General features: G+C 68.3%; 33 protein-coding genes and 4 tRNA genes (2 of these 37 only partly in view). 13 read left to right on the top strand and 24 right to left on the bottom strand.

The genetic code is table 11. From position 1 onward, the window contains the following. The 10 genes from ABZV58_RS09350 to ABZV58_RS09305 all read right to left on the bottom strand — a co-directional run. A protein-coding gene (locus ABZV58_RS09350; RefSeq protein ID WP_354999641.1) for a glycosyltransferase family 4 protein crosses the window boundary here: on the bottom strand, positions 1-150 show its 5' portion. The gene continues 975 nt to the left of window position 1, outside the view; 150 of the gene's 1,125 nt are visible here — the first part of the coding sequence; it begins with the start codon at positions 148-150; its stop codon lies beyond the left edge, outside the window. Further along, positions 147-1,121 carry a phosphatidylinositol mannoside acyltransferase gene (locus ABZV58_RS09345; RefSeq protein ID WP_354999640.1) on the bottom strand — a complete coding sequence of 325 codons (975 nt, stop codon included), beginning with the start codon at positions 1,119-1,121 and terminating at the stop codon, positions 147-149. The genes ABZV58_RS09350 and ABZV58_RS09345 overlap by 4 nt, the downstream gene beginning before the upstream one ends. 70 nt (positions 1,122-1,191) lie before the next feature. Further along, positions 1,192-1,854, bottom strand: a complete 663-nt coding sequence (gene pgsA, locus ABZV58_RS09340; RefSeq protein WP_141809774.1) for a phosphatidylinositol phosphate synthase — start codon at positions 1,852-1,854, stop codon at positions 1,192-1,194. A gap of 53 nt (positions 1,855-1,907) precedes the next feature. After that, positions 1,908-2,489, bottom strand: a complete 582-nt coding sequence (locus ABZV58_RS09335; RefSeq protein WP_354999639.1) for an HIT domain-containing protein — start codon at positions 2,487-2,489, stop codon at positions 1,908-1,910. Next, positions 2,486-4,546, bottom strand: a complete 2,061-nt coding sequence (thrS, locus tag ABZV58_RS09330; protein ID WP_354999638.1) for a threonine--tRNA ligase — start codon at positions 4,544-4,546, stop codon at positions 2,486-2,488. Before thrS ends, ABZV58_RS09335 begins: the two co-directional genes overlap by 4 nt. Before the next feature lie 313 nt (positions 4,547-4,859). Continuing rightward, positions 4,860-5,477, bottom strand: coding sequence for a (2Fe-2S)-binding protein (locus tag ABZV58_RS09325; protein WP_354999637.1), 618 nt, complete (start codon positions 5,475-5,477; stop codon positions 4,860-4,862). Next, positions 5,474-5,905, bottom strand: coding sequence for a TIGR02611 family protein (locus ABZV58_RS09320; RefSeq protein WP_354999636.1), 432 nt, complete (start codon positions 5,903-5,905; stop codon positions 5,474-5,476). The genes ABZV58_RS09325 and ABZV58_RS09320 overlap by 4 nt, the downstream gene beginning before the upstream one ends. A gap of 112 nt (positions 5,906-6,017) precedes the next feature. Beyond that, complete coding sequence (locus ABZV58_RS09315; protein WP_354999635.1) at positions 6,018-8,261, bottom strand: bifunctional SulP family inorganic anion transporter/carbonic anhydrase; 2,244 nt, start codon at positions 8,259-8,261, stop codon at positions 6,018-6,020. 225 nt (positions 8,262-8,486) lie between these two features. Then, positions 8,487-10,763, bottom strand: coding sequence for a bifunctional SulP family inorganic anion transporter/carbonic anhydrase (locus tag ABZV58_RS09310; RefSeq protein ID WP_354999634.1), 2,277 nt, complete (start codon positions 10,761-10,763; stop codon positions 8,487-8,489). A gap of 301 nt (positions 10,764-11,064) precedes the next feature. Beyond that, a complete protein-coding gene (locus ABZV58_RS09305; protein WP_354999633.1) occupies positions 11,065-12,309 on the bottom strand; it encodes a cytochrome P450 in 1,245 nt (414 codons plus the stop codon). A 182-nt stretch (positions 12,310-12,491) separates the two neighbouring features. Between ABZV58_RS09305 and ABZV58_RS09300 the strand changes: the two genes are divergently transcribed. Both ABZV58_RS09300 and ABZV58_RS09295 read left to right on the top strand, forming a co-directional pair. Then, positions 12,492-14,168 carry a GMC oxidoreductase gene (locus ABZV58_RS09300; RefSeq protein WP_354999632.1) on the top strand — a complete coding sequence of 559 codons (1,677 nt, stop codon included), beginning with the start codon at positions 12,492-12,494 and terminating at the stop codon, positions 14,166-14,168. A 345-nt stretch (positions 14,169-14,513) separates the two neighbouring features. After that, entirely contained in the window at positions 14,514-31,658 is a 17,145-nt protein-coding gene (locus ABZV58_RS09295; RefSeq protein WP_354999631.1) for an amino acid adenylation domain-containing protein, read from the top strand. Between the two features lie 212 nt (positions 31,659-31,870). On the opposite strand, the gene ABZV58_RS09290 is transcribed toward ABZV58_RS09295, so the two are convergent. Beyond that, positions 31,871-31,942: transfer RNA gene (locus ABZV58_RS09290), tRNA-Val, on the bottom strand. A gap of 399 nt (positions 31,943-32,341) precedes the next feature. Here ABZV58_RS09290 and ABZV58_RS09285 point away from each other — a divergent pair. The 4 genes from ABZV58_RS09285 (at position 32,342) to ABZV58_RS09270 (ending at position 34,473) form a co-directional block, all read left to right on the top strand. Then, a tRNA-Gly gene (locus ABZV58_RS09285) sits at positions 32,342-32,414 on the top strand. A gap of 45 nt (positions 32,415-32,459) precedes the next feature. Then, a tRNA-Cys gene (locus tag ABZV58_RS09280) sits at positions 32,460-32,530 on the top strand. 1 nt (position 32,531) lies between these two features. Continuing rightward, positions 32,532-32,606: transfer RNA gene (locus ABZV58_RS09275), tRNA-Val, on the top strand. A gap of 721 nt (positions 32,607-33,327) precedes the next feature. Then, positions 33,328-34,473: a sigma factor-like helix-turn-helix DNA-binding protein gene (locus ABZV58_RS09270; protein WP_354999630.1), complete on the top strand. Its 1,146-nt coding sequence runs from the start codon at positions 33,328-33,330 to the stop codon at positions 34,471-34,473. Between the two features lie 34 nt (positions 34,474-34,507). Here ABZV58_RS09270 and ABZV58_RS09265 read toward each other — a convergent pair whose 3' ends face one another. The 6 genes from ABZV58_RS09265 to ABZV58_RS09240 all read right to left on the bottom strand — a co-directional run bounded on the left by ABZV58_RS09265 (position 34,508) and on the right by ABZV58_RS09240 (position 41,260). After that, positions 34,508-35,464, bottom strand: a complete 957-nt coding sequence (locus ABZV58_RS09265) for a hypothetical protein (protein WP_354999629.1) — start codon at positions 35,462-35,464, stop codon at positions 34,508-34,510. A 131-nt stretch (positions 35,465-35,595) separates the two neighbouring features. After that, positions 35,596-36,291 carry a hypothetical protein gene (locus ABZV58_RS09260; RefSeq protein WP_354999870.1) on the bottom strand — a complete coding sequence of 232 codons (696 nt, stop codon included), beginning with the start codon at positions 36,289-36,291 and terminating at the stop codon, positions 35,596-35,598. 752 nt (positions 36,292-37,043) lie between these two features. Then, a complete protein-coding gene (locus ABZV58_RS09255) occupies positions 37,044-37,949 on the bottom strand; it encodes a LysR family transcriptional regulator (protein ID WP_354999628.1) in 906 nt (301 codons plus the stop codon). Positions 37,950-38,019: 70 nt separating this feature from the next. Next, positions 38,020-39,594, bottom strand: coding sequence for an NAD(P)/FAD-dependent oxidoreductase (locus tag ABZV58_RS09250; RefSeq protein ID WP_354999627.1), 1,575 nt, complete (start codon positions 39,592-39,594; stop codon positions 38,020-38,022). Between the two features lie 129 nt (positions 39,595-39,723). Next, positions 39,724-39,864, bottom strand: coding sequence for a hypothetical protein (locus tag ABZV58_RS09245; RefSeq protein ID WP_354999626.1), 141 nt, complete (start codon positions 39,862-39,864; stop codon positions 39,724-39,726). Positions 39,865-40,033: 169 nt separating this feature from the next. Next, entirely contained in the window at positions 40,034-41,260 is a 1,227-nt protein-coding gene (locus ABZV58_RS09240; RefSeq protein WP_354999625.1) for a cytochrome P450, read from the bottom strand. A gap of 362 nt (positions 41,261-41,622) precedes the next feature. On the opposite strand from ABZV58_RS09240, the gene ABZV58_RS09235 reads away from it, so the two are divergent. Next, positions 41,623-43,095: a dynamin family protein gene (locus ABZV58_RS09235; RefSeq protein ID WP_354999624.1), complete on the top strand. Its 1,473-nt coding sequence runs from the start codon at positions 41,623-41,625 to the stop codon at positions 43,093-43,095. Positions 43,096-43,153: 58 nt separating this feature from the next. On the opposite strand, the gene ABZV58_RS09230 is transcribed toward ABZV58_RS09235, so the two are convergent. The 4 genes from ABZV58_RS09230 to ABZV58_RS09215 form a co-directional block, all read right to left on the bottom strand. After that, entirely contained in the window at positions 43,154-44,866 is a 1,713-nt protein-coding gene (locus tag ABZV58_RS09230; protein WP_354999869.1) for an Hsp70 family protein, read from the bottom strand. Between the two features lie 541 nt (positions 44,867-45,407). After that, positions 45,408-47,282: a dynamin family protein gene (locus tag ABZV58_RS09225; protein WP_354999623.1), complete on the bottom strand. Its 1,875-nt coding sequence runs from the start codon at positions 47,280-47,282 to the stop codon at positions 45,408-45,410. Positions 47,283-47,341: 59 nt separating this feature from the next. Further along, positions 47,342-49,336 (bottom strand): hypothetical protein, encoded by a 1,995-nt coding sequence (locus ABZV58_RS09220; protein ID WP_354999622.1) that lies wholly within the window; start codon positions 49,334-49,336, stop codon positions 47,342-47,344. 182 nt (positions 49,337-49,518) lie between these two features. Beyond that, positions 49,519-50,988 carry an NAD(P)/FAD-dependent oxidoreductase gene (locus ABZV58_RS09215; protein ID WP_354999868.1) on the bottom strand — a complete coding sequence of 490 codons (1,470 nt, stop codon included), beginning with the start codon at positions 50,986-50,988 and terminating at the stop codon, positions 49,519-49,521. A gap of 271 nt (positions 50,989-51,259) precedes the next feature. On the opposite strand from ABZV58_RS09215, the gene ABZV58_RS09210 reads away from it, so the two are divergent. Then, positions 51,260-51,790, top strand: coding sequence for a GNAT family N-acetyltransferase (locus ABZV58_RS09210; RefSeq protein ID WP_354999867.1), 531 nt, complete (start codon positions 51,260-51,262; stop codon positions 51,788-51,790). Between the two features lie 12 nt (positions 51,791-51,802). On the opposite strand, the gene ABZV58_RS09205 is transcribed toward ABZV58_RS09210, so the two are convergent. After that, the gene (locus ABZV58_RS09205; RefSeq protein WP_354999621.1) at positions 51,803-52,555 is read right to left on the bottom strand and encodes an alpha/beta hydrolase; all 753 of its coding nucleotides are present in this window, start codon (positions 52,553-52,555) and stop codon (positions 51,803-51,805) included. Between the two features lie 101 nt (positions 52,556-52,656). On the opposite strand from ABZV58_RS09205, the gene ABZV58_RS09200 reads away from it, so the two are divergent. The 3 genes from ABZV58_RS09200 (at position 52,657) to ABZV58_RS09190 (ending at position 54,925) form a co-directional block, all read left to right on the top strand. Further along, complete coding sequence (locus tag ABZV58_RS09200) at positions 52,657-53,541, top strand: ABC transporter ATP-binding protein (RefSeq protein ID WP_354999620.1); 885 nt, start codon at positions 52,657-52,659, stop codon at positions 53,539-53,541. Positions 53,542-53,581: 40 nt separating this feature from the next. Continuing rightward, positions 53,582-54,361: an ABC transporter permease subunit gene (locus ABZV58_RS09195; protein WP_354999619.1), complete on the top strand. Its 780-nt coding sequence runs from the start codon at positions 53,582-53,584 to the stop codon at positions 54,359-54,361. 75 nt (positions 54,362-54,436) lie between these two features. Further along, positions 54,437-54,925, top strand: a complete 489-nt coding sequence (locus tag ABZV58_RS09190) for a winged helix DNA-binding protein (RefSeq protein ID WP_354999618.1) — start codon at positions 54,437-54,439, stop codon at positions 54,923-54,925. Positions 54,926-54,934: 9 nt separating this feature from the next. Here ABZV58_RS09190 and ABZV58_RS09185 read toward each other — a convergent pair whose 3' ends face one another. Beyond that, positions 54,935-55,732, bottom strand: a complete 798-nt coding sequence (locus tag ABZV58_RS09185; RefSeq protein ID WP_354999617.1) for a tyrosine-protein phosphatase — start codon at positions 55,730-55,732, stop codon at positions 54,935-54,937. Positions 55,733-55,789: 57 nt separating this feature from the next. Then, positions 55,790-56,809 (bottom strand): cell division protein ZapE, encoded by a 1,020-nt coding sequence (zapE, locus tag ABZV58_RS09180; protein WP_354999616.1) that lies wholly within the window; start codon positions 56,807-56,809, stop codon positions 55,790-55,792. Between the two features lie 35 nt (positions 56,810-56,844). On the opposite strand from zapE, the gene ABZV58_RS09175 reads away from it, so the two are divergent. Both ABZV58_RS09175 and ABZV58_RS09170 read left to right on the top strand, forming a co-directional pair. Beyond that, positions 56,845-57,606, top strand: coding sequence for a pyrimidine reductase family protein (locus ABZV58_RS09175; protein WP_354999615.1), 762 nt, complete (start codon positions 56,845-56,847; stop codon positions 57,604-57,606). A 32-nt stretch (positions 57,607-57,638) separates the two neighbouring features. After that, positions 57,639-57,671, top strand: partial view of an alpha/beta hydrolase gene (locus ABZV58_RS09170; RefSeq protein ID WP_354999614.1) — the start only. Its footprint extends 1,524 nt past the window's final position; only the first 33 of its 1,557 coding nucleotides appear in the window; its start codon is at positions 57,639-57,641; the stop codon falls past the right edge of the window.

The following is a 57,671-nucleotide window of genomic DNA, read 5'->3' as shown; positions in this document are numbered from 1 at the left end:
GAACTCCGGCAGCGGGGTGCTCTCCGAGGCGGGCGCGAGCACGCTCACCCGGTGCCCGCGTTCGATGAGCACCCGCGCGAGTTCCACCACGTGCGCCTGCACACCGCCGGGGACGTCGAACGAATAGGGGCACACCATGCCGATCTTCACGGCGCCTCGTCTCCTCCACCCTGCGCTTTTCCACCCTGCGCGGCGAGTCCGCCCTGCGCGGCGGCGATCCTGGCCCGGCGTTCCTCGGACAGGTCGCTCTCCCACAGCGGTTGCAGCATGTGCCAGTCGGCGGGGTGCTCGGCGATATTGGCGGCGAAACGGTCGGCCAGCAGCTGCGTCGCCGCCTGGACGCCACCCGAGACATCCAGCCGCTCTTCGCATTTCAGGCCCCAGGCCTCCTCGCCGTCGGCATCGACGGTGAACCAGGCGTGCACCGGTATGAGCGCGGCGCCGGTCTCGATGGCCAGCTTGGCCGCGCCCGCGGGCATCCAGGTGCGCTCACCGAAGAAGGTGACCGGCACCCCGCGGCCGGTGAGATCGCGCTCACCCATCAGGCAGACGATCTTGTTCTCCCGCAGGCGCTCGGCCAGCACGGCGAACGGCGGCTGCTCGCCCCCCGTCAGCGGGAACACCTCGAAACCGAGGCTCACCCGGTAGGCGACGAAGCGCTCGAACAGCGACTCCGGCTTCAGGCGCTCGGCGATCGTGGTGAGACCGCCGTAGTTCTGGACGCACCACACTCCGGCCATGTCCCAGTTCCCCGAGTGCGGCAACACCAAGAGCGCGCCGCGCCCCTCGGCCAGCGCCGCGTCCAGGTGCTGCAGTCCGCCCACGGGCAGCCGCGACGACTTGCCCAGGGCCGCGTGGTCCATCGTCGGCAGCCGGAACGCCTCGCGCCAGTACCGCGCGTAGGAGCGCATGCTCGCGCGGATCAGATCGTCGGGCACCTGCTCGGGCGGCACCCCGAGCACGCGGGCGAGATTGCGCCGCAATTGGATCGGCCCACCGTTGCGCGCCGCCCGCTCCCCGCCCCAGTCGAACACCCGCCGGGCCGCGCCTTCCGGAAGCGCCCGGACCAATCGCCAACCCGCCGCGTAACCGACGTCGCTCAATCGTTCCCCGATACTCACCGTTCCCCCGATTCCACAGCACCGACGCTACGACCGAAAACCCGGACCGGTGCGCGGAGTCTCGGTGCGCTCACCGCGCCTCCTGCGGCGCGGCGGGCGGGATGACCTCGCGCGCCCCGGGCGAATTGCGCACCGCGAGCACGCGCTGGAACACCGTCACGATGCTGAGCACCGCGAGGATCCACATGGCCACGTGCACCGCCCAGGTCAGCCACTCGATGCCCCAGTGGCCGCCGAGACCGGTGAATCCGGCGCCGACGAGCACGATGATCAGCCGGTCCGGGCGCTCGATGATGCCGCCGTCGGCGGACAGGCCGCTCGCCTCGGCGCGCGCCTTGGCGTAGGAGATCACCTGCGAGGTCACCAGCACCACCAGCGTGGCGAAGAACAGCCACTTGTTGTGCTCGTGGTACACCGCCCACCAGGCCAGACCGCCGAAGATCGCGCCGTCGGCGACCCGGTCGCAGGTGGCGTCCAGCACCGCACCGTATTTCGTGCCGCCACCGCGCGCCCGCGCCATGGCGCCGTCGAGCATGTCGAACATGACGAACAACCAGATCACCATGGTGCCCCAGAACAGGTGACCGGTCGGGAAGAGCGTGACCGCGGCCGCGATCGAGGCCGTGGTGCCGATCAGGGTGACGGCATCCGGGGTCAGGCCGGTGCGCACCAGCGCCTTGCCCAGCGGAGCGGTGGCCTTGGCGAACGTCTCGCGGCCGAAGAAACTCAGCACCGGCTACACCCGCGCCCGGTCGATTCGGACGGACGACGCACAGCGGCGGTTGCTCACTCCGTTTCCTTCCACGCGGCGGCGAGCAGGGCTCTGGTCTCGCGCAGCAATTGCGGCATCACCTTGACGCCGCCGACCACGGTGATGAAGTTGGCGTCGCCGCCCCAGCGCGGCACGATGTGCTGGTGCAGGTGGTCGGCCAGCGAGCCGCCCGCGACCCCGCCGAGATTGAGCCCGACGTTGAAGCCGTGCGGGCGCGAGACGCTCTTCATCACCCGGATGGCCCGCTGCGTGAACGCCATCAGCTCGGCGCTCTCCGCGTCGGTGAGGTCCTCCAGGTTGGCCACCCTGCGGTAGGGCACCACCATCATGTGCCCGGGGTTGTACGGGTACAGGTTGAGCACCGCGTACACCAGCTCACCGCGGGCGATGATCAGGCCGTCCTCGTCGGACATCTTGGGGATGTCGGTGAACGGGTGCCCGGTGGCGTCCTTCGGGCGGGATCCCGCGGCCTCGGTGATGTAGGACATCCGGTACGGCGTCCAGATGCGTTGCAGCCGATCGGGATCGCCGGCGCCGATGTCCACGATGTTCCCCTGCTCCGTGTCGTCCAGGTCGGCGAGCCCGTCCGCGGTCATGCCCCACCCGCCGCGACGATCTCGAACCCCTCGGCGGTCGGCGAGGCGTTCTCGCGCCGCGTGATCCACGCGACGATGGTGGCCACCGCGTCGGCGACCGGCACCCCGTTGACCTGGGTGCCGTCCCGGAAGCGGAAGCTCACCGCGCCGGCGTTCACGTCGCGCTCACCGGCGAGCAGCATGAACGGCACCTTCTGCGCGGTGTTGTTGAAGATCTTCTTCTGCATCCGGTCGTCGCTGCGGTCCACCTGGGCGCGAACGCCCTCGTCGTGCAGCAGCTCGATCACCCGATCCAGGTGCGGCGCAAAGGCTTCCGCGACCGGGATGCCGACCACCTGCACCGGCGAGAGCCAGGCGGGGAAGGCGCCCGCGTAGTGCTCGGTGAGCACGCCGAAGAAGCGCTCGATGGAGCCGAACAGCGCGCGGTGGATCATCACCGGCCGCTGCTTGGTGCCGTCGGAGGCGGTGTATTCCAGGTCGAAGCGCTCGGGCAGGTTGAAGTCGAGCTGAATGGTCGACATCTGCCAGGTGCGGCCCAGCGCGTCCTTGGCCTGCACCGAGATCTTCGGACCGTAGAACGCGGCCCCGCCCGGATCGGGCACCAGCTCCAGGCCGGAGGCCGAGGCGACCTTGGACAGGGTCTCGGTGGCCTCCTCCCAGATTTCGTCGGAGCCGACGAACTTCTCCGGGTCCTTGGTGGACAGCTCCAGGTAGAAGTCGTCCAGGCCGTAGTCCTTCAGCAGATCCAGCACGAAGCGCAGCGTGTCGGTCAGCTCCCCGTGCATCTGCTCTTTGGTGCAGTAGATGTGCGCGTCGTCCTGGGTCATGCCGCGCACCCGGGTCAGGCCGTGCACCACGCCGGACTTCTCGTAGCGGTAGACCGAGCCGAACTCGAACAGCCGCAGCGGCAGTTCCCGATACGACCGGCCGCGGGCGCGGAAGATCAGGTTGTGCATCGGGCAGTTCATCGGCTTGACGAAGTAGTCCTGGCCCGGCTTGCGAACGGTGCCGTCCTCGTTGAGCTCCGCGTCCAGATGCATGGCCGGGAACATGCCTTCCCGGTACCAGTCCAGGTGGCCGGAGACCTCGAACAGGTGCCCCTTGGTGATGTGCGGGGTGTTCACGAACTCGTAGCCCGCGGCGACGTGGCGGCGGCGCGAGTACTCCTCGAGCTCCTTGCGGATGATGCCGCCCTTGGGGTGGAACACCGGAAGACCGGAGCCGAGCTCGTCGGGGAAGCTGAACAGGTCCAGTTCCAGGCCGAGCTTGCGGTGGTCGCGGCGCTCGGCCTCGGCGAGCAGGTGCAGGTGCTCGTCCATGGCCTCCTGGGATTCCCAGGCGGTGCCGTAGATGCGCTGCAGGTCCTCGCGGTTCTGATCGCCGCGCCAGTAGGCGGCCGAGCTGCGGGTCAGCTTGAAGGCCGGGATGAACTTGGTGGTCGGGATGTGCGGGCCGCGGCACAGGTCGCCCCAGACCTTCTCGCCGGTGCGCGGGTCCAGGTTGTCGTAGATGGTCAGCTCTTTGCCGCCGACCTCCATGACCTCCGGGTCGTCGATGCCGGACTTGTCGCTGATCAGCTCGAGCTTGAACGGCTCCTCGGCGAGCTCGACGCGGGCCTCGTCGATCTCCACGACGCGACGCGAGAAACGCTGGGCGCCTTTGACGATCTTCTTCATCCGGGATTCCAGCTTGGCCAGATCCTCGGGGGTGAAGGGCCGGTCGACGCGGAAGTCGTAGTAGAAGCCGTCCTTGATGGGCGGGCCGATGCCCAGCTTCGCCTCGGGGAACTCCTGCTGCACGGCCTGCGCGAGCACGTGCGCGGCCGAATGCCGGATCACGCTGCGCCCGTCCTCGGTGTTGGCGCCGACCGCCTCCACCTCGACGTCGGTGTCCGGGGTCCAGGACAAGTCCTTGAGCGCGCCCTCGGCGTCGCGCACCACGACGATGGTGTCGGGTCCCTTGGTCGGCAGACCCGCCTCGCGCACCGCGGCGCCCGCCGTAGTCCCGGCCGGCACCCGGACGAGGGTGGCTGGGCTGATCGGGGCTGAGGTCGTCACGGCGGCGCTCTCCTTGGCGTTCTCGTGGGCGGGCCTGTTCCCGCGCGTCGGCGCCGGGCGGCAATCGCCCGGCGCGACCAATGCTAGCTGTCCCGCCGTCCCTCGATTCGCGCCGGTCGCGAGCGCCTCGAGCGTGGCGTCACGAGCCGAGTGCCACGTCCCCGGCCGGGTTCTCGGCCTATCCGGCGCGGGGTCGGTGTGCGCGCGAAACCCGCTGTCACGGCGGGCTAGCTGGTTGTCGGCGTGTCGGCACCCATCTTGCAGGACATCCGGCCGGGCGCAACTCGAATACCGCCGCCGCGAGGCGGTCGGATCAGGACCCCGCGGCGAGCTTCGCCAGCAGCGCCTCGCGGTCGGCGGCGGGGCGTTTGGGGCAGCTCGTGCACATCTCGCAGCCCGGGATCTCGAAGACGAGGCAACAGGAGATCCGCCGGACGAAGGTGCGGCCGCCGATCTCCACGAAACGCGGCACCGGCAGCTTCCCGCCCACCTGGGCGGCGAGTTCGGCTCCCGCCGCGCCGTCGCCCGCGTCGAGGGCGCGGTTGCCCATCGCGTCGGCGGCGATCGCCCACAGCGCGGGCACACCCGCGCCGGAGACGGCCGCGACGGCCGGGATCACCACGGCTAGGGTCTCCCGCAGCACGGCCGCGGACCGCGCCGCGTCGGGAGCGTCGCAAGCCGCGATGCGGACGCGTTCGACACCACCGTCGGGCCGGATCTCGCAGTCGATGCGGTCCAGCGCCGGTTCGGGCGGCAGCTTGCCGGTCGCCGCAGCGCGCGCCAACGGCTCCACGAGCGCGGAGGCGACCATGCACCACCACAGCGTGCCCGCAATGCGAACCGAGGAGGTGCCCCAGGACCGGCCCATCTCGATGATCCGTGCCGTCAGCCACTCCGGTGACGTGAGCGTCGCGCCGGGGACCGTGCTCACCACTTCAGGGGACTGCGCAACCATTCCGCTTCGACTCCGATCCAGCCGCCGACCAACTCGTACGTACCGAGCACCCAGAGCGTCCCGACCACCAGCAACGCGGTGGCCAGCGCCGCGGTCGCCCGCATGGCCAGGCCCCGCGCGGAGTACCAGGCCATGCCCTGCCGATACTTGTCTCGCAGCCAGGTCAGCGCCCGGCGCGCCCAGGCGAATTCGGTCGCGAGAATGCCGAGTCCGGCGAACACGATCGCCCAGCCGGGACCGGGATACGGAATCGCCAGGATGCCGAGGGTCAGCACCAGCACGCCGATCACCGCGACGCCGATCCGGTAGGCGAGGTTCAGCGTAGGGCGGGTGGCCACGCCGGTACGAAAGGCGCGCCACCCGGTCGGCTCGTCGGTCGGTCTCTGGTCCAGATCGGCACTCACATCACTCAGCGTACGAGAAAGCGAGCGGCGGGAATCGCCCTCCGATGCTGGCAAACGCAGAGAAAACCCGCGGGAGCCGCGAGGGCGCCCGCGGGTCGTCCCCGCTTGTCGATCAGACCAGCTCGGGCACGGGACGCTCGTCCACGTCATCGATGTGGGCGAGACCGTCGATCGTCACCTCGACGACCCGCGCGTTACCGATGTCGAAGAACAGGCCCGACACCCGCACGCCCCGCTCGATCACGGCTCGGCGCACCGCCGGGTGGCGGTGCAGCGTCTCCAGCTGCAGCGCGACGTTCACCATGCTCAGCTGGTCCACCTCGCCGTAGCCCGCGGCGCGCGCCGCCTCGGCGACCGGGTGGCCCGCACGGAACTGCTCCAGGCTCGGGTGCGCGTGCGCCAGCCACGGCCCGATGCCGGGACCGACGTCGGCGCCCGAGTACAGCGCCTTCATGGCGCCGCAGGACGAGTGACCGCAGACGACCACCGAACGCACGTTCAGCTCCTCGAGCGCGAAGACCAGCGCCGCCTCCACCGAGGCGTCGCCCGTCTCCGGCACCAGGTTGCCGACGTTGCGGACGGTGAACAGGTCGCCGGGCCCGCTGTTGGTGATGACGTTGGGCACGATGCGCGAGTCGGAGCAGGCCAGGAAGAACGAGTGCGGGTCCTGCCGGTCGGCCAGGCCGTCCAGGTGCGGGCGCACCACGTGGGCGTGGCTGCGGTGGAAGGCGGCGACGCCCGCGGCCAACGGGTTGGGGTGCTTGTCCTCGCTGCGCCACGGCCCGAGGATCTCGTCCCACACCGCGCGGCCGAAACCGCGTGCGGGCGGCCCGGTCAGCGCGTCGGCCATCCGCGCCGAGCCGATCTCCACGAACTCGACGCTGCCGCCGCCGTGTTCTTGCTGGCGCACCCACTCCTCGATGGCCTCGAAGGCGGCGTGGTCCAGGAAGTCGACGGTCATCTCGACCGTCACGTCGGCGCCCGCGGGCACCTTCGCCAGCTCGGCCGAGAGCTTGGGCAGCGCGAGGAAGGTGCAGGAACCGTCGATGCTGACCAGCCAGCGCTGCGACTGCGGGATCTGCTCGGCGGTGATCGCCACCCGCACCACGCGCCACAGCAGTAGGCCGAAGGCCAGCAAGAGGCCGATCAGCACGCCCTCGAGCAGGTTCAGGAAGACCACGCCGAGGATCGTCGCCGCGTAGACGAGCAGATCGCCGGTGCGGCGGGCCAGCTTGATGTGCGCCAGCTTGACCAGCTGGATGCCGATCACGATCAGCAGACCGGCCAGCGCGGCCTTCGGGATCTGCTGCACGACAGCGGTCAGCGCCACCGAGAACAGCAGGACCCAGACGCCGTGCATGATCGCCGAGGCGCGGCTGCGCGCGCCCGCCTGGACGTTGGTGGCGCTGCGCACGATCACGCCGGTGACCGGCAGGCCACCGAGCATGCCGGACAGGACGTTGGCCGAACCCTGGCCGATGAGCTCCCGGTCGAAGTTGGTGCGGCGGCCGTTGTGCATCTTGTCGACCGCGACGGCCGAGAGCAGGCTCTCCACGCTGGCGATCAGCGCGATGGTGAGCACCATGAGCGCGACCGCGGACCAGCCGCCGTCCGGGATCTGCGGCAGGCCGATGGCGTCGAACAGCGAGCCGTCTAGCACGATGCGCTCGACCTCGGTCGGCAGCACCATCGACAGCACCGTGCCGATGAACACCGCGACCAGCGGGCCGGGCACGACCCGGATCTTCTCCGGCGCGTACTTCCAGCCGAGCATCACCGCGATCACCACGGCGCCGACCAGCGCGTCACCGCCGTGCAGCGACATCAGCTGGCCGGGTAGTTCGGTGATGTTGTTCCAGGCCGAGCTGTGCGACGACCCGCCGAGCAGCACGTGCACCTGCTGCAGCGCGATGGTCACACCGATGCCGGCGAGCATCGCGTGCACCACGACCGGTGCGACGGCCAGCGCGGCTCGCGCGATTCGGCTGAGCCCGAAGATGATTTGCAGGATGCCCGCGGCCACCACGATGAAGCCGGTGACCTTCCAGCCGAACTTGTCGATGGATTCCGCGACGACGACGGTCAGGCCCGCGGCCGGACCGCTCACCTGCAGAACCGAGCCGCCGAGGGCGCCCGCGACGATGCCGCCGACCACGGCGGCGATGAGGCCGGCGAGGACGGGCGCGCCGGAGGCCAAGGCGATGCCGAGCGAAAGCGGCAGCGCGACCAGAAAAACCACGATCGAGGCGGGCAGATCGTGGCGCAAGACGGATGTCAGACGATCGGACAGATTGCCCGGGCCTTTGCCCGGCACACGTGGGGACAGCGGTGGAGCCAGATCGCTCTCGACAGCCATGACTTCTCCTTCGCCGACTCGACGCCGCGGCGTCGAGGTCGGTTGACGATCAACATGTCCAGCAGGGCAATAGACCGCGAACCGGCATCTCGCGGTGAAGCAGTTCTCGACACGGCACTGGGCCGAGATGTAAACCCGTTCAAGGGTATTGGTAAAGACTTAGCAAAGCCTGAGAACTGCGGTAGAAGTGGCGCTTCCCATATGATGTTTTCGATGTGAAATCGTTCACATCGCCGTCGAAATACGCCGTCCGGCAACCCCTTCCGTTCGCGACCGCGACCCGCCGCCGCGGGATCGGACGGGCTCGGCCGTGACATCGCGGTCCGCATCGTCGAATTCCGCGATCCCGTCCACCCGAACCTCGATGACCCGCGCGGTCGCGATGTCGAAGAACAAGCCCGAGACCGCCACCCCGCGTTCCTCGATCCCTTGGCGCACGGCGGGATACGCGTACAGCGTCTCCAGCTGCACCGCCACGTTGACCATGCCCAGCTGGTCCACCGCACCGAACCCGGCGCGCGCGGCGGCCTCGGCGACCGGATGCCCGAGCCGGAACCGCTCCAGCGCGGGCCTGGCGTGAGCCAGCCAGTCCCCCAACCCCGGACCGGCCTGCACCTCTCGATGCAGCGCCTCCATCGCGCCGCATCCGGAGTGCCCGCACACCACCACCGCGCGCACGTCCAGCTGTTCCAGCGCGTAGACCAGCGCGGCCTCGACCGAGACGTCGCTGCCGCCGACCGGCACCAGGTTGCCGACGTTGCGAACGGTGAACAGGTCGCCGGGGCCGCTGTTGGTGATGACGTTGGGCACGATCCTGGCGTCCGCGCAGGTCAGGAAGAACGAGTCCGCGTCGTGGTGGTGGCGAAGACCGTCCAGGTGCGGGCGCATGAGGTGCGCGTGCCCGCGGTGGTAGGCGGCGATGCCCGCGGCGATCCGGTCCACCCGGTTGCCGGTGCGCCGCCACGGCCCGATCACCTCGTCGAGCACCTTGCGGGAATGTCCGCGCTCGGGCGGGCCGTGTACGACGGCCGCCATGCGCGCGGCGCCGATCTCGGCGAAATCGACTGCGGCGCCGGCGTCTTCGCGCTGGCGCGCCCAGTCGGTGATCAGTTCGTAGGAGGCGTGGTCGAGGAAGTCGACCATCATCTCCACCGTCACCGGGACGCCGGGCGGCACCTTGGCCAGCTCCGCGGTGAGCTTGGGCAGCGCGAGGAAGGTGCAGGTGCCGTCGATGGTCACCACCCAGCGCCGCGCGCCCGCCACCGGCTCGGCCAGGATCGTCACCCGGACCACCCGCCACAGCAGCAGCGCCACCGACAGAGCGAGCCCGATCGCCATGCCCTGCAACAGATTCAGGAAGACGACACCGAACACGGTCGCCAGGTAGACCGCCAGGTCGCCGTTGCGTCTGGCGAGCCGAATGTGCGCCAGCTTGATCAGTTGCACGCCGATCAGGATGAGCAGCCCGGCCAGCGCGGCCTTTGGTATCTGCTGGACCAGACCGGCCAGCGCTACGGCGAAGACCAGCACCCAAAGACCGTGCAGGACGGTAGCGGCCCTGGTCTGCGCGCCCGCGTTGGCATTGGTGATGCTGCGCACGATCACCCCCGCGACGGGCAGTCCGCCGAGCATGCCGGAGGTCATGTTCGCCGCGCCTTGGCCGATCAGTTCGCGATCGAGGTTGGTTCGATGGCCGGGGCGCGCCTTGTCCACGGCCACCGCCGAAAGCAGCGTCTCGACGCTGGCGATGAGCGCGATGGTGATCATCGCGACGCCCACCGCGAACCAGCCGCCCGCGGGGACAGCGGGCAGTCCGATGGCGTCGAACAGCGAGGCGCTCAACACGATTCGATCCACGTCACCCGGAAGACACAGCGACAACAGCGTCGCCGCCACGACCGCCACCAAAGGACCCGGCACCGCGCGCAACGTGCGCGGCAGGAAGCGCCAAGCGATCAGGATCGCGATGGCCGCCAATCCGACGCAGAAGTCCCCGTGGTGCACCGAGACGAGTTGGTGCGGCAGCTGGACCAGGCTTTGGAACGGTGAACTCAGCGACGCGCCGCCCAGCAGCACGTGCACCTGTTGCAGCGCGATGATCACGCCGATGCCCGCCAGCATCCCGTGCACCACCACCGGCGCGATGGCCAGCGCGCCCCGGGCGATTCGACTGAGCCCGAACAGGATCTGCAACACACCGGCCCCGACGGTAATGAAACAGGTTGCCGCCCAGCCGAAATGGTGCACGCTCTCGGCCACCACCACGGTCAGGCTCGCCGTCGGCCCGCTGACCTGGACAGCAGAACCCCCGAGCAGCCCGGCCACCACGCCGCCGACGACCGCGGCGATCAGACCCGCCGCGACGGGCGCGCCGGAGGCGACCGCGATGCCTAGCGAAAGAGGAAGTGCGACAAGGAAAACCACGACGGAGGCCGGGACATCGTGATGCAGGATCCGAACGAGCTGCGACGTCCGTGGTGCGGGATCGGTGTCGGTCGACATAGTTCTCCTTCGCCGTCTCGGCGGCAGCCGATCCGGTTCATCGGGGCAACATGCACTGGCATCGAAAGCGAGCGGCGGGCGAAGCTTGGTGGAGCCGTGGAGCGAGCGGGTCGAGCGGCACTTCGGTGAAGCGGCGACCTTGAGGCGCACAGGTCACCCTGATAGTAAAGACTTCGCAAAGCGCATGGAAAGTTATATGGTGCCAACGGGGACAACTGCTATCAAAATGTGATGCAAGTCACATTTTGACCCAGGCGCGACCGCCTCTCCGACGGCGCGTGCACCGCGGAGGCGCGCGACGCTAGCTGGCGGACAGTTTGGCGGGCATGGAGCGGTAGCTGTTGAGGTTCACCAGGCCACGCGGGATCGGCGGGCCGTCCAGACGCAGATCCGGGTACCGCTCGAAGAGGGCTCGGAGCCCGATGGCGCCTTCCAATCGGGCGAGGTGGGCGCCCAGGCAGCTGTGCAACCCGCTGCTGAACGAGAGATGTTCCGTGGCGTTGGCTCTGGTCACGTCGAATCGTTCGGGATCGGGGAAGACGCCGGGGTCTTTGTTCGCACCCTGCAGCAACAGCAGGATCAGCGAACCGGATTCGACGTGCTGATCGGCGATGTCGACGTCGCAACTCGCGATGCGGCCCGTTATCCGGATGGGACCGTCGTAGCGCAGGATCTCCTCGACCGCGCCCGGCCACAGCTCCGGCTGCGCCATCAGCATTTCCAGCTGGTCCGGATGGCGTCTCAGCAAGGCGATTCCGTTGCCGAGCATGTTCACCGTCGTCAAGAATCCGGCGTCGAGCAGCAGGGCCGCGTTGGCTATCTGCTCGCGACGGGTGAGCTCACCACCCGTTACCAGCAGGCTGAGCACATCGTCGCCCGGTTCGGCGGCGAGCCCGGTGATGTGTTGGTCGAAATACCGCTGCCCCTCGGCCAAGTCCTCGATGGCGCGGCGGAAAGTGGCCCAGGTCAGGCCACGGTCGAGCAGCGGCGCACCGGTGTCTCCCCACCTCAGCAGGGTCGAATGCATGTCGGCGGGCAACCCGAGAATCTCGGCGATGATCGCGATGGGCAACCGCTCCGAAAAATCGGAGATCAGATCCGGTCGCGGCGTCGATTCCAGGCGTTCGAGCAGGTCATCGGTCACTTCTACGACCCGCTCCCGAAGTTTGGCTATCGCCTTCGGAGCGAATGCCTGCCCGACAAGGCGTCGGTACTTGGTGTGGTCCGGCGGATCGGTCACCAGCATCGAGGGCGGTTCCGCGAGGTTGGGAAGCCCCAGGTCCGTCTTGGTCAGCACCCATCGCATCGGCTCCGGCAGGGCTCGATTGCTGGGCGTGACCGTGCCGAAGCGACGGTCCCGCAGGATGAGCCGGCACAGTTCGTGGTCCGCGGTCACGCGCACCTGCCGCGATATCGTGGGCATCCGGCCCTGCTGCCGGACCGCCTCTACCGAGCGCGGCGCGCCGCGCACGCGATCCGGGCCGACCACGATCTGCGCGAGGGGATCGCCACGACGTGCCGCCACCAAGAGGTAGGTCCGTGCCAAGCGATGGAGGACCAGCCACCGTATCCACGCGCGCGCCAACATTTGCCACCTCCCACGCCGGATCTTCCCATCGTAGAACGCCACCACCCCCGGCTGGCTAATACTTGGCTAGCATCGTCATGTACCGGCTCGCCCGCGCGTAACCGAGTTTCCCAACACACACCACGAGGTATGGGGATGTGATGGAGCGACCTTCAGATCCCGTGAGGGCCCCACTGGACCGGCGCGGTTTCGTCAAGGGCGTCGGCCTGGCCACCGCGATGCTGGGTCTCGCGGGGGGAAGCACGCTCGCGCCGGGCACTTCTCCGGCGTGGGCCGATGACTACCGCCTGAGCCCGAACGCGTTGCTGTACCGCGCACTGGTGCCGGAGATCTTCGCGCCGCTGCCGGACCCGCCGGACCATGTGCCCGCGATCGTCGTCGGATCGGGTTTCGGGGCGTCCATCGCCGCGCTGCGCCTGGCACAGTCCGGGATCGAGGTCGCGGTGCTGGAGCGCGGGTCGCGCTGGCCGAATGATCTGTGGCGCAACATCTTCGCCATCGACACGATTCCGGATGGCCGTGGCTTCTGGCATCGCACCACGTTCACCGGCGTGACCAGGGCCACCATGTCGTTCGATTTCTTCGGCGGGGTCCTCGACGTTTCCAGCTACCCGGGCATGGATGTGTGGCGCGGCGCGTGCGTGGGCGGCGGCTCGGTGGTGTTCACCGGGGTGATGCTCGAGCCCGAGCAGCGGTTCTTCGACCATGTGTTCGGCGGCGTGGTCGACTACCGCGAGATGCACGACATCTACTACCCCCGAGTCCGAGACACGTTGCGGCCCAGCCCGATACCGGACGACCTCTATCACTCCATCGCGTTCGCGCACTCGCGGGCCTGGGACGGCCAGGTCCGCGCGGCCGGCTACACGCCGCAGCGAATCGACGGCATGTGGAATTGGCACATCATCCGCGACGAGCTGGCCGGACGATCCCAGCCGTCGGCGACGGTCGGCTGTTCCAACCTCGGCAATTCCAACGGCGCGAAGTTCGATCTGAACCAGAACTACCTGCGCTATGCCGAGGGCACCGGCCGCGCCCGGATCTACCCGGGCCATCGCGTGGACGCCATCGCCAAGGAACCCGGAGCGTCGGGTCGCTATACCGTTGCCCTGACCAAACTCGCGCCTACCGGCGAGGTGCTCCGAACCCGGACACTGACCTGCGACCGGCTGTTCCTCGGTGCGGGCTCCATCGGCACCTCCGAGCTGCTGGTGCGCGCGCGGGACACCGGCGCGCTGCCGAACCTGAACGAACACATCGGCGAAGGCTGGGGCAGCAACGGTGATGTCGGCTTGGCGCGACCGCTCAGCTCGCTCGACCTGGGCACGCAGGGCGCACCGTCCGCGAGCCGAATTCTGGACGAGGCGGGGGCGCCCGTCTCGCTGGAGAACTGGTTCATCCCCGGCGTGACGCCTTTCGATATCACCACACTCGCATCGCTGGGCATCGTGCTCGACGACACCCGCGGCCGGTTCGTCTACAACCCGGCCGATGGACGGGTGAACCTGCAGTGGCCGGACAACGGCGCGGCCGGCTACCTCGCGCGGGCGCTGGAAGTCAACGACAAGGTGACGTGTCCCTGCCCGCCCATCGCCCTCCGGGTCGTGGGCGGGGACGCCTCGTTCACCTCGCATCCGTTGGGCGGCGCTGTGATCGGACGCGCGACAGACAGGTACGGCCGGGTGCGCGGTTATCGAGGCTTGTACGTGATGGACGGGGCGGCTGTGCCCGGCAGCACCGGAACAGTGAACCCCGCGTTGACGATCAGTGCGCTGGCCGAGCGCAATATCGAAGAGATCATCAGCTCTGGGGAGTAGATTCCCCGAACCCATTGTCGCCGAATACGGACAAACAAGACGCAAGATCGTGCGACGGCGCAGCGGACCTGCACTTATTACGTGTCCACATATCGCCAAGGGCATCGGAGTTTTCAATCCCGCTTTCGAAAATTCGCGCATCGAGATGGCGAATAATTCATAAGTCGAGCGGATCACAATACGGACCCATGCGCTTCCAAGATCGCCGCGGAGAAGCAGCGGAGCGCCGTCCAACACTTTCGCGAGTATTCACCTTATGAGGCGATGCGGAGAGCGAGCCTCCGGGGGTATACGCATACCAATCAGTCGGCTTATACTGGGCGCGGTCGGGTCTGGAGGCAAGTGATGACCGTTCCGCGACCGCAGTCCCCGCTCGACCAGGGGCCGGGCGGGGACGCCGAGCCCGACGTGTCGGTCACTCAGCCGGTGCCGCTGTCCGCTGGACAGCGGGGGCTGTGGCTGGCGCAGAAATTGAGCCCGGATGTGCCGATATGTGAGGCACAGTATCTCGAGTTCCATGGGGATCTGGATCTCGACTTACTTCGCAAGGTTTCGATTCGAGCGGGCCACGAATTCCAATCCGGATATATGCGACTGGTCGAGATCGACGGTGAGCCGCATCAGTTGTTCGACCCGTCGCTGGATTCGACGGGGCCGCTCATCGATATGCGTGGCGAACCGGACCCCATGGCGGCTGCCTTGCAGTGGATGCGCCGGGAGTACACCTCGCCTTTCGATATGATGCGAGACCGGTTGCTGACGTGGGTGATGGTGCAGGTCGGCGATCGGCATTTCCTGTGGTACCTCAAGGGTCACCACGTCGCAGGGGACGGCTACGCCGCGATGACGGTGATGAACCGGGTCGCGGCGCTGTACACAGCGGCGGTGGAGGGCCGGACAGCGGAGCCGAACCAAGCGGCGGACCTGCGCACCCTCTACGAGGCCGATCGCAGTTACCGGGAGTCCAAGCGATTCGCCAGCGACCAAGCGTATTGGCTCGACCGACTCGCCGGCGTCGAGGAGGAGTCCAGCCTGGCCGCCGGATACGCGCCCGCCCGCGCGGACAGTGTCGTGGCGAAGGCCGAGCTGCCCGCCGAGACGGTGGGGCGGATCGATCGTTCCGCGCAGGCGTTGGACGCGACCCCCGCCGCGGTGGTGATCGCCGCGTTCGGAAGTTATCTGGCCCGGATGACCGGCCGGGACGAGGTCATGGTCAATATTCCCGTGTCGGGTCGCACCACCGCGGTGCTGCGGCGGTCCGCTGGAGTCTTCGTCAACGTTGTGCCGCTTCCGATCGCGCTCGGTACGGGCGACACGATCGCGACGCTGGTGCGGCGCGTGCAGTCCGACCTGATCGGAGCGTTGCGGCACCAGCGGTGCGGCCTCACCGACATTCGCGCCGCCGCGGGACACAACGGACAGCGGCGTTTCGCCGGCCCGGTGGTGAATGTCATGTTCTTCCACCAGGAACTCCGGCTCGGGTCGATGTCCGCGGAATTCCACATCCTCAGCTCCGGGCCGGTCGAGGATTTGCTGGTCGACCTCTACCAGGCAGGCGACCCGCCACAGACGATCCTGCACTTCATGGCCAATCCGAACCTCTACACCGGCCCCGAACTGTCGGCGCACTACACCAGATTCGTCCAGTTCCTCGACGCGTTCGCCGCCGCCGCACCGGACACCGATCTCGGCCAGGTCCACCCCGACAGCGCCCGGCACGGCGCCGGAATACGGCGCCGCCGCGAGAACCTGGCGTTCTGGCGAGCCACGCTCGCGGACCTTCCCGAGGAGCTGTATCTCCCGGTGGACAGGTCGCCCGCGGTGAGGTCGGATCGGCGTGCCACCCTCGGCTACTCGATGGGCGCCGAGTTGGTTCTGTCCTTGGAAAAGTTTGCACGGCAACGTGGTTCGCCACTGCCCATGGTGATTCACAGCGCGTTGGCTGTCCTGCTCGCCCGGTTGAGCGGTTCGACCGATATTTCGATCGGCACGCCGGTCGCCGTCCGCCTCGCGGCCGAGCTCGACGACGAGGCCGATATGTTCGTCAACACCCTGGCGTTGCGGACCGAGGTCGATCTCGACGAGTCGTTCACCGACCTACTCGGCCGGATCGGGCAGGTCGACCTCGATGCCTTCGGGCACGCCGATGTTCCGTTCGAGCAACTGGTCGATCAACTCGCTCCGCGACGGTCGCAGGCTCGCCACCCGCTGTGTCAGGTGATGCTGGCTTTCCAGAATTTGGAGCGGGCGGAACTGGAGGTGCCCGGTCTGGATGTGTCGGTGGTCGATTTGCCCGACGAGGCGTCTCGTTTCGACCTACGGGTCGTGCTGTCGGACGATCACGACAGTGGCGGCATTGCGGTAGCGCTCACCTATGCCACCGATTTGTTCGATGCCGCGACGATCGATTCGTTCGCGCACCGGTGGATCCAGATACTCGAGTCGGTGGCCGCCGATCCCACCGCCGCGGTGGGGGGCATCGAGGTGCTCGAGCCTGCCGAGCGAGCCGACCTACTGTCCCGCTCTGGTGCGCCCGCGGTGGCGCCCACTACTTTGGCCGACTTGGCGACCGCAGCGGTCGCACGGGATCCCGACGCCACGGCGATCGTTTTCGAGGGGCGGCAGCTGAGCTACCGAGAACTCGACGAGCGTTCGAATCGGTTGGCCCGTTTACTGATTCAGCGCGGCGTCGGCCCGGAGGATATCGTCGCGATCGGCATGCCGCGCTCCGCGGATTCCGTACTCGCGGTATGGGCGGTCGCCAAGTCGGGTGCCGCGTTTCTACCGATCGACCCGACCTATCCCCGCGAACGCATCACCCACATGGTGACCGATTCCCACGCGGCGATCGGTCTCACGGTCACCTCGGCGCGAACGCGATTGCCCGACGACATCGACTGGTTGACACCGGAGGACCTCGACGACGTCGAGGACCGCCCCGTCACCGACGGTGACCGGGTACGCCCGCTGCGTGTCGATGACCTCGCCTATGTCATCTACACCTCCGGATCGACCGGACTGCCCAAGGGTGTCGCGGTCACCCACCGCGGACTCGCCAACTGCGCCACCGAGCACCGGCACGCCATGGGCATCGAACCCGGTTCTCGTATCGTGCATTCGGCTTCGCCGAGCTTCGACGTATCGGTACTGGAATTGCTGTTGGCGTTGTGCGCGGGTGCGACCATGGTCATCGCCCCCAGCGACGTCTACGGCGGCGACGAACTCGCCGAACTGCTCGACCGCGAGCAGGTCAGTCATATGCTGATCACGCCTTCGGCGTTGTCCACCATCGACCACACTCGTTGGCCGCTAACGTATTTGCGATACCTGCTGGTCGGCGGCGAGGGCTACGGCACCGAGTTGGTCGAGCGCTGGAGCGACGGCGACCGGAGCGTATTCAACGAGTACGGCCCTACCGAAGCCACCATCGCCGCGACGTTGACTCCCCCGTTGACGGCCGGTGAGTTGGTGACGATCGGTGGCCCGATTCGCGGTGTCTCGGAATGGGTTCTGGATCAGCGGCTGCAACCGGTGCCGGTTGGTGTCGCGGGTGAGTTGTACGTCGCGGGTGCTCTGCTGGCCCGCGGATACCATCGCCGGACCGCTTTGACGGCCGAGCGTTTCGTAGCGTGCCCCTGGAGGCCCGGCGAGCGGATGTATCGCACAGGGGACGTGGTCCGGTGGACCGCCGATGGAGCGATCCAGCATCTCGGCCGATCCGATTTCCAGGTGAAGATTCGTGGCCGTCGTATCGAACTCGGCGAGATCGATGCGACGCTCTCCGCTCACGAGAGCGTCGGTTTCGCCGTGACGATCGGCCACCGCAACGATGCCGGGACCGAGTCGTTGGCTTCGTATGTCGTTGCCGCGTCGAGCAATTCGATCGATACCACGATCCTGACCGAGTACCTGGCCGACCGGTTGCCGTCCTATATGGTCCCGTCCGCGATCATGGTGCTGGAGCGTATCCCTTTGACGTCGGTGGGCAAGCTGGATCGCAAGGCGCTGCCCGATCCGGTATTCACCGACTACAAGGCCTTCCGCGCACCGCGGACACCCCTCGAACGCACGATCGCCGGATCGTTCGCCGAGGTATTGCGAATCGATGCCGTCGGCCTCGACGACTCGTTCTTCGCCCTCGGCGGGGACAGCGTGGTCGCGACCAGGGTCGCCGCGCGGCTGGGGGCCGCGCTGGACACCGAGATTCCGGTGCGGCTGTTGTTCGAGGCGCCCACGGTAGCGGCGCTGGCTGCCCGCGTAGAGCAGCATTCCGGCGCCGGTCGGCAACGCCCACCGCTGATCGCCGGGCCGCGCCCGGACCTCGTGCCCTTGGCGCCTGCCCAGCAACGGATGTGGTTCTTCAACCAGTACGACACCGGCTCGGGGGCGTACAACGTGCCGATCGCCATCCGGTTGCGTGGCGAGTTGAATGTCGAGGCACTGCGATCGGCCATGGTCGACGTCCTGCGCAGGCACGAGTCCTTACGGACGCGGTATCCGGACCACGACGGAATGCTGATCCAGCTCATCGAACCCGCCGACGAGATAAACCCCGAGCTGGCCCTGGTATCGGTTCCTGCGAGCCACGTGGACACGGCGGTAACCGAATTCGTCACCGCAGGCTTCGATGTGAGCGCCCGGCCGCCGGTCCGTGCCCGATTGTTCCGCGCTGCCGACAGCGAGGAGCCCGAATACGTGCTGGCCGTCGTCGTGCACCACATCGCCGCGGACGGTTTCTCCATGGCACCGCTGGCCCGCGACGTGACGACCGCGTACACCACCCGAACCCGCGGCGAAGTCCCTTCGTGGACACCGCTGCCCGTCCAGTACGCGGATTACGCACTGTGGCAACGAGCTACTCTCGGCTCGCCCGACGATCCGGAATCGCTGAGCGCCCAGCAGATCCGGTACTGGACCGAAACCCTGGACGGAGTCACCGAAGAACTTCGTCTGCCGACCGACAGGCCGAGGCCGGTGGTGGCGTCCAATCGAGGCGCCACCATCGACTACACCCTGGACGCCGAGTTGGTGCGGACATTGGAAAGACTGGCGCGGCACCATAGTTCGTCACTGTTCATGGTGATCCACGGCGCGCTGGCGGTCCTGCTCGCCCGGTTGAGCGGCACCACCGATATTCCGATCGGGACACCGATCGCCGGGCGCGGCGCGGCCGAACTCGACGACGTGATCGGCATGTTCGTCAACACCCTGGTCTTGCGGACCCGGATCGATCCCGACGAGTCGTTCACCGATCTGCTCGATCGAGTCAGGCAGATCGATCTGGATGCCTTCGGACACGCCGACGTGCCGTTCGAGCAACTGGTCGATCAACTCGCTCCCCAACGATCCCAGTCCCGGCACCCCCTGTTCCAGGTGATGCTGGCATTCCAGAATCTGGAACAGGTGAAGCTCGAACTGCCCGGTCTCGATGTATCGGTGGTCGACCTTCCCAACGAAGTGTCTCGTTTCGACCTGCAGGTCGTCCTGTCGGACACCCACAACGGTGGCGAGATGGCGGTAGCGGTCACCTACGCCACGGAGCTGTTCGACACCGCGACGATCGACTCCCTCGTACAGCGGTGGATCCGGATACTCGAGTCGGTGGCCACCGATCCCACAGTCCCGGTCGGGATGATCGAGGTGCTCGAGGCCGCCGAACGTGCCGACCTGGTGTCGCGCTCCGGCGGGCCCGCGGCGGCGCCCGCCACACTGGCCGACCTGTTGACCGCGGCGGCCGCACGAGATCCCCATGCCGCGGCGATCGTTTTCGAGGGGCGGCAGCTGAGCTATCGGGAGGTGGACGAGCGTTCGAATCGGTTGGCCCGGATATTGATTCAGCGCGGTGTCGGCCCGGAGGATATCGTCGCGATCGGCATGCCGCGCTCCGCGGATTCCGTACTCGCGGTGTGGGCGGTCGCCAAGACCGGCGCCGCTTTTCTGCCGATCGACCCGACCAATCCCATCGAACGCATCACCCACATCGTGGCCGATTCCAAGGCGGCGATCGGTCTGACCGTGCCATCAGCGCGAAGCCGATTACCCGACGCCATCGACTGGTTGACACCGGAAAACCTCCCCGAGACCGAGAACCGCCCCGTCACCGATAGCGACCGGATACGCCCGCTGCGTGTCGACCACGTCGCCTACGTCCTCTACACCTCCGGATCGACCGGACTGCCCAAAGGCGTCGCGGTCACCCACCGCGGACTCCGCAACTGCGCCACCGTGCACCGGCATGGCATGAGAATCGGATCAGGTTCTCGCGTTCTGCATCTGGCTTCGCCGAGCTTCGATGTGTCGGTACTGGAATTACTGGACGCGGTGTACTGGGTCGCGACCATGGTCATCGCGCCCAGCGATGTCTACGGCGGCGACGAACTCGGCGAATTGCTCGACCGGGAGCACGTCAGCCATCTCCTGATCACGCCCTCGGCATTGTCCACCATCGACCGCAATCGTTGGCCGCTACCGGATTTGCGAAATCTCTTGGTCGGCGGCGAGGACTGCGGCGCCGAGTTGGTCGCACGCTGGAGCGACGACCACCGGAACATGGTCAACGAATATGGGCCCACCGAGACCACGATCGCCGCGACGCTGGCCTCCCCACTGACGGCAGACGAACCGGTCACTATCGGTAAGCCGATCCGTGGTGCCTCCGTATGGGTGCTCGATCAACGACTACAACCCGTAACAGCCGGCGTGACAGGCGAATTGTATGTCGCGGGCACCTTGCTGGCCCGCGGATACCACCGCCGGGCGGGTCTCACCGCCGCGCGTTTCGTAGCATGCCCGTGGGCGCCCGGCGAACGCATGTACCGCACCGGAGACTTGGTCCGATGGACGGCCCACGGAGCGCTCCAACATCTCGGCCGGTCGGACTTCCAGGTCAAGATTCGTGGTCTGCGCATCGAGCTCGGGGAGATCGATGCGTCGCTCACCGCCCATGAGACCGTCGATTTCGCCGCCACGATCGGTCACCGCGGCGATTCCGGGTCCCAGTCGCTGGTTTCGTATGTCTTCGCCGCGCCGGGTAAGTCGATAGATACCACGACCCTGACCGAGTACCTCACGGGCCGGTTGCCGTCCTATATGGTCCCGTCCACGATCATGGTGCTGGATCGGATCCCCTTGACCGCGGCGGGCAAGCTGGATCGCAACGCACTCCCCGATCCGGTATTCGTCGGCGACAAGGCGTTCCGAGCACCCGAGACACCGCTCGAACGCACGATCGCCGAATCGTTCGCCGGTGTCCTGGGTATCGACACGGTCGGCCTCGACGATTCGTTCTTCGCCCTCGGCGGCGACAGCATCAGGTCGATCCAGCTGGTCACTCGGGCCGGGGCGGCAGGGGTGGTGTTCTCCGCGCGCGACGTGTTCGAGCGCAAAACCGTTGCCGGGCTGGCCCAGATCGCCGTCCTCGACAGCACCGCGGCGTCCGCCCTTCCGAAGGAACTGCCCGGCGGGGGTGTCGGGCCGATACCGCTGACGCCGAACATGCGACGGCTGATCGAAGGCGCGGAGCGGGGGTTCGACCGCTTCTCGCAGGCGATGATGCTGGCTCCGCCCGCGGGGATCGACCAGCGGAAGCTGGCGGCCACGGTGCAGGCGGTACTCGATCGGCACGACATGCTGCGCGCGCGGCTGCGCCCCGGCGCCGAGGGGAGCTGGGCCTGGGAGGTGCTGCCGATCGGGAAGATTCGAGCCGACGACGTCGTCCGCCGGGTGGCGATGGCGGGGCAGCCGGGAAGCGACGAGTTCCGTGCGTCGGTGGCGGCGGAATCGGCGGCCGCCGCGGATCGGCTCGATCCGGGCGCCGGGATCGTGATGCAGATGGTCTGGTTCGATCCGGTCGACGCGGCGGAGTCGAGCAGAGTGCTTGTGCTGGTGCATCGTTCGGCGATCGACAGGGCGTCCTGGCGGGTGCTGGTTGCCGATTTGGCGGTCGCGTGGGCGCGGATCGAGTCCGGCGAGCCACCCGATCCGGCCCCGGTCGGGACATCGATGCGCAGGTGGGCGCACGGGCTGGTCGAGGCAGCCCAACGCCCGGAGCGGACCGCCGAGCTCGACTTGTGGCAGGCGATGGCCACCCGGGACGATCCGGTGATCGGATCCCGGCCTCTCGACCCCGAGATCGATGTGGCTGCCACGATCCGTACGGTCGAGGTCGTCGTGTCCCCCGAGGTGACCGAAGCGCTGTCGACCGACGTCCCAGCGGCATTCCACGGCAGTGTGGGCGACGGGTTGCTGGCCGCGCTGGCGGTAGCGGTGACGAAGTGGCGGCGCCAGCGTACGACGGAACTCGCGGAGGTGGTGATCGATCTCGAAGGGCTCGGCCGTGCGGAGGACGCCGTCCCGGGCTCGGATCTGACCCGGACGGTCGGCTGGTTCGCCACGAGTTTTCCGATGCGCCTGGACCTTTCGGACATCGATCTCGAGGACGCGTGCGCCGGTGGCCCGGCTATGGGGGCAGCGGTCAAGTCTGTCAAGGAGCAGCTGCGCGCCGTTCCGGACCACGGAATCGGCTACGGCTTGTTGCGATATCTCAACGAAGACACCGGACCGATTCTCGCAACCCGGCCGACGCCGCAGATCGCGTTCGACTACACCGCCACGGATCTTCCCGAAGAAATACTTTCGGCCGGATGGATGCCGGTGGATGATCCCGCCGCTGCCGGTGCGCGGAATCCGGATATGCCGGTGTCGGCAGTGCTCGACATCAAGGCCTGCACCGACGACGAGGCGGGCCGTCCGCGGTTGCGGGCGATCTGGTCGTATCCCGCCGGGGTGCTCACCGCCGACGAGGTACGCGAGGTGGCGGAGTCGTGGCGCCGAGTCTTGACCGCGTTGGCCAGACATGTCCAGCACGCCGGGTCCGGCGGACGGACGCCGTCGGACCTAACTCTGGTCCGGCTCGGGCAGTCCGAAATCGAGCGACTCGAAGACAGCTATCCGGCGTTGAGCGACGTCTGGCCGTTGACTCCGTTGCAGGAGGGGTTGCTGTTCCATGCGCTGGTGTCCGAAGAGTCCATGGACGCCTACTTGGTGCAGTTGGTCCTCGAGCTGCGTGGGCGGGTCGACCCGGAGCGGCTGCGCCGAGCCGCGCAGGTGCTGCTCGACCGGCATGCGAATTTGCGCACCGCGTTCGTCACCGACACCGCCGCCGGACCGGTGCAGGTGGTCAACGAAAACGTCGAGGTCCCCTGGTCGGAGCTCGACCTGTCCGGGCTCGCGGACGGTGCCCGCGACCGCGAGTGGGATCGGCTGATGGCCGCGGACCGGGCGGCCCGGTTCGACCCGGCTCGTGCCCCACTGCTGCGCTGGATGCTGGTCACCACGGGGCCCGAGCACTACCGGCTGGTGCTGACCAACCATCACCTGCTGCTCGACGGCTGGTCGACGCCGCTGCTTCTGAAGGAGTTGCTGATCCTCTACGCCACCGACGGCGACGCCGCGATCCTGCCTCGCCTCCGTCCCTACCGGGACTTCTTGGCGGAGATCGGCGGGCGAGACCCGACCGCTTCGCTCGACGCCTGGGCTCGCGCGTTCGACGGCGCCGACGGGCCGACCCTGGTGGCTCCGGCCGATCCCGGCCGCCCGTACACCGAATCGCGTGAGGTGGTCGGCGAACTGACCGAGGAACAGACCGCGTCGCTGACCGGCCTGGCGCGCGCTCGTGGCGTCACCCTCAACACCGTGATCCAGACGGCATGGGCGATCGTGTTGGGCGCGTTCACGTCCCGGGACGACGTGACGTTCGGCGCCACGGTGTCCGGACGGCCCCCGCGGATCGCGGGCATCGAGTCGATGATCGGACTGTTCATCAACACACTGCCGGTGCGCGTCCGCCTCGATCCCGCCGAGAGCTTGGGCCAGCTGCTCGACCGAATCCAGGCGGAGCAGGCCGGACTGCTCGATCACCACTACGTGGGTCTGACCGACATCGAGCGGGTGGCCAGGCCCGCGGCGGTCTTCGACACGATCACGGTGTTCGAGTCCTTCCCGATCGATCGCGGCGGGCTGACCGCGGACACCGATATCGCCGGCATGCGGCTGATCGACGTGACCAGCGTCAACGCCGCGCACTATCCGCTGGGAGTGGTCGCGCGGGTCGACACCCGACTGCACGTCGAGATCAACTACCTGCCCGAACTCTTCGACCGGGACACTATGGACGCGACCCTGCGGAGGTTCCTGCGCGTCATCGGCGCCGTCGCCGCCGACCCGGATCTGCCGCTGGCGCGGCTGGACCTGCTCTCCCCGGCCGAACACCGGGAGTTGACGCCGGTTTCGGGCGATCCAGCGGTGCGGGAGCGGGTGCTGCCGGAGTTGCTGGCGACGGCGGTGCAGCGGGATCCGGGGGCGGTCGCGGTGGTGTGCGGGGATCGGTGGTGGACGTACGGCGAGCTGGACGCGGAGTCGAATCGGTTGGCCCGCTTGTTGATCGGCCGGGGTGTCGGGCCGGAGGCGAGTGTCGCGGTCGGATTGCCGCGGTCGGTCGATTCGGTACTGGCGGTATGGGCGGTGGCTAAGTCGGGGGCAGCGTTCGTGCCGGTGGATCCGCAGTACCCGGCGAGCCGGATCGAGCACATGCTCACCGATTCCGGTGTGGCGGTGGGGATCACACGGCCGGAGTGGCGGGATCGGCTGCCCGGGACTGTTCCGTGGTTGATCCTCGGCGAGGTCGAAACGGAGGCCGCGGGGTTGTCGTCGGCGCCGGTGACCGATGCGGAGCGAACATCGGCGGTGCGGGTCGACAACGCGGCGTACGTGATCTACACGTCCGGCTCGACAGGTGTGCCGAAGGGTGTGGTGGTGTCGCATCGAGGGTTGGCGAACCTGGTGGCCGAGGAATGTTCGCGGTTCGGCACCGGGCCGAGCGCGCGGGTGCTGGCTTTCGCGTCTCCGAGTTTCGACGCGGCGGTGCTGGAACACCTGTTGGCGTTCGCGGCGGGCGGTCGGCTGGTGATCGCGCCCCCGACCGTCTACGGCGGAGACGAGCTGGCGCGGATCCTGTCGCGCACGAAGGTGACCCATGTCGCGCTGACGCCCGCGGCTTTGGGGACGGTCGATCCCGCCGGGCTCGACGACCTCGGCACCATCGTGACCGGTGGCGAAGCGCCCACACCGACACTGGTGTCGCGGTGGGCGCCGGGCCGGAGATTCTTCAACACCTACGGCCCGGCCGAGGCCACGATCCTGACCGATGCCGGTGCGCCGATAGTGGCAGGTGAGGCGGTGACGATCGGTGGACCGATCCGCGGGGTCGGCCAGGTCGTGCTCGACGCGTGGTTGCGGCCGGTGGCGATCGGGGTCGTCGGCGAGTTGTATCTGGCGGGCCCCGGCCTGGCCCGCGGCTACCGCAACGGGACGGGTCTGACGGCATCGCGGTTCGTCGCCGATCCGTTCGAGGGCCCGGGACAACGCATGTATCGGACCGGCGACCTGGTGCGGTGGGCGCGACTACCTGACCGGAGTCTGGCGCTCGAATATGTGGGCCGGTCGGATTTCCAGGTCAAGATTCGTGGTTTCCGCGTCGAGCTCGGCGAGGTCGAATCGGCTCTGGTCGCCTGCCCGGGTGTGGCCCGAGCAGCGGCGACTGTGCACCGGGACCCCGCCACCGGCGACCGGTTGATCGGGTACGTCGAGCCCGAGCACCGCGCGGACCTCGACGCGGCCGCGGTCCGCGCGTTCGCCGCGGAGCGGTTGGCCTCGCACATGGTGCCCGCGACCGTGATGGTGCTCGACGCGCTCCCGGTGACGGCGAACGGCAAGATCGACCGCGCCGCTCTGCCCGAGCCGGACTTCACCGCGGGCCGAGCCGAATTCCGGGCACCGGCCACCGACGTGGAGACGACGCTGGCGCGACTGTTCGCCGAGGTACTGGGTATCGACACGGTCGGTGCCGACGATTCGTTCTTCGCCCTCGGCGGCGACAGCATCATGTCGATCCAGCTGGTGACGCGAGCGAGGGCTGCGGGTGTGGTGTTCTCCGCGCGCGAGGTGTTCGAGCGCAAGACGGTCGCCGGACTGGCCGAGATCGCCGTTCTCGACGACAGCGCCGCGGCGACCTCCCTTCCGGCGGAACTGCCCGGCGGGGGCGTGGGACCGGTACCGCTGACGCCGATCATGCATTGGATGATCGAGCGCGGCGGCTTCGATCGCTTCTGCCAGTGGGTGATGCTCACCCTGCCGACCGGCATCGATGCCACCGGAATCGGCGCCACCGTCCAGGCGGTGATCGATCACCACGACATGCTGCGCGCTCGGCTACAGCCGGAACCCGCGCACCCGTCGGGGTGGACGCTACGGGTGCAGCCGACCGCGATGCCCGCCGCCGGGCTGATCCGGCGGGTGCCGGTGGATGTGGCGCCGGACAGCAGCGCCTTCGCGGCGCTCGCCGACGCCGAGGCGAACGCGGCGGCCGAACGCCTCGACCCCGCGGCCGGAGTCGTGCTGCAGCTGGTCTGGTTCGACTGGGCCGGACAACAGGGACGGCTGCTCGTCGTCGCGCACCACTTGGTGATCGACGGCGTGTCGTGGCGGATCCTCGTCCCCGATCTCGCCGTGGCGTGGGCCCAGCTGAGTGCCGGACAGCGGCCGCGGCTCGCGCCCGTCGGCACGTCGGTGCGGCGCTGGGCGCATGCGCTGAACACCGCCGCCGGAAGCCTCGACGAACTCGACTGGTGGCAGTCCACGCTCGCCGCCGACGATCCGCCGATCGGTGCCCGCCCGATCGACCCGTCCGTGGACGTGCAAGCCACCACCGCCACCGTCGAGGTGGCGCTTCCCACCGCGGTGACCCGCGCCGTACTCACCACCCTGCCCAGGGCGTTCCACGGCAACGTGGACGACGCCCTCGTCGCCGGGCTCGCGCTGGCGCTGACCCGATGGCGGCGCCGCCGCGGCGATACCGTCGCCGAGACGCTGCTCACCCTCGAAAGCCACGGCCGCCACGACACGGTGCTTCCCGGCGCCGACCTCACCCGCACCATCGGATGGTTCACCACCACCTACCCGGTCCGGCTCGACGTGTCCGGTATCGACATCGACGACGCCTTCGCCGCCGGGGATGCCGCCGCGGCGGTCGTCAAGTCGGTCAAGGAACAACTCCGGCGGGTCCCCGACCACGGGATCGGCTACGGACTGCTGCGTTATCTCAACGCCGATACCGCCCCCGTCCTGCGTGAATTGCCCACTCCCCAGGTGAGTTTCAACTACCTCGGCCGACTCGACACCACTCCCCCGACGTTGCGCGACATCGGGTGGATGCCCGCAGGCGACGGACCCGAGGGCGGCAGCATCCAGAACCCCGACGCGCCCGTCGCTGCCCTGCTCGGCATCAACGCGGTCACCATCGATACCTCGGACGGGCCCACCCTTACCGCGGCCTGGGAGTATCCGACCGGCGTGCTCACCTCCACCGAGGTCACCGACCTCGCGGAACTGTGGCGCGACGCGGTGACCGCACTGGCCGCACACGCGTCCCGCCCCGACGCGGGCGGGCTCACCCCTTCCGACGTCGGCCTCGTCGACCTCGACCAAGCCGCGATCGACCGGCTCGCGGCCGGACGTTCGACACTGGACGACATTTGGCCGCTCACGCCGCTGCAAAAAGGGTTGCTGTTCCACGCCCAGCTCGCCGACGGCACCCTCGACGCCTACATAGTGCAACTCGGTCTGGAACTCGGCGGGCGCGTCGACGCCGACCGGCTGCGCCGCGCCGCGCAGGCTCTCCTCGGACGTCACCCGAACCTGCGGACCGCATTCGTGCGCGATGGCGCCCGCGAAGCGGTCCAGGTGGTGCACCAGCACGTCGACGTGCCGTTCACCGAGATCGACCTGGCCGGGCGCGACGACACGGAAGCCGCACTCGAAGAGTTCATGGACGCCGACCGCCGCGCATGCTTCGACGTGACCACCGCGCCGCTGCTGCGACTCACCCTGATCAGCACCGCGCCCCGGCGGTATCGACTGCTGCTGAGCATGCACCACATCCTGATAGACGGCTGGTCCACGCCACTGCTCATCCGAGAACTGCTGACCCTCTACGCCGCCGACAGCGACCCCACGGTGTTGCCCACGGTGCGCCCCTACCGCGACTACCTGCGGTGGCTGAACGCCCAGGACCGTGACGCCGCGGAAGCCGCGTGGGCGCGGGCATTCGAGGGCATCGCCGAGCCGACCCTGCTGGCGCCCGCGGATCGCGGCCGCCGACCCACCATCGCCGCGCGCGAAGTCCAGGTGCGACTGAGCCAGCAGCGCACCGCGGCCCTTGTCGCGGTGGCCCATCGACAAGAGGCCACGCTCAACACCCTCGTCGAAGCCGCCTGGGCGATCGTGCTCGCCACCTCGACCGCCCGCGAGGACGTGGTCTTCGGCACCACCGTCTCCGGGCGCCCGCCGCAGATCCCCGGCATCGAATCGATGATCGGGTTGTTCGTCAACACCGTGCCCGTCCGGATCCGGCTCGATTACGACGAAACGCTCGCCGAGCTACTGCGGCGAATCCAAGCCGAACAGGCCGCGCTGCTCGACCATCACCACCTCGGGCTCACCGAGATCCAGCGCGTGGCCGGTCCCGGCGCGATGTTCGACACCGTGACCGTCCTCGAGTCCTACCCGGTCGACCGGGCCGGTCTGTCCGAAGACACCGACATCGCGGGGATGCACGTTCTCGACGTCGACGGACGCGACGCCGCGCACTATCCGCTCGGCCTGGTCGTCCATCAGGACACCCGAGTGCACCTGACCTTCAAATACCTGCCGGAACTGTTCACCCGACACCAGATCGACGCCATCGCCGACCGAATGCTGCGCGTGCTCGACACCCTCGCCGAACACATCGACCTCCCGCTGACCCAGCTGGAGTTGCTGTCGCCGGAGGAACGAGCCACCTTGGTCCCCGTTCGCGGTCGCCCCGGTCTGCCGCTATCGATCTTGCCGCAGGTGTTGACGGCCGCGATGACGCCGGACACGGAAGCGGTGGTCTGCGACGGCTCGAGGCTGTCCTACCGCGAACTCGACGAGATTTCGAACCGGTGGGCGCGGGTATTGATCGAGGCGGGAACAGGACCGGAATCGATGGTGGCCATAGCGTTACCGCGCTCCGTCGACGCCGTGATCGCCGTGTGGGCGGTCGCCAAATCCGGTGGCGCGTTCGTCCCCATCGATCCCGCCCATCCCCGGGACCGGATCACCGGCATGCTCACCGATTCCGGTGCCGCCGTAGGGCTGACACTCGGGATCCACCGAGACCAGCTGCCGGACACCACCGATTGGCTTGCCCTCGACGACCCGTCCTTCGCGGCGACGACAGCGTCGGCGTCCCCCGCCGCGATCACCGACCGCGACCGCACGACCACGCTACGGCCACACCACCCGGCCTATCTGATGTTCACCTCGGGCTCCACCGGGATTCCCAAAGGCGTCGTGGTCACCCACAGCGGAATCGCGGACCTGGCCGCCGAAACGCGGGAACGGTTCGGCCTCACCCCGGCCTCTCGGGTGCTGGGCGCCGCCGCCCTGACCTTCGACGTCTCGGTCCTCGAATGGCTCAGCGCCGCGGCCGCGGGCGCCACGCTGGTCCTCGCACCCGCACCGGTGGTCGCGGGCGCAGACCTGGCACAGGTGATCAAGACCGAACGCGTCACCCACGCCGCCTTCACTCCGACAGTGCTCGCCTCGCTGCCCCCCGACGAACTCGACACCCTCGGCACCCTGATCCTCGGCGGCGAGACATGCCCACCGGACCTGGCAGCGCAGTGGATTCCGGGCCGGACGGTGATCAGCTCCTACGGTGCTACCGAAACCACCATCATGAGCTGCGCCGACGCTCCCGCGACCACCAACGCTCCGATGACGATCGGCGGCCCGACCCGCGGATTCACCGCCGTCGTACTCGACCGCAGACTGCGGCCAGTCCCACCCGGAGTCGTCGGCGAACTGTACGTGTCCGGACCGGGCCTCGCCCGCGGCTACCACAGGCAACCCGTAACCACAGCAGCCCGATTCGTCCCCGACCCGTACGGGCCGCCTGGGACACGGATGTACCGCACCGGCGACCTGGTGACCTGGACCGCCGACCGAACCCTGCGATACAAGGGCCGCAGCGACCTGCAACTCAAGATCCACGGACACCGCATCGAACGCGGCGACATCGAAGCCGCGCTACGCGGCCACCCCGACATCACCCACGCCGCCGTCACCGTCCACAGCCGATCCAACGGCTCCGGCCAACTCACCGGCTACGTCGTCCCCGCCCCGCACACCACGCCCGACACCCTCGCGCTGACCACCTATCTCGCGACCCGGCTACCCACCCACATGATCCCCACCGCGATCCTCACCCTCGACCGGATCCCCCTCACCTCCACCGGCAAACTCGACTACAAAGCCCTACCCGCACCCGACCGGCGGCATTCCCGATTCCGGCCGCCGTCCACCCCACTCGAGACCACCGTCTGCGACGCCTTCGCCCGGACTCTCGACATCGAACGCGTCGGCGTCGACGACGGCTTCTTCGCCCTCGGCGGCAATTCGCTGGCCGCCACCCAGCTGGTTGCGCGGCTGGCGGAATCGACCGGCGCCGACGTGCCGATTCAATGGGTCTTCACCGACCCGACACCGCACTTGCTGGCTCGCCGCATCGATGCCCGCCTGCGCGGCCTCGAGGAACAGGATTCCGGCGACGCACTGTCGGTGCTACTCCCGCTGCGTGCTGCGGGAACCGGCCCACCACTGGTCTGCGTCCACCCCGCCATCGGATTGGCTTGGGGCTTCAGCGGACTCGTGCAGCACGTCGACCCCGACCGTCCCGTGTACGGACTGCAATCCCCGACGCTGACCGATCCCACCGCGCGGTTCGACACACTCGACCACCTCGCCGCCCGCTACGTACGGGAGATGCGGTCCGCCCAGCCGCACGGCCCTTACCACTTGCTCGGCTATTCGCTCGGCGGCACCATCGCCCACGCGATCGCCGTCCAACTCCGCCGAGACGGTGAACAGGTGGCGACCCTGGCCATGATGGACACCCGAGTCGTCACCGACCGCATCGTCGGCACTCTGGCCCCCACCACCGCGGACTTGCTGACCGAGTTCGGCGGCCTCGCCGCTTTCGAGCTTCCCGCCGACCTCACCTTCGAGGTCGCGGCCGAGTTGCTGCATCGGCAGGGCGGACTCTTCACCGCCCTGACCGCCGAGCATCTCGTGACCCTGCACCGCGACTACACCCGGCTCGTCGACCTCACCCGAAACCACCGGCCCGCATCCTTCGCCGGTGACCTGATCTACTTCAGCTCCACTCCGGACCACAGGGACAACGGCCCCTCTCCGGCTCTCGCATGGAACAAACACATCACCGGCCGCATCACCGAACACCGCATTCCCGCCCGGCACGAACGGATGACCGACCCGGACGCACTCCGCACAATCGGCCTCGTCCTCACCGAGCACTTCCACGAGCTACACATCGATCGAGTTCGTGGCTGAGGGGTGATCGTGAGCAAGACACGCTGGAGCAGAGGACTGTCGCGGGCGCCCTCGGTACGAAGCCGCGCCTGCATAGCTACGCTCGCTCAATTGCGGTGACGGGGCGATGTCGGCTCCGAGTCGAGCCCAGGATGGATGCGAATTGATCGCACCTAATATCGCTCACAGGCTGCGCTATTCTCTCGAAATAGCGCTGACCTGCGGCTTTTGAGTGGTCCCAGCTGGGATCGAACCAGCGACCTTCCGCGTGTGAGGCGGACGCTCTCCCGCTGAGCTATGAGACCGAACTCTCCGTTCGGGCGGCGACTGGAGTGGCCCTCCGAACGAGATGGAACATTAGCACGCTCTACCGGTCAGCCACCAAATCGCCACTTGGACAGCACCGATTCGTCGTGTTGCGGGTGAGTGGTCGTGTTGCGCGTGAGCCACGGCGCCGCCCCGCACCGAACCCCGGTCTTCACCCCAAGCGACCGACCGAACGAGATGCCGCGCTCGCGGGTCGAGGGCGACTCCTCGGCCCACACACCTCCCCAGTCCCCCACACCCCACCGGCCGCATCGGCCACATTCGCAACTTCGCCGTTTCCGGCCGTTCTACCAGCGGATTTGTACCTTTCGCCGGGCGTCGGCTAATGTTCTGTCTCGCACCGAGGAGGCCGGAACGGAAGCCCCCGAGATGCAAATGCGGATGTAGCGCAGCTGGTAGCGCATCACCTTGCCAAGGTGAGGGTCGCGGGTTCGAATCCCGTCATCCGCTCGAGAGGTAGGGCCAGGCAGTGTAAACAGCCTTCCCCCTTTGCGCGGTGGAGTGGCCGAGTGGTGAGGCAACGGCCTGCAAAGCCGTGCACACGGGTTCGATTCCCGTCTCCACCTCGCGCGATTAGCTCAGCGGGAGAGCGCTTCCCTGACACGGAAGAGGTCACTGGTTCAATCCCAGTATCGCGCACCACCGTCTCACAGATCGGACCCGGTTATCACCGGGTCCGATTTTGTTTCTGTCCACTACGGCACTACCTCGACGCGCCGGATGGTCGGCGCCCAGCCGGGCCGCACTGACGAACCGAGGCTCGCAGCTGCACTGCACGGCTAGGATTCCGCGGGGTGGATACTGTGTTCGAATCCGCGCCCTACCCGACTAGTTGCGGCCAATGCGGATCCCCCGCCGAGGTAACAGTCATCGAAACTCTCGTAGGAAACGACCACGGGTGGGACATGGTGACAGATTGCTCGATGTGTGAAAACGTCTGGCACGAATGCGGTTACGAGCCTCCGCTGCCCGAAAGTGTTCGCGATGCCCTCCTGGCCGCGAATGGTCCGACCACCCTTTCACGGTCGAGGCAGGCAGCACATCCACGGCGGCAGTCATGAAAGCCCTTCGCGCCGCGCGGTCGCTATCCCTGTCGGAGGCGCGATCGCTGGCCGATACAGCCTTCGAGACCGGGCTGGAGGGGACTCTCGTCGAAATGCAGGTGATAGCGCGGCTACTTCGCAGGGCGGGGGCGAGCGTGAGCGTTCAGAGGCTCAGCGGCGACCTATGATTCGCGGCGGGGTGCCGCTGGTTGTGTGGGTGGCTCGGCCTCGTAGGGCCGGGATTGTCGGTGGTTCTCGTTAGGCTGCGGGTTGTGGCTGGTGAATTGGGGTTTGGCGGCGAGGGGGACGGGGGGTTGTTCGTGGACGACATTCGGGGGGAGGTGTCGTTCGGGCTCGAAGAGGTGAACGAGGGGGTGGCGGGGATGGTGGGGGTGTTCGCGGAGCGGCGGAAGCGGGATGCGGAGATTTTGGGGTATCGGCTGGGGATCGGCGGGGAGGGGCCGGAGACGTTGGCGCGGATCGGGGCGCGGTTCGATTTGGCGCGGGATCGGGTGCGGCAGTTGCACACTCGGGCGGTCGGGCAGATGTTGCGGGAGGCGGCGCTGAGCCGGGGGCAGGCGGAGGTGTTCGCGCAGCGGTATCCGGTGGACTGGCGGGATTCGGCGCTGGTGCGGGCGCTGCTGGTGGAGACGTACGCGACCGACACGGATTTGGCGGCCAACGAGTTGTCGTATCTGAAGCTGCGGCTCGCGGGGCACGCTCCGGAGGACGCGAAGCGGATCGCGGGCTACGTCATGCAGCGGATCATGGCGTGGCAGAAGAAGACGAATCGGCAGCTGGCGAAATTGCGCGACGCCGAACCCGCGGCCGCCACGGAGGTCGGTGAGTGGTCGGCGCGAATCGAGTGGCCTTCGCGCGCGCCCGCCGCACTGCCGACGAGTTCCGCGCGGACAGTCGACGGTGACGACGACGGTCGCGGACGGTTCTACCTGGACAAAGTGGGCCGCGACGTCGGCTTCGACTCCGCGCTTCAGGCCAGGCTATTGCGAACGCTCAACGCGGCGGACCTGGTCGAGACGTTCCAGGAACATCCGGTGGCGGTGCCGTACGACATCGACGGTTCGGAACGTGTCCACTACCCGAGCGTCGGCGCACGTCTCACCGACGGACGGGTGGTGCTGATCGACGTGCAGCCGCTCGGCCACGTCGCCTTCCACGTCAACCGCGCCAGGTCCGCCGCCGCCAGAGCCCGCGCGCACGCGGAAGGCTGGGGATGGCTGGTCTGGACGGGCAGCCGCCTCGGTCTACCGGAGCTGGCCCGCCGCAAGGTGGATGCCAGTCACGAAAAGGGACTCACCGAACTCGTCGAACGCGGCCCGGTGCCGTGGCAAGAAATACGGCGGCTGCACCACGAGACCGGCTTCGAACTCCTCGACTTCGCCGCGCTGGTGCTGCGCAACGAATGGCGTTGGGACCGCGGCCCCTTCCGCCTGACCAGCGCCTGATCCGCTACTCCCAGCCCCGTATAGCAATCGAAACTCAGCGCACCACCATCGCCGCCGCGAGGAACGTCACGATCAGCAGCATCGCGCAGTAGGTGATCAGTTGCCAGTGGCTGACGGTTTGCTGAAGGCCGGCGATGGTGGTGCGCAGGCTGTTGTCCACGCGGTGGTGATCGGCGAGCTTGCGGTTCACCTCGGCCAGGGCGTCGGCCTGTTCCTGGGCGTCGTGTTCGGCGCGCTCCAGGCGGGCGGTCAGCTTCATGACCTGTTTCTGCTTGTCTCTGACCGATTTCCGGGAGAGGGCGAGCGCGGTGCGCTGGTTCATCAGCTCCTGCCGCTGCCGGGCGATCACCGCGGCCTGTGTTCTCGTGTGATGCTCCCAGTCGGTCACGGTGGCCCATCCTCCCGTCATCTCGTCGCGAAAACCCCAAACGATCTCACCCGACACCCAGCCGCGCAAGAACTCGCGCAGTTCGAACGGCGCCCGCTTGGGCATCGCGACCGCGCTGTGCTCGGCGTCGAGCATGCCCATGTCGGCGAGGTAATCGCAGGCGGGCGGGGCGAAGTCGGCGATGCCGAGCGCGGGCAGGTGAGCGACCCAGTACCCGGGCTGGCACAGCCACAGCACGCCGTCGCAACCCGCCTCGCGTAACCGGGCCGTGTGCTCCAGGGCGAGGGTCCGGTCCAGCGGCCCGCCACGCACCTCGATGGCGTAGGTCCGCTCGCCGATCCGCCACAGGATGTCGACGCGGATGCCGCCGATGCGCCGATCCACGTCGGCCTCGTCGGCGCCGAACGCGACCAGCCTGCCGCACAACCAATACTTGAGTCGCTGGAGATCCCATTGGGCGTGAGCGCATCCGGGACACCGGCAGCTGTACCGGGACCGATCACTCACCGCGGTACGGATCTCGTCCGGCACATCGGCGATGCCCAATTCGGCGAGCACCGCCCGACGCCCGCAAGCCTGCTCCACGCGCTGCGTCGTTCTCACGCGATCACTCCCCTGCCCAACACCGCACGGTCTCGCGACCTACTCCATAGATCAAGAGTGCGCCTATCTTTCTCCGCTCGCCAGCCCCCTTTACCCCGCGCTCGGGTGCGCCGCGTCCGCCGCGACGCCGCTCACCAGGCGTTGTGCGCTGCGTCACAAGGGATTTCGCAGCGACATGCGCGAGAAACACCACAGAAAGTTTGGTCGATTGATACTTGCCGCCAATTCGGTGACGCGGCCGGGCGCGCCGGATCGCCCGCCCGCTGCCGCGACCGCGACGGCCGGTGCTCGCCCCGCACCCCCGAGGGGCTGCGGATAGAATCGCCGGGCCACGCACGCAGTTCGGGCATCGACGGGGAAGAAGGTACGCATGGAGCACGGCCAGCAGGGCGCCGAGTCGGTCGGCGCGGTCTTGTCGGGCATCGCGGAGCTCCTGCGCGAGGTGAGCGACAAGCTCGACAGCGTCGCCGCCCGGGTGGGCGACGACAACGGCGTCGAGGCGCGCCTGAAGAAGCTGGAGGCTTGGGCCTTCCGCACCGAACAGAGTGTTTCGTCGCTGGAAGCCCGGTTCGACGACGTGGCATCCGGCGCTGCCGTCGAACGCACCGCACCGCGCGCGCGTGCCGAGCACCGCGCGCCCACGGCGCGAACCGACGCGACGCGGCCCGAGACGCTACGGCCCGATACTCCTCGCCTCGAGGCCACGCGCTCCGAGACGCTGCGGCCCGAAACCACACGCCCCGAAACGCTGCGCCCTGACACCACACGCCCCGAAACGCTGCGCCCCGAAACCACACGCCCCGAAACGCTGCGCCCCGAAACCACACGCCCCGAAACGCTGCGCCCCGAAACCACACGCCCCGAAACGCTGCGCCCTGACACCACGCGCTCGGAAACGCTGCGCTCCGAAACCCCACGCTCCGAAACGCTGCGTCCTGACACCACGCGCTCCGAACCGCTGCGCTCCGAAACCACCCGCACGGAAACACCGCGTCTCGACACGCCACGCGCCGAACGCCTACGACCCTCCGCGCCACCCCGCCAGGAGCCCGCACCCGAAGCGCCGCGCACCGACAGCTTGGAAGCGGCCGCCGTCGCGGCGCGGGTCGAGCAGCAGCCCGCCGCGTCGAATGGGTTACCGCGCAGAGAGTCTGTCTCCGTCCCGCCCGCGCTGCACGATTGGGTCGAACCGAACGTCTCGCGAGGCGCGCCCTACGACGCCGCGCCCGAACCGATCTCGAACGCGCACGCGGAGCCCGCGGAGATCGCGCCGCGGCCGGAAGCACCGCAGGAACGCCTGGACTACGGCAGCGTCGGCACGCCCGGCGTCGACTCCGCACCGCGGCTGAACGGCCGCTTGGAGGCGCCCACGCTGACCAGCCGTCCCGAGACGAACCTGACCGCCCCGCGCGCCGACCGCGAGGAACCGGCCGCCGCGCCCACCCAGCACCGCTCGGCCATCGAGGACAACTCGCACGTCGACAAGTTGCAGGCCATGCTCGACGAACTCAAGCGCAACCCGTCGGGCCCCTTCGGCAGACCGCTCAGCACACCCCCTGGCGATCTGCCCTCCCAATAGTCACCCGCTGGCGCTCGGCACGAGCAACCCGCGAATCGATTCCCGCAACCACCGATGCCCGCTGTCGGCGGTGTTGCGCGGGTGCCACGCCATGCCGATCGTCACCTCGGGCAGCGGCAGCGGAATGTCGAAGGGGCGCAATCCCATGGCCCGCAGCGCGGCGGCGGCCAGCCGGGCTGGCGCCGGGCAGACGAATTCGCCGGAGCGCACCGCGAGCAGCGCGGTGCTGAGATCCGGGACGATCGCGACCACCCGGCGCGTGCGTCCGTGCAGTGCGAGGCGGTCGTCGATCGGGCCGCGGGCGCGACCCTGTCGTGAGATAGCGAGGTGGGCCGCTGCGGCGTAGGCGGCCACGGTGACCCGCTCGGTGATCAGCGGATGGTCGGGCGCGGCGACGCCGACGAGACGATCTCCCAGCACCCGCTGCACGGTGATCTCCGGATCGCTGCGTTCCAGGACGCCGACCGCGATGTCGGCGCGGCCGTCTCGCAGCGCCGACGACCCCTCGGTGCCGTCGGGCAGAAAATGCACGGTGACGCCGGGCGCCCGTTGCCGCACGGCGGCGAGCAGTGGGGCGGCGAGGTGGGCGCGGACGGCGTCGTCGGCCTGCACGGTGAACCCGCGCCGCAGCCCGGCGGGGTCGGCCTCGGCGCGGGTGTCGAGCAGCGCGCGTCCGCGCTCGACCAACGCGGCGACCTCGTACCGCAATTCGAGGGCTCGCGGCGTCGGAACCAGGTTCCGCCCGGAGCGGACGAGCAACGGATCGTCCAACACGCGGCGCAGCCGCGCGAGCGTCCGGCTCATGGCGGGGGTCGAGGTGCCCAGGCGTTCGGCGGCTTTGGTGACGCTGTTCGTGTCGAGCAGCGCATCCAGAGCAACCAGCAGATTCAGGTCGAGGGCGTCCACTCGCGGATTATCACAGACACAATTCGGACGCGAGCGCGTTGCGCCGAGGACAATCCGCGAGCACCGCGGCTCAGGCCTGTGATGGGTGCGGGTCGCGCCGCGGCTCCGGGTAGAACTCGGTCGGAGCCGGGGCCGTCTCGGTGGGTGCCGGGCCGGGCGGCGTCGGCGCCGCCGGAGTCTTCCCGCGCTCCGAGAGCCCGCGGTATGCGGCGGGTTTCACGGGCCGGAACCACTGGGCGAGCCGGGCGCTCAGCGGGAGCCGGAACTTCAGGTCGGCCAGCATCTCATCGATGTTGTGCAGGGCGAACGGAGTGATCGTGGTGCCGTGCGCGTGATGGCCGCCGGTGCCCGCCGCCATCCACCCCAGGCGGGCGTCGATCTGTTCGCCCATCTCCTCCTGCGACGGCAGCGTGAGACGGCCGCGCAGCAACGCGGCGATCCAGTGCGCGCCGACCTCGGCGCTGAGCGTGCCGAGCAGCGAGGAGTTGTAACCGGCGAAGGTCAGGTTCGGTACCTCGGTCGGCAGAATGTGCCGGTAGAGGCGGAAATTGCCGTCGTCGTCGGTGAGCCTGCGCTGAATGTACGGGGTCAGGAACGGCACCCGCTGCTGGAAGCCGGTGGCGCACACGACGATGTCGGCGGGAAGCACCTGCCCGTCGGACAGCCACGCGGCACAACCGGCGGGCGTGCCGGACAGCTCGGTGACGCTGGTGTCGCGCAGCACGGTGATCCGGCCGTCGCGGACCTGCTCGAAGAATCCCTCGGTGGCGATGCTGGCGGTGCTCTGCGCGATCTCCTCGAACCGGCCCTCGGGCACCAGGTCGAGCTCGCGCAGGCCGAGCTTCTTGGTGGCGAGTTCCTGGATGACGTCGAAATCGGTGTCGCGGAAGCTGTGTCCTGCGCCGTGCAGGAAACGTTCGAAGCCGCGCGGGCTGTGGTAGCGGAAGTGCGCCTCGCCGAGCCGGGTGAGGAACAGCCGCTCGAAGTCCAGGCCGGTGCTGAGCTTGCGCGGCATCTTCCACAGCAAACGCCGAGCGACCACCGTGGTCTCGGCCGCGACGTGGCTGACCGCCTCGGCGATGTCGCAGGCGGACTGACCGTATCCGACCACCACCACCGACTTCCCACGCGCCTGCTCGACGTCGAGGAATTCCGAGGAATGATAGAGCTGCCCGCCGCGCGCGAGGAACGCCTCGGCGCCGCGGTAGTCGGGCATCGCGGGTTCGCTGAACACGCCGTTGGCGACGACGAGGTGATCGCACGAGGTGCGGTGCACACCCGTCTCGTCACGGATCTCCAGCAGCCAGCCGCTGTCCACCGGGTCGGCGGCCACCACCTCGGTGCCGAGGCGGAGGTTCTCGCGCAGCCCGAAGTGCTGCACGTATCCCTCCAGGTAGGCCTGCATTTGGGCGCCGTCGGGCACGCGCGGGTAGTCCTCGGGCATGGCGTAGTCCGAGAAACGGTAGGTGTGCTTGCTGTTCAGCGTGCGCAGCCCGGGATAGCGCCGGGTCGCGCTCCACACACCACCGACATCGGGCGCCCGTTCGAATACCTCGACCGGAAAACCCGCTCGGTTCAACACCTTCGCGCAGGCTAGGCCTGCGATGCCCGCACCTACGACCGCGATGCGGTTACCGCTCGTCATGGCCACCGAGATTACCCGCCCGCGGCGCGGCGCAAAGCTGGCGGGCGCAGATTCCCCGGATCCAGGCGTACCTCCGCCTCCGCTGCGGCCATGCGCGAGCTGACGACGGACTCCGTCCGGCGGCGTCGTCTACTGCGGTGTGACCATGATTCTGGCCTTGCCGCGTGGCACGGTGGTGATGTTCCGCACCCGTCCGCGCTCGGGGTGCGAGTCGGCCGGTGCCAGCGTGTGCCTGGTGAGGACCTCACGCAAGACCGCCGTCCTGTCCATCAGCGCGAAGCCCGCGCCGCACCGGTGCGCGCCGCCGCCGAACGACAGCCACGTGTTCGGCTCGCCCTCGCCGTCCAGAACCGGGCAGGGCGGAAGGCGGAACCCTCGTCGGCGCCGCTGTGCACCACCGCGGGCCTGTGGATGCTTCGCCGAATCGACCCGGCGACACTCAGCGCAGCGCGGGCGACTTGGTCGTCTCCACCGGCAGATCCAGCACACCGCGGAACAGGACGCTTTCCCGCCACAGGATGTCGTCGGCGTCCACCGCGAGCCGCATATCCGGATAGCGCTCCAGCAGCCGCGAGATGGCGATCCGCGCCTCCAGCCTGGCCAGGCCCGCGCCGAGGCAGAAGTGGATGCCGTGCCCGAAGGCGAGGTGGCCGTTGGCGTTTCGCTCGTCGTCGAACGTATCCGGCGCCTCGAAGTGCTTCTCGTCGTGGTTGGCCGAACCCAGCGCGACCAGGACGAGTTCCCCGGCCGGGACCTCGGTCTCGCCGATGACGGTCGGCACCGTCGTGTAGCGCAGCGTCGCCATGTTCACCGGGCCCTCGAAGCGCAGCATCTCCTCGATCAGCGCGGGCACCCGCTCCGGATCCTCGTGCAGGGCCGCGTATTTCGCCGGATCGGCGAGCAGGGTGAGCATGGTGTTGCCGATCAGGTTGACCGTGGTCTCGTGGCCGGCGATGAGGATGAGGAAGGCCATCGAGATGATCTCGTCGTCGGTGAGCTTGTCGTCGGCTTCGCTGGCGCTCAGCAGATCGGAAAGCAGGTCCGCGCCCAGGCCCTCGGCGCGGCGGCGCGCGAGCAGTTCCTCGAAATACGCCACGATCGCGTCGGTGGCCACGCGCATCCGCGCCGGGTCGGACAGGGTGATGTCGGAGACCACCGCCGACCACTCCTTGAACTGCTCGCGATCGGCGGCGGGCACGCCGAGCATCTCGCAGATCACGGTGATGGGCAGCGGAAAGGCGAACTCGGCCATCAGATCCACCGGACCCTCGGCCCCGGCGAGGCGGTCGAGCAGTTCGTCGGTGATGGCGGTGACGCGCGGCGTGAGCGCCTCGATGCGGGCGGGGGCGAACGCGGGGGTGACCAGTTTGCGCAACCGGGCGTGGTGCGGCGGATCGGTGTTGAGCAGGTGGTAGCTGAGCCGGGCGTTGACGGCGCCGACGCCGCTCTCACCCGCGCCCTCCCTGCGGGCTTCCGCACCGGTGTCGGTGTGCGGGTCCTTGCGGATCGTCGGATTGCGCAGCGCCTCGCGCGCCGCGTCGTAGTCGACGATCAGCCAAGCGCGCACACCGGTGCGCAGCTGGATCTGATGCACCGGGCCCTGCGCCCGGAGCTCCTCGTAGAAGGCATACGGTGTACGAAAGAATTCCGGTGGCAGCTGTCTCATGATCGAATGGCCTTCCCCAGTCGCGAGTTGTGTTGCGCCCCTTCGATAGTGGCACGGGTCACGGGGATCGGCCAGTATCGGCCGCGTCACCCGAGCAGTCGCGTCGATGCGGAGCTCGGACGGCCTGTTCGGCTCGACACATCACGCGCGACCCCGGGCGCTGAGGCGGCGGCCGCCTCGATGGCCGCCCCTCGGATGGATGCCTGCCTTCGCGGGATGCGTCCGTCGTCGTCCCCCGGTACGGCCGCGAAAGAGCCGATCGGCCTGCGCCGCCGATCCGGTGCGGCGATGATGACCACTATGGGCACGAAACTGCGGGGTAGCGCGGCTATGCAGCCCGAGCGGACGACCCGGGCGCCGCGATGAACGGCGAGGCGCCGATCGCGAGGGTGGACAGAATCATCGAGGAGGCCCACCGCGTCTACTTCGGTAACCGTGCCGTCACCGATCGCCTCGAGGCGGGTGCGCGACGACTGCGTGAACCGCTGCGAATCGCCTTGGCCGGAGCGCTGAAAGCCGGAAAGTCGACGCTGCTCAACGCACTTGTCGGCCAAGACATCGCCCCCACCGACGCGACCGAATGTACGCGCGTCGTGACCTGGTACCGGCACGGCCCGACGCCGGCGGTCACCGCACGGCTCAGCGGCGGGCGGTCGGAGAACGTGCCGATACACCGGGCGGAAGGTGGTCTGACGTTCGACCTCGGCGGGCTCACGGCGGCGCAGGTGGATCGAATCGACGTCGACTGGCCGGTGCGCCGCCTCGAGCGCACGACGATCATCGACACGCCAGGGACCGAATCCCTCTCGACGGACGTATCCGCGCGCACGCTGCGGTTACTGGCTCCCGACGACGGCTCCGCCGGAGTCGACGCGGTGGTCTATCTGTTCCGCTCCCTCGATGATTCCGACCTCGCACTGATTCATCGAATCGGCGAGCATGTCGGCGGCAGCGCCGGTCCGCTCGGAATCATCGGTGTCGTCTCGCGGGCGGACGAACTCGGTGCGGGCCGCCCGGAGGCGATGCAGTCCGCCCGCGCGGCAGCCAAAGATTTCACTCGCGAGTTGGAGAGGACGGGCCTCTGCCAGGCCGCGGTCCCGGTCGCGGGTTTGCTCGCGTTCACCGCGAAGACCCTTCGACAGGCCGAGTTCGCAGCTCTGCGCCGGCTTGCCGAGGTCGCTCCGGCGGACATGGAATCGGCCATGCTCTCGACGGATCGGTTCCAGCGAGCCGGCGGTCTGCCGGTCGATTCCGTGACGCGACAGCACCTCGTCAGACGTCTGGGGCTGTTCGGCATTCGCATGACGCTGACTCGATTGCGGGCCGGTACCAGCGATTCGTCGACCCTGGTCGACGAACTGATCGCCCGCAGTGGCATCGGCGAACTCGAGCGCGTGATCGATACTCAGTTCGGCCAGCGTGCCGACGAATTGAAGGCACATACCGCCCTGCTGATGCTGAAGCAGATACTCGACGCCAACCCGGCCGCGCAGGCGACACCGCTCGGCCGGGAAGTCGCACAGCTGCTCGCCAACGTGCACGGCTTTCATGAACTCCGTCTGCTCAGTCGACTCCGTTCGACCGAGACGGCGCTGTCCGAGGAGGAACTCGCCGACCTGCAACGCGTGATCGGCGGCCAGGGAACCGGACCCGCCGAACGCTTGGGAATCGAACCCTTCGCGGTCGCGGGTGTCGGCCAAGACGTCGCACTGGCGGAAATCAGACGATGGCGATCCCGTGGCGAACATCCGCTCGCGGATCAGTTCACGGCCAACGCTTGTATGGTGGCGGCACGCAGCGCCGAAGGCGTCCTCAGCGAGCTGCGTCGGCGTTGAGCGCTCGCCTGGTCGAGGAACCAGCGGCGAGGCCTATTCGCTGGCAGCGGCGAGACGATCAACCTGGATTCGCACCACTCCCGCCGGTACCCGTGCCCGTGCCGTTCGTCCCGCCCGCAGCGGTGCCAGTCGGAGCGGGCCCCGTACTCGGGCCAGTGCCGCCCGCGCCCGTGCCACTCGTCTCCCCCGTACCGGTACCGGTCGAGCCGGTGCCGTTCGACCCGCCGGTATCGGAGCCGCCGGTCGGAGCCGGGCCCGTACCACCGGCGCCCGTACCCGTCTCGCCCGTACCGGTACCGGTCGAACCAGTGCCGCTCGTCCCACCGGTACCTGCACCGCCACCGGCTGGAGCCTGACCCGCACCGCTTCCAGTCGAGCCGGCATCGCTCGTTCCACCCGAACCAGAGCCGGTCGAACCGGCGCCGTTCGACCCGCCGGTACCTGGACCGCCACCGGCGGGAACCCTGCCCGTGCCCGAACCATTCGTCCCAGCTGTACCGGTACCAGCGCCAGTCGTCCCACCGCTATCCGAACCGCCGCCGACCGGAGCCCGGCCGGTGCCCGGTCCATTCGTCCCGGCTGTATCGGTACCGGTCGAACCAGAGCCGTTCGTCCCGCCGGTATCCGGACCGCCAGCTGGAGATCGACCCGTGCCCGCACCATTCGTCCCAGCTGTACCGGCCGAACCGGTGCCATTCGTCCCACCGGTACTTGGACCGCCACCGGGCGCGGACTGACCCGCATCAGAGCCCTTGCCGCTATCGCTCGACCCACCGGTGCCCGCGGGACCGGTTCCTATGCCGGTGCCGTCCGGTCGTTCTGCGATCGGCCCGGCCGGCGGAATCAGCACCTGCTCGTTCACCGTGGGCTTCGGCCCGGTTGCCGACCCGCCGATCGCGACGCCTCCGACAATCGCCGCGGCGAGAGCGGCAACCGCCGCCGCGGCAAGAATTGCCCACTTACGACGACCGCCCGCCGCCGCACTGTGGTCCGCCGCCACCGAGTCCGGGGGTGCGATGACCAACGGCGGCTTGCTCGCGACCATGCCCGCGGAAGGATCCGGCTCGAATTCTCGCCTCGGAGTATGGGGTTTCGCTTCCGGAGTGGATGGCACCGGCACCGATGCGATGGCATTCACCGAGGAACGGGCCAGCAGAGCAGCGCCCATCGCCGAGGTGAGGAGAGATTCGGGCTCCCCCATCACCGGCACGTGGAACTCCGCGGACAGCAACTCGGCCACGAGCGGGGTTGCCGCGGCACCACCGGCCAGCACGACCGCTCGCACCTCACGAGCGTCGATGTCATTGGCGCGCAGAGCCTCTCCGACAAGTCCGAGGGAGCCGGCGACCGGCTCTCTGATCAATTCCTCCAGCTCTGGGCGGACGAGTCGCACATCTTGGCGCACGCGTCCCAGTTCCACCTCGACCACCGCCGCCGTTTCGGCGGAGAGCGTTTCCTTGGCTTGCCGACAGCGCGCACGCAATGCGCGCAACGGCGTCAGCAAAGCGGGATCCGCGAGATCCACGTCGGTGAGTTCTCCGTCCAGAACCCGAAGAACATGCCGCACGATGGCGTCATCGATGTGCGCACCGCCGAAATCCACGGTCCGGATGGTCCCGCCGATCTGCTCGGTACCGCGGGCGAGCGACACGCTGAGGCCGTTGCCGCCGAGGTCGTACACCACCACAATGCCGTCGCTGGGGAGCCCGCGGATCGACTCGACCTGAGCGAGGATCGATGCGACTTCGGGCACGAGTGCCACGCGGGTCATGTCCAGCCGGTCGAGCGCCTCGCGCAGCGCCTGCACTTCGTGCGTCTTCCAGTGGCTGGGATAGGTCGCCGCGATCGCGGGGGTCCCGGCGAACGCACCGGCCGAATACCGCGTCAGATACCGAACCGCGGCGGCGACGAGAACTTCCGGCCGATGGGGGGACCCGTCGGCGGCGATGAGATCGATCGGATCACCGATCCGGTCGACGAACCCGTTGACGGCGAGTCCATGGCCCACCGGACCTACGCCGTCGGCGAGCGGAGCGAGGGTCGGCGCCATGTCGTGCGACATGAGCAAAGTCGCCGCATGCCGGGTTGTTGCTGGACGCGAGGCGGCGCGCACGGAAGCCGCCGGCCGCACCGATCCCGCTTCGGCGGCGGTAGCGAAACAGGCGGAGCCGATCTTGACGCCAAGGCTTCCCGACATGTGTTCCTCTCGATGATTGGTCGCGTTCACCTGCGCATATGACTTTCGCTTCCGCATCCATCGACGGCCAGAGGCACAAGGTGCCGAATCAGCCCACACGCGGTGTGAGATGTATTCACCCAAGGTGTGCTGGCACCTGGCCGCCGCGATCGGCAATTCGCGATCGCGGAGCAGGCAATCGGGTGATCCCTTCGCGGATTTTGGTCAGCACTGCCAATTTCTTCTCGATCTCGGCCGCACGCTTTTCCCGCTCGGCGAACTCCATGCCGACCGCCTCTTGCGCCGCCTTCATCGAACTCTGCAGCGACGCCAAGGCCTGATCGGCGGATTCCTTGAAATGATCGCGTAGCTCCCGCTGCACATTCCGGAGCCGATCCCGGGAGAGCTTGTGCACCTGGAAGGACACGTCATCGATGTACTTGCGCAATGTGGCCTGCGCTTCGCCGCGGCGGCGCGCGATCCGGCTCGCACGGTCCTGCTGATATGCCTTCACACCGAGCACGACACCGGCCCCGATCGTGATCGGATTCATCATCGCCGCGCCGATCATCGTGGCGCCCATGCCGATCATCATCGCGCCGCTGTAGCCACCGCGAACCGCGGTCAAGCCCTTGTCCGCCAGCGAAGCCTTGGTATCGCTCAGCTCGCCGATCCGCAGACCGGAGTCGACGAGATCGCCCGCGCAGACGGCATCGAGTGCCGGAAAATCGGTGCGGACGCCGTCCACGCCGAACGATGCCGCCACCCGCTCGGCCAGTACCTGAGCAGACTGGAACGCCCAGACGAAATTGTCGCTGACCGCGACGCTCACCTGCTCCTGCACCCAACCGGTCAGCAGCGGCCACTTCTTGTCCGGATCACCGTCCGCGAGCTCGGACTCGATGTGCTTGTTGATGATCCGCAGCCGTTCCCGCAGATCGTGGTCGATCTCGGAATTGAGGTCCGCGACACCGTCGTTCAGTACTTGCTGCCACGACTTCGCCGCCTTGACCTGCTCGTCCGACATCTCCTTCCGAGCCTTCAACTCGTCGGCGACGCACCGGCGGAACTCCGGATCGCGCAGCGACTTCATCTCCGCCTCGAACGGAACGGCCAGGTGGTGCGCGACGGACTCGAGATCCCGCGCCGTGCGGACGCGCCGCTTGGTTTCCACGTCGACGAGGACCTCGGTGCGCAGGAACCGAAGCAGTTCGGGACAGCCGGATTCGGCGTTCAGCTCCTTGTCACGGAGGCGCATCGCATGGCCGCGCAGTGCCGCCGAGACCGGGATGATTCGGCAGCTCACCCCACCGCCGGCGAGGTGGCGTCGGTTCGCGTCCGCGATCCGACGCCACTCGGGGTAGAGGTCGACCTTGGTCGCCGCGATGACCGCCGTGGGGCACAGGCCGAGCACCTGCCGCACGAACCGGAATTCGGGTGCGGTGAACTCCTGGCTGGCATCGCTGACGATGACGACCGCGTCGGCCAGCGCCACCTCGTTCAATACTCGTGCGACATGCCGCTGGCCGGGGCCGCCGACACCGGGGGTGTCGACGATAGCCAGACCGCCCGCCAGCATCGCGGAATCGACGCCGACCTCCGTGTGCAGCACCCGCCACCCTCGCGCTCGCGGAGAGGTCGCCAGATCGGTCTGTAGTTCACCCGGCGGCAACGGAACTGCGGCGGAAGTCGCGCCGCCGGGCTTCTCGACGACCAAGTGGGCGGCTGGTTCGTCCCTGTGCCGGACCACCGTGACCACCGAGGTGGCTCGACGGTCACCGGCCACGCAAACCTGTTTGCCGAGCAGGGCATTGATCAGTTGACTCTTGCCCTGCTGACGCAACCCGACGAAGGCGACCCGCACGGAAGCGTCGGCGGACCGGCGCCGCACGGCGTCGAGCGTGCCGAGCAGGTCTGCCCGATCGGCCGACCGCGCGAGGCGAGCCAGCTGCTCGATCAGAGCCGGGACGGCCGCGACCGCATCGCGGCCGTCCCGCTGCTGTACTGACATACCGGTGTCCTCCCGATCTGCGCGCCGGATCGCACCACCCGCCGGTGCTCGCTGGGCCATCAATCCCAGAAGCTGAGGGCGTCGCCGATATCACTGGCGACAGATCCGATGGCATCGCCGGCATCGCTGACCGCATCACCGACGTCGTCGACCGCCTCTTCGGCCCACTCGGCCGCGTCGGTGGCCGCTCCATCGACCCAGTCGGCCGCGTCGGTGGCAGCGCCTTCGGCCCAGTCGACGGCGTCGGAACCCGCGTTGTAGACGTCCTCGAGTCCGCCATCGTCGATGAAGTTGTAGGCGGACAGGCCCCAACCGACCGGAGACGCGCTTGCCACGGCACTGGTGATGCCATTGAGGTCACCCATGGTCTCGACGACGTCGTAGATCGCCTGACCGGCTCCGTCACCGAGGACTTCGTCTGCGGTGTCCAACGCGCCGCCGATGTTGTCGTTCAACATGTCGTAGCCGAGCGAGGACTCCTGCGCGGCTTCGATGACCCCGCCGTTCGGGTCGAGGAGATCCTCCGGTCCGAACGTCTGCTCCAGGTTGTCGATGATCTCGGTGCCGTACTGCTCGGCGTTCTGGGCGTAATCCAGGTACTCGCCACCCGGGATCTCGTCCACCGGCAGCTGATCCAACGGAAGCCCGTCCAACGGCAACTGGTCCAACGGCAGCTCATCCAACGGCAGCTCGTCCAACGGCAGCTCGTCCAACGGAAGCTCATCCAACGGCAACTGGTCCAACGGCAGCTCATCCAACGGCAGCTCGTCCAACGGCAGCTCATCCAACGGCAGCTCGTCCAACGGAAGCCCGTCCAACGGCAACTGGTTTAACGGCAGCTCGTCCAACGGCAACTCGTCCAACGGCAACTGGTCGGGAACCGGAATGTCGTTCAGCCACGGCATATCTCCCAGATCGGGTGCGCCGCCGAGCCCGGTCGGGATGTCCCCCAGGCCGGGCACCTGGCCCAGCTGCGTCATCACATCCTGCAGATTCGTCATCATGTCCCCGAGGCCGGGCACCTCGCCCAGCTGAGTCATCACATCCTGCAGATTCGTCATGACGTCACCGAGGCCGGGAATCTGGGTCGGGTCGATACCCAGATCCCCGAGATCGTGCCCGCCGGGAAGCACCGAGCTCAGCGGGTCGACGACCTCCTCGGGAAGCACCGAGCCGAGCGATCCGGCGAGATCCTCCGCAGCAGCGGCACCGAGAACGTCCACCACGCCCTCCGGCGCATCCCCATGCTCGAGATCAGGGACATCGACGACGCCTGTCCCGGGGTCGCCGATGTCCTCGGCCACCGGGCTGGAGAGCGATCCGCCGAGCCCGGGGATGTCGTTCAACTGTGTGAGGACGTCCTGGAGGCTGGCGTGAGCGTTCTCGAAACCGGGGGCCGACCCCAGCTGGGTCACGACGTCCTGAATACTCGTCATGACGTCACCGAGGCCTGGGGCCGCACTCGGGTCGATCACGGAAGCCTCGTCGAGCGGATCCGAATCGACGCTTCCGCCGTTCTCGATGTCGCTGATGTCGACGTAGAACGGGCCGTTCGGAAGATTGCTGACATCGACGGGCTCCGAGACGAGAGTTTCTTCGACACCCGAAGCGGATTCACTCGTATCCATGCCATCGGAATTGGAATCTGTGCCGTCCTCGGGGCTCTCGTAGTCCTCGGTCTGCGGCTCCCATCTGTTTCCGTCGGGATACTGCGCCTGATATTCGTAATCCTCGATATGCAGATCCGGCGCAGCGCCGAAGTCTTCTCCCATTCCCAACGGCTCCGCGGCAGGCGCGTCCTCGGTCCAGTCGGGCTCGTAGATGGCGTGCTCGACGACCGGCTCCGTCTCCGCCACCAACGGCGTTTCCGCGACAATCGGCTCCTCGACCGACACGCTCGTGGTCGTCTCGACCGGCGCTTCCTCGGCGACATAGGCACTTTCCGCCGTGGTAGCCGCAGCGGTGTATTCGGCTCCGCCGGAGGCGTTTTCCGAATCGACCGGAGTTTCTGCCGCGACTTCTGTCGCCGTGCCATATGTGTAGTCGTCTGCCATTCGATCTCCATGGATTTCGGTAGTGGAAACAGTGCTGAGCCGATCCGCGCCCGGATTTTGGACGCCAGAAGTTTGCTCGCGATCCATGGTGTGAACTTCGGCAGGCGGAAAACAGGCACCCGAGGGGGAAGAAACCACCACCCTTGGTTCGGCAAAGGTGGTGGTGTGCCGAAACTACCCTGCTAACCGATTCGGTCGCCGATCCGGACGACGGCGAACGATTCGGCGGGGTGGCGGCGCAACATTCTGCCGAAAGCGCGCGCGGAGGCGGGCCACGGATTGGTCACCCGGCCGGCGCCGTGCTTGTACCAGCTCTGCTCCATCGCGGGCCAGACGGTATCGGCCATGGCCTTGGCCAACCAGAGCTGGTGGCCGCGCGCCGCCTCGGCGGTCACCTCGATCGCGGCGGCGCCGAGTTCGGCACGCCAACGCAGACAGCGCACGATGAAGTCGACCTGGCACTCCTTCATCGTGGGGTTGCTCCCCGCCGGATTGAACGTGTTCGGTCCGGCGATGAGGAAGGCGTTGGGATAACCAGGTACCGCCACACCGAGGAACGCGGACGCGCCGGTCGCCCACTGTTCGTGCAGCACCGCGCCGTCGCGGCCACGGATCGCGATCGGGACGAGGAACTCCGAGGCGCGAAAACCCGTCGCGTAGATCAAGACGTCGCAACGGCGCAGCGCTCCGTCGACAGTCTCGACGCCGTCGGCGGTCACCCGCTCGATCGCCTCGGTGACCAACTGCACGGTGGGGCAGTTGAGCAGCGTGTAGAACCGGCTGTCGAAGACGATGCGCTTGCCGCCGATGGGATAGCGGGGCGTGAGCTTGGCGCGCAGCGCGGGATCGAGTACCTGCCTGCGCAGGTGCCTGCGCGCCGCCCATTCCACCGGCCGAGCCGACCAGCCGCGCCGCATGACCGGAGCGAGCACGCGGTCGGCGCCGTGATAGAGCATCCGGCGGTAGAGCTGGTGCGCGCCGGGAACCCGCAGTGCCGCACGGGAAACCGGGCCGAACTCCGGCCGCGGTTTCGGCAGCACCCAGTGCGGTGTCCGCTGGAAGACGAACACCCGGCGCGCCGTCGCCGCGAGATCCGGCAGCATCTGGGCGGCCGAGGAACCGGTGCCGATCACCGCCACGGTCCGGTCGCGCAAGTCCACACCGTGATCCCATTCGGCCGAGTGGAACGCGGGCCCGGCGAACTCCGCGCCGCCGGGCAGGTCCGGGATGTTCGGGCGGTGCAGCTGGCCGACCGCGAAGACGACCACTTCGGCCACCGAGCGGTGACCGCACGCGGTGCCGAGTCGCCAGGATCCGGTGTCGTCGAGGTAGGTCGCCTCGGTGATGGCGACACCGAGCCGGAGATGCCGTGCCAGGTCGTGTTCGTCGGCCACTCTGCGCAGATACGCCAGGATCTCCGGCTGACCGGGGTAACGCACGCGCCGGTCGCGGTAGGGCGCGCACGACAGGGAGTACAGGTGCGAGGGCACATCGCACGAGCAGCCCGGATAGGTGTTCTCGCGCCACACGCCGCCGACCTCGTGCCCCTTGTCGAAGATCAGGAAGTCCTCGATTCCGGCGCGCTTCAGCGCGACTCCCATCGCGATGCCGCCGAATCCGGCTCCGATCACCGCGACCGCGCAGTCCAGCATTCCGCTCAATCCTCCTCACTGTCGGATAGACTCATAGACAACATCTAGCTACCTTGAATCTTCGTCTCGCGAGTGGCGAAGGATTGCCGCGAATCCCGCTCGGCCTCACGGCAGGTCACGAAAAGGACTCAGCACACGGGCCGGAACGAACTACCGCGGCAGGATCTCCGAAGATCGGAGAGCACACCTAGAGCTAATCATTGCCCGAAGGCCGAATGGATCGTCGTGCGCCGTTCCCCGCGGAACGTGCTCTACTGGACGCATGAGCAACATCCCAGTCACCGTCGACCGGGCCGGATTGTGGGACGCCGAAGCCCTCAGTGACGTTGCGGCCACGACCTTTCCGCTGGCCTGCCCGCCCGACGCGACCGCCGACGACATCGAGATCTACCTGACCGAGGTGCTGTCCGGCGAACGATTCGGCGAATACCTGACCGATCCCGCGCGTACGGTGCTGAAGGCGGTGGCGGGTGGGGAGATCGTCGGCTACGCGATGCTGCACGCGGGCGAGCCCGCGGACCCCGAGGTGGCGCGGGCCGTCGACCTGCGGCCGGTGATCGAGATCAGCAAGATGTACGTCCTGCCCGGTCACCACGGCACGGGGGTGTCGACGGCGCTCATGCGCGCCGCACTGGAGCGGGCCCGCGAGGAGGGCTACGCGGGCGTGTGGCTCGGCGTCAACCAGGAGAACCCTCGCGCCCAGCGCTTCTACGCCAAGCACGGTTTCCAGACGGTCGGCACGAAGACCTTCCCCGTCGGCAACCAGCTCCACCACGACTACGTGATGCGCTTGGCCTTCTGACGGCGACGAGACTCAGCGCACGAAATCGACCAGGGCGTCCTTGAAGCCGGGATTCATCACAGCAAGCATGTGATCGCCGGGAACGACAACGCAGCGACCGTCCGGCAACGCTGCGGCGAGGCGCTCGGGTTCGGCGGCCAAAGGATCCTCGGCGCCCGCGAGAACCAGCGCGGGAACGGTGATGTCGTCGAGCCTTCCGATCGGACGGTCGTCGAGACCGGTGACCATGGCGCGGATGGCGTCCCGATCGGCGCCGACCGCGTCGGCGAGGACCCGGAACAGGCGGGCCGCCCGTGACGCGGCCCCGCCGTCGCCGCTCATCGCCAGTCGAATCTCCTCGGGATCCACCACCCGCCGGTCGACGCCGCCGCAGTCGAGCACGCCCGAACCAATCCCGCCCACAGCTAGTTTCGCGACCCGCTCGTCGGCCGCGGCGACCATCAGCGAGATCACTCCGCCCATCGAATAGCCCACCTGCGCGACGTCCGCCAGGTCGAGCTCGTCGTAGAGCGCGCGCACGTCCCGCGCCATCGCCGACCACGAGTACCGCGCCGCGTCGTGCGGCTTCTCCGAGCGCCCGTGCCCGCGCGCGTCCAGCGAGACGACCCGGTGTCCGGCGGCTTGCAGCGCGGCCACCACGCCCATGCTCATCCAGTTGGCGTTGGTATCGGCGACAAATCCGTGCTGCAGCACCACCGTGCGACCTTCGCCGTCCCACACGCGGTAGTTCAGCTCCAGCCCGTCCCAGGTCTTGAACTTCGACATGTTCGGATCGTAGGCAGCGCCCGGCTGATGGTTGACAAGTTCTGTGTGTTCAGTCTTTACTGAACACATCGGTTATCGCCGAACCACGTCGAAGGAGCACCATGTCCGCCGCGATCCTTGCCGAAGGCCTCACCAAGCGCTACGGCAAGCACGTCGCACTCACCAACCTGGACCTGGAAGTCGCCCAGGGCGAGGTCTTCGGCTTCCTCGGACCCAACGGCGCGGGCAAGTCCACCACCATCCGGATCCTGCTCGACCTGATCCGCCCGACCGCGGGCCGCGTCGAGGTGCTCGGCATGGATCCCCGCGTCGGCGGCGCCGAACTGCGCGCGCACATCGGCTACCTGCCCGGCGAGCTGGAGATCGAGGGCCGCAACACCGCGAGCGAGCTCCTCGGTTTCCTCGCCGACCAGCGCGGCACCGTGGAACCCGGCCGCATCGCCGAGTTGGCCGACCTGCTCGACCTCGACCTGTCCAGGAAGGTCGGCGCGATGTCCAAGGGCAACAAGCAGAAGGTCGGCATCATCGCGGCGTTCATGCACCGCCCCGAGCTGCTGATCCTGGACGAACCCACCTCCGGCCTGGATCCACTTCTGCAGCAACGCTTTCTGACCCTGGTCAGCGAGGCCAAGGCGAACGGTCAGACGGTCTTCATGTCCTCGCACATCCTCAGCGAGGTGCAGCAGACCGCCGACCGCGCCGTGATCATGCGGGCGGGCAGGCTGCTCGGCACCGAGAACGTCGAGGATCTGCGCCGCCGCTCCCCGCGCTCGGTGCAACTGGTCTTCGACGAGGACGTGTTCGCCGACGATTTCGCGAATCTGCCCGGTATCCGCGACCTCTCGGTGGTCGACCGGACGGTGCGCTGCACCACCGAGGGCGAGGTCGACGAGTTGTTCAAGACGGCGGCCAAATACCGAATGGTCAGCGTGCTCTCCACCGAACCGGACCTGGAGCAGATCTTCTTCAGCCTCTACGGCCGCTGAACCCACCGACGAAAAATCTCACGCACAGGAGAACTCGAACATGACACGCTCGGTCTTCACCCAGACGCTGAAGGAACAGCGGCGCGGCCTGATCGGCTGGTCGATCGGCCTGTCCATCATCCCGATGATGTATCTGCCGTCCTACCAGTCGCTCCGGGACCAGGGCACGCTCGATATCGGGCAGAACGCGATGTACGACGCCATGGGTCTCAGCGATTTCGCCAGCGCCACCGGCTATCTCAACTCCACGGTGTTCTCGCTCATGGGTCTGCTGCTCATGCTGATCTTCACGGTCACCTTCGCCACCCGGTCGGTGACGCAGGAGGAGAACGGCATGCTCGATCTGCTGCTCGCCCAGCCGATCGGCCGGAAAAACCTGCTGGCGCAACGGTTCGCGGCGCTCGCGGCGCAGACCGCGGCGGTCACCACGGTGCTGACGCTGAGCGTCCTCGCGGGCGCGAACAGCGGTGGCTTGGATATCGCCACCGGGCACATCGTGGCCGCGAGCGCGGGGCTCGGCCTGCTGAGCCTGCTGATCGGGGCCATCACCCTGCTGCTCGGCGCGGCGACCGGAAAGCGCCCTCTGACATTGGGTTTCGCGGCGCTCGTGACGGTCGCGGGCTATCTGGCGAACAACCTCGGCGGGATGTTCGACGGGGGTGAGTGGCTGCGCAGGCTCTCACCGTTCTACTACGCCAACGGTGACTCGCCGCTGGTCAACGGCGCCAACCCCGTCCACCTGGCGGTGCTCGTCGCGCTGGCTGCGGTGGCCGTCGCGGTCGCGCTGGCCGCGTTCGAGCGCCGCGACCTCGCGGTGTGACCGCTGCGCACGGGGCGGGCCGACACGGCCTGCCCCGTTTTCCCGTTTCTCCGGAACGAAAGGGATACTCGACCGATGACCAGCACCGAACACGACCGACCCGCGCCAACGCCCGAACAGTTGGCGTTCGTCGAGGATTTCGCGCTCGTGCTCGAACGCATGGGTCTGGTCCGGATGACCGGTCGCGCGGCGGGCTGGCTGCTGGTGTGCGATCCGCCCGAGCAGACCTTCGCCCAGATCGCCGACGCGCTACAGGCGTCCAAAGGCTCGATCTCCAACTCGCTCAAGCAGTTGACCACCATGCGCTGGGTCGACAAGAGCTCCAAACCCGGGGACCGCAAGGACTACTACTCCATCCGGCCCGGCATCATGCCGGAGCTGATCCGTTCGCAGGCCGGCCAGTACACCGACCTGACCGCGATGACCGCGCGCGGACTCGCGCTGTTCGAGGACCCGCAGAGCGAACAGGCCGCGCGCGTCCTCGACATTCACGAGTTCTTCGTCTGGCTGAGCAAGGAGATGCCCGCCCTGGTCGACCGGTGGTACGCCGAGCACCGGTCCTGAACCGAACGCTCAGGCCAGCATTTTGGCCCGCAGCGCCGCGATGTCGGCGTCGGTGAGGCCGAGACCGTCGCGCGCGTACGCGTCGAAGCCGCCATAGGACTGGTTCACCTGATCGAAAGCGGCGTCCAGCCACTCGGATCGCACGCCGTTGAGCGGATCGTTCGGCCCCGCGTCGCGGTACTGGTTGGACAACAGGTAGTCCTCGGTGACGGTGGCGCGATCGACGCCGAGCAGCGTCAGCAGCACCGCCGTGGCCCAGCCGGTGCGGTCCTTGCCCGCGGTGCAGTGGTAGAGCACGGCGCCGTCGCCGGTCTCGATGACGTCGCGCAGCACCGACGCGAAGGCCGCGTTGGCGCCCGGTGCGGTGACGAAGGCGCGGTACAGGTCGCCGCCGCCGGTGAGCGCGGTGACCAGAACCTGCGGCGGCGCCTGGCCGATGACATCGTTCCAGCGCTCGCCGGACCCCGCCGGGACGCGGTCGGGCGCGATCGCCCGCTCGTGGCCGGTGCGCAGATCCGCGACGACGCGAACTCGGCGCTCACCGAGCGCGGCCATATCGGCGGGCGTCGCGTTGTTGAGCTGCCCGGTGCGATAGACCAGACCGGTGCGCACGAGGCGGCCGTCGACGGTGCGGTAACCGCCCACGTCCCTGGCGTTCTGGACACCTTGCAGGCCGAGCGAACGGTCCAACACGGTGTCCGCGGCGACCACCGGGTCGGCCACGGCGACACCGGCCACCGGGCCGAACGCGATGGCAAGACCGGTCGCGGCGGCGAGCGAGACGCGCAGTGCGCGAACCGAAGTCACGTCGACGGGTTCCCTTCCTCGCGCCCGCCGAGTCGGCGGGCAGTTCGTACGGGCCGCTCAGGCCGCGGCGGCCTCGAAACGGGACAGCGCCAGCAGACGCGAGATGGCGCGCAGGTACTTCTTGCGGTACCCGCCGTCCAGCATCTCCTGGGAGAAGATCTCGTCCAGTTTCGCGCCCGAGACGGTGACGGGGACGCTGGCGTCGTACAGGCGGTCGGCGAGCACCACGATGCGCAGCGCGACGGCCTGGTCGGTCACGGGGTGTACCCCGGAGATGAACACCGCCGAGAGCCCGGAGATCAGCGCGCCGTACTTGGACGGGTGCAGCGTGCTCAGGTGCTTCAGCAGGGCGTCGAAGTCGTCGAGCGTGGAACCCGGTGTGGCCGAGGCGCGTTCGGCGAGCACGTCGGGCGAGGTCGGCTCCGGCGCGGGCGGCAGGTCGCGGTGCCGGTAGTCCGGTCCGTCGACGCGCACGGCCTCGAAGATCGCGCCCAGCTTCTTGATCTCGCGCATGAAATCCTGCGCGGCGAAACGTCCTTCGCCCAGCTGGCCGGGCAGGGTGTTGGAGGTGGCGGCGATGGACACGCCGCGGGCGGACAGCTCGGTCAGCAGGCGCGACACGAGCATGGTGTCGCCCGGATCGTCGAGCTCGAATTCGTCGATGCACAGGACGCTGTTGGCCGCGAGCCGCTCGACGGCGTTGTTGAAGCCGAGCGCGCCGACGAGGTTGGTCAGTTCGCCGAACGTGCCGAACGATTTCGGCGCGGGCGCGCTGTGGAAGATGGAGGCGAGCAGGTGCGTCTTGCCGACGCCGAAGCCGCCGTCGAGGTACAGGCCCGCGCCGCTGACCTGCTTCTTCTTGCCGAACAGGCTCTTCTTGCCCGCGGACTTGTGAATCTTGGCCACCTGCCCGGCGAAGTCCTCGGCCTTGCGCACGGCGGCGGCCTGGCTGGGCTCCTTGGGGTCCGGGATGTAGGAGGCGAAACTGACCTCGTCGAACATGGGCGGAGGCACCATTTGGGCGACGAGCTGGTCCGCCGGAACCTCCGGATGGCGATCGACAAGGCGTTCTTGCATGGACGAAGCCTAAAGACGTGGTGTGATCTGACTTCATGCAGCGTATCCACAATGCGATCCAGCTCACAGAGCTGAGCCGCGAAGACCTCGCCATGCTCTACGCCTATCCCTTCGACCTCCAGGCCCCCTGGGTCCGCGCGAATTTCGTCGCCAGCATCGACGGCGCCGCGACCAGCGAGGACGCGACCGCGGGACTCGGCACCCCGGCCGACAAGACGGTGTTCATGCTCCTCCGCGAACTCGCCGACGTGGTCGTGGTCGGCGCGGGCACGGTCCGCGCGGAGAACTACGGCGGCGCGCGCACCAGCGCGACCCGCCGCAGGGAGCTCTACGACCGCGGGCTCGGCGGACATCCGGACGGCGCGCCGCCGCCGATCGCGGTGGTCACCGCCAGCGCCGCCCTGGAACCGGGCTGCCGCCTGTTCACCGACACCGCGGTGCCGCCGCTGATCATCACCACCAGCATCGCGCCCGCCGACCGCAAGCTCGCGCTCGCCGAAGCAGGCGGCGTGGTGATCGAGGCGGGCGGCGTCGCGGTGACCCCGAAGGGTCTGCTCGCGGCGCTCGCCGAGCGCGGGCTCACCCGGGTGCTGTGCGAGGGCGGGCCGCACCTGTTCGGCGAACTGCTGGAAGCGGACGCGATCGACGAGCTGTGCCTGACCACCGCGCCGGTGCTGGTCGGCGGCACCGCTCGGCGAATCTCGCTGTCCGCGCACGAGTTCCGGATGCCGATGGAGCGCAGGCACATCGTGCTCGACACCGACGGCACGATGCTGACCCGATGGGCCCGTCGGTGAAACACGCGTCCGAACCTGGCAGGCTGTAGCGCATGCGCTGGACTCGAGCCGCCGTGCTGGCCTCG

This window comes from Nocardia sp. NPDC004654 (assembly GCF_040609595.1).
GTDB lineage: Bacteria > Actinomycetota > Actinomycetes > Mycobacteriales > Mycobacteriaceae > Nocardia.
Note: the sequence above shows the minus strand (reverse complement) of the source record. Positions and strands in the feature narration are given on the sequence as shown.

Excerpts from the sequence above, each read along its gene's own strand:
- ABZV58_RS09335 (WP_354999639.1), bottom strand. The coding sequence starts at position 2,489 with ATGACCGCGGACGGGCTCGCCGACCTGGACGACACGGAGCAGGGGAAC.
- ABZV58_RS09315 (WP_354999635.1), bottom strand. The coding sequence starts at position 8,261 with ATGGCTGTCGAGAGCGATCTGGCTCCACCGCTGTCCCCACGTGTGCCG.
- ABZV58_RS09310 (WP_354999634.1), bottom strand. The coding sequence starts at position 10,763 with ATGTCGACCGACACCGATCCCGCACCACGGACGTCGCAGCTCGTTCGG.
- ABZV58_RS09300 (WP_354999632.1), top strand. The coding sequence starts at position 12,492 with ATGGAGCGACCTTCAGATCCCGTGAGGGCCCCACTGGACCGGCGCGGT.
- ABZV58_RS09295 (WP_354999631.1), top strand. The coding sequence starts at position 14,514 with ATGACCGTTCCGCGACCGCAGTCCCCGCTCGACCAGGGGCCGGGCGGG.
- ABZV58_RS09250 (WP_354999627.1), bottom strand. The coding sequence starts at position 39,594 with ATGACGAGCGGTAACCGCATCGCGGTCGTAGGTGCGGGCATCGCAGGC.
- ABZV58_RS09245 (WP_354999626.1), bottom strand. The coding sequence starts at position 39,864 with ATGGACAGGACGGCGGTCTTGCGTGAGGTCCTCACCAGGCACACGCTG.
- ABZV58_RS09240 (WP_354999625.1), bottom strand. The coding sequence starts at position 41,260 with ATGAGACAGCTGCCACCGGAATTCTTTCGTACACCGTATGCCTTCTAC.
- ABZV58_RS09235 (WP_354999624.1), top strand. The coding sequence starts at position 41,623 with ATGAACGGCGAGGCGCCGATCGCGAGGGTGGACAGAATCATCGAGGAG.
- ABZV58_RS09230 (WP_354999869.1), bottom strand. The coding sequence starts at position 44,866 with ATGACCCGCGTGGCACTCGTGCCCGAAGTCGCATCGATCCTCGCTCAG.
- ABZV58_RS09225 (WP_354999623.1), bottom strand. The coding sequence starts at position 47,282 with ATGTCAGTACAGCAGCGGGACGGCCGCGATGCGGTCGCGGCCGTCCCG.
- ABZV58_RS09220 (WP_354999622.1), bottom strand. The coding sequence starts at position 49,336 with ATGGCAGACGACTACACATATGGCACGGCGACAGAAGTCGCGGCAGAA.
- ABZV58_RS09215 (WP_354999868.1), bottom strand. The coding sequence starts at position 50,988 with ATGCTGGACTGCGCGGTCGCGGTGATCGGAGCCGGATTCGGCGGCATC.
- ABZV58_RS09205 (WP_354999621.1), bottom strand. The coding sequence starts at position 52,555 with ATGTCGAAGTTCAAGACCTGGGACGGGCTGGAGCTGAACTACCGCGTG.
- ABZV58_RS09200 (WP_354999620.1), top strand. The coding sequence starts at position 52,657 with ATGTCCGCCGCGATCCTTGCCGAAGGCCTCACCAAGCGCTACGGCAAG.
- ABZV58_RS09195 (WP_354999619.1), top strand. The coding sequence starts at position 53,582 with ATGACACGCTCGGTCTTCACCCAGACGCTGAAGGAACAGCGGCGCGGC.
- ABZV58_RS09190 (WP_354999618.1), top strand. The coding sequence starts at position 54,437 with ATGACCAGCACCGAACACGACCGACCCGCGCCAACGCCCGAACAGTTG.
- zapE (WP_354999616.1), bottom strand. The coding sequence starts at position 56,809 with ATGCAAGAACGCCTTGTCGATCGCCATCCGGAGGTTCCGGCGGACCAG.
- ABZV58_RS09175 (WP_354999615.1), top strand. The coding sequence starts at position 56,845 with ATGCAGCGTATCCACAATGCGATCCAGCTCACAGAGCTGAGCCGCGAA.